General features: G+C 46.3%; 52 protein-coding genes. 12 read left to right on the forward strand and 40 right to left on the reverse strand.

The features are described from left to right. Positions 1–512: 512 nt before the first annotated feature. Complete coding sequence (locus QUA78_RS22540; RefSeq protein ID WP_333307190.1) at positions 513–836, reverse strand: serpin family protein; 324 nt, start codon at positions 834–836, stop codon at positions 513–515. Between the two features lie 595 nt (positions 837–1,431). Between QUA78_RS22540 and QUA78_RS22545 the strand changes: the two genes are divergently transcribed. Then, entirely contained in the window at positions 1,432–2,349 is a 918-nt protein-coding gene (locus QUA78_RS22545) for a fructosamine kinase family protein (RefSeq protein ID WP_333307186.1), read from the forward strand. A 79-nt stretch (positions 2,350–2,428) separates the two neighbouring features. On the opposite strand, the gene QUA78_RS22550 is transcribed toward QUA78_RS22545, so the two are convergent. Next, positions 2,429–4,129, reverse strand: coding sequence for an ABC-F family ATP-binding cassette domain-containing protein (locus QUA78_RS22550; RefSeq protein ID WP_333399026.1), 1,701 nt, complete (start codon positions 4,127–4,129; stop codon positions 2,429–2,431). Between the two features lie 441 nt (positions 4,130–4,570). Continuing rightward, complete coding sequence (locus tag QUA78_RS22555; protein ID WP_333306282.1) at positions 4,571–5,176, reverse strand: Uma2 family endonuclease; 606 nt, start codon at positions 5,174–5,176, stop codon at positions 4,571–4,573. 131 nt (positions 5,177–5,307) lie between these two features. Between QUA78_RS22555 and QUA78_RS22560 the strand changes: the two genes are divergently transcribed. Continuing rightward, on the forward strand, positions 5,308–5,529 hold the full coding sequence (locus QUA78_RS22560) for a type II toxin-antitoxin system HicB family antitoxin (RefSeq protein WP_333306284.1): 222 nt from the start codon (positions 5,308–5,310) through the stop codon (positions 5,527–5,529). 66 nt (positions 5,530–5,595) lie between these two features. On the opposite strand, the gene QUA78_RS22565 is transcribed toward QUA78_RS22560, so the two are convergent. Together QUA78_RS22565 and QUA78_RS22570 are read right to left on the reverse strand one after the other, a co-directional pair. Then, a complete protein-coding gene (locus tag QUA78_RS22565; protein WP_333306285.1) occupies positions 5,596–7,794 on the reverse strand; it encodes an ABC transporter substrate-binding protein in 2,199 nt (732 codons plus the stop codon). Positions 7,795–7,841: 47 nt separating this feature from the next. Beyond that, on the reverse strand, positions 7,842–8,666 hold the full coding sequence (locus tag QUA78_RS22570; RefSeq protein ID WP_333306287.1) for a transporter substrate-binding domain-containing protein: 825 nt from the start codon (positions 8,664–8,666) through the stop codon (positions 7,842–7,844). Between the two features lie 230 nt (positions 8,667–8,896). Between QUA78_RS22570 and QUA78_RS22575 the strand changes: the two genes are divergently transcribed. From QUA78_RS22575 to QUA78_RS22585, 3 genes are all read left to right on the forward strand, one after another. After that, entirely contained in the window at positions 8,897–9,706 is an 810-nt protein-coding gene (locus QUA78_RS22575) for a pentapeptide repeat-containing protein (protein ID WP_333306289.1), read from the forward strand. 139 nt (positions 9,707–9,845) lie between these two features. Then, a complete protein-coding gene (locus QUA78_RS22580) occupies positions 9,846–10,184 on the forward strand; it encodes a XisH family protein (RefSeq protein ID WP_333306291.1) in 339 nt (112 codons plus the stop codon). 189 nt (positions 10,185–10,373) lie between these two features. Then, positions 10,374–10,718 (forward strand): XisI protein, encoded by a 345-nt coding sequence (locus QUA78_RS22585; protein WP_333101792.1) that lies wholly within the window; start codon positions 10,374–10,376, stop codon positions 10,716–10,718. On the opposite strand, the gene QUA78_RS22590 is transcribed toward QUA78_RS22585, so the two are convergent. Together QUA78_RS22590 and QUA78_RS22595 are read right to left on the reverse strand one after the other, a co-directional pair. Then, positions 10,696–11,010 (reverse strand): hypothetical protein, encoded by a 315-nt coding sequence (locus QUA78_RS22590; protein WP_333306293.1) that lies wholly within the window; start codon positions 11,008–11,010, stop codon positions 10,696–10,698. The genes QUA78_RS22585 and QUA78_RS22590 overlap by 23 nt on opposite strands. A gap of 161 nt (positions 11,011–11,171) precedes the next feature. Then, positions 11,172–11,537: a helix-turn-helix transcriptional regulator gene (locus tag QUA78_RS22595; protein WP_333306295.1), complete on the reverse strand. Its 366-nt coding sequence runs from the start codon at positions 11,535–11,537 to the stop codon at positions 11,172–11,174. 227 nt (positions 11,538–11,764) lie between these two features. On the opposite strand from QUA78_RS22595, the gene QUA78_RS22600 reads away from it, so the two are divergent. Then, positions 11,765–12,202, forward strand: coding sequence for a hypothetical protein (locus QUA78_RS22600; protein WP_333306297.1), 438 nt, complete (start codon positions 11,765–11,767; stop codon positions 12,200–12,202). 15 nt (positions 12,203–12,217) lie between these two features. Here the strand turns inward: QUA78_RS22600 and prfA are convergent, their stop codons facing one another. From prfA to rplC, 31 genes are all read right to left on the reverse strand, one after another. Next, positions 12,218–13,312, reverse strand: coding sequence for a peptide chain release factor 1 (gene prfA, locus QUA78_RS22605; RefSeq protein WP_172190411.1), 1,095 nt, complete (start codon positions 13,310–13,312; stop codon positions 12,218–12,220). 359 nt (positions 13,313–13,671) lie between these two features. After that, positions 13,672–13,980: a 50S ribosomal protein L31 gene (gene rpmE / locus QUA78_RS22610; protein ID WP_333306991.1), complete on the reverse strand. Its 309-nt coding sequence runs from the start codon at positions 13,978–13,980 to the stop codon at positions 13,672–13,674. A gap of 245 nt (positions 13,981–14,225) precedes the next feature. Further along, positions 14,226–14,636: a 30S ribosomal protein S9 gene (gene rpsI, locus QUA78_RS22615; RefSeq protein ID WP_106147490.1), complete on the reverse strand. Its 411-nt coding sequence runs from the start codon at positions 14,634–14,636 to the stop codon at positions 14,226–14,228. Continuing rightward, entirely contained in the window at positions 14,636–15,091 is a 456-nt protein-coding gene (rplM, locus tag QUA78_RS22620; RefSeq protein ID WP_333306989.1) for a 50S ribosomal protein L13, read from the reverse strand. The genes rpsI and rplM overlap by 1 nt, the downstream gene beginning before the upstream one ends. 100 nt (positions 15,092–15,191) lie before the next feature. Then, on the reverse strand, positions 15,192–16,052 hold the full coding sequence (truA, locus tag QUA78_RS22625; protein ID WP_333306987.1) for a tRNA pseudouridine(38-40) synthase TruA: 861 nt from the start codon (positions 16,050–16,052) through the stop codon (positions 15,192–15,194). A 29-nt stretch (positions 16,053–16,081) separates the two neighbouring features. Further along, a complete protein-coding gene (gene rplQ / locus QUA78_RS22630) occupies positions 16,082–16,432 on the reverse strand; it encodes a 50S ribosomal protein L17 (RefSeq protein WP_006634978.1) in 351 nt (116 codons plus the stop codon). Positions 16,433–16,557: 125 nt separating this feature from the next. Next, positions 16,558–17,502, reverse strand: a complete 945-nt coding sequence (locus QUA78_RS22635; protein ID WP_332978179.1) for a DNA-directed RNA polymerase subunit alpha — start codon at positions 17,500–17,502, stop codon at positions 16,558–16,560. Between the two features lie 174 nt (positions 17,503–17,676). Beyond that, positions 17,677–18,075 carry a 30S ribosomal protein S11 gene (gene rpsK / locus QUA78_RS22640; RefSeq protein WP_006634980.1) on the reverse strand — a complete coding sequence of 133 codons (399 nt, stop codon included), beginning with the start codon at positions 18,073–18,075 and terminating at the stop codon, positions 17,677–17,679. Between the two features lie 84 nt (positions 18,076–18,159). Further along, entirely contained in the window at positions 18,160–18,543 is a 384-nt protein-coding gene (gene rpsM, locus QUA78_RS22645; protein ID WP_006634981.1) for a 30S ribosomal protein S13, read from the reverse strand. Positions 18,544–18,626: 83 nt separating this feature from the next. Then, the gene (gene rpmJ / locus QUA78_RS22650) at positions 18,627–18,740 is read right to left on the reverse strand and encodes a 50S ribosomal protein L36 (RefSeq protein ID WP_015178722.1); all 114 of its coding nucleotides are present in this window, start codon (positions 18,738–18,740) and stop codon (positions 18,627–18,629) included. A gap of 368 nt (positions 18,741–19,108) precedes the next feature. Continuing rightward, positions 19,109–19,333 (reverse strand): translation initiation factor IF-1, encoded by a 225-nt coding sequence (infA, locus tag QUA78_RS22655; RefSeq protein WP_006276978.1) that lies wholly within the window; start codon positions 19,331–19,333, stop codon positions 19,109–19,111. A gap of 292 nt (positions 19,334–19,625) precedes the next feature. Beyond that, positions 19,626–20,207, reverse strand: a complete 582-nt coding sequence (locus tag QUA78_RS22660) for an adenylate kinase (RefSeq protein ID WP_333306800.1) — start codon at positions 20,205–20,207, stop codon at positions 19,626–19,628. 5 nt (positions 20,208–20,212) lie between these two features. Continuing rightward, positions 20,213–21,517, reverse strand: a complete 1,305-nt coding sequence (secY, locus tag QUA78_RS22665) for a preprotein translocase subunit SecY (protein WP_172190407.1) — start codon at positions 21,515–21,517, stop codon at positions 20,213–20,215. Positions 21,518–21,619: 102 nt separating this feature from the next. Continuing rightward, positions 21,620–22,066 (reverse strand): 50S ribosomal protein L15, encoded by a 447-nt coding sequence (gene rplO, locus QUA78_RS22670; protein WP_006634984.1) that lies wholly within the window; start codon positions 22,064–22,066, stop codon positions 21,620–21,622. A gap of 145 nt (positions 22,067–22,211) precedes the next feature. Beyond that, entirely contained in the window at positions 22,212–22,757 is a 546-nt protein-coding gene (rpsE, locus tag QUA78_RS22675) for a 30S ribosomal protein S5 (RefSeq protein ID WP_333306802.1), read from the reverse strand. 162 nt (positions 22,758–22,919) lie between these two features. Next, positions 22,920–23,282, reverse strand: a complete 363-nt coding sequence (gene rplR / locus QUA78_RS22680) for a 50S ribosomal protein L18 (protein ID WP_333306803.1) — start codon at positions 23,280–23,282, stop codon at positions 22,920–22,922. 2 nt (positions 23,283–23,284) lie between these two features. After that, positions 23,285–23,833: a 50S ribosomal protein L6 gene (rplF, locus tag QUA78_RS22685; RefSeq protein WP_172190403.1), complete on the reverse strand. Its 549-nt coding sequence runs from the start codon at positions 23,831–23,833 to the stop codon at positions 23,285–23,287. A gap of 122 nt (positions 23,834–23,955) precedes the next feature. Continuing rightward, the gene (gene rpsH, locus QUA78_RS22690; RefSeq protein ID WP_332978141.1) at positions 23,956–24,360 is read right to left on the reverse strand and encodes a 30S ribosomal protein S8; all 405 of its coding nucleotides are present in this window, start codon (positions 24,358–24,360) and stop codon (positions 23,956–23,958) included. Positions 24,361–24,382: 22 nt separating this feature from the next. Then, positions 24,383–24,928: a 50S ribosomal protein L5 gene (rplE, locus tag QUA78_RS22695; protein ID WP_006634989.1), complete on the reverse strand. Its 546-nt coding sequence runs from the start codon at positions 24,926–24,928 to the stop codon at positions 24,383–24,385. A gap of 142 nt (positions 24,929–25,070) precedes the next feature. After that, entirely contained in the window at positions 25,071–25,433 is a 363-nt protein-coding gene (rplX, locus tag QUA78_RS22700) for a 50S ribosomal protein L24 (protein ID WP_333234752.1), read from the reverse strand. Position 25,434: 1 nt separating this feature from the next. Then, on the reverse strand, positions 25,435–25,803 hold the full coding sequence (rplN, locus tag QUA78_RS22705) for a 50S ribosomal protein L14 (RefSeq protein WP_172190401.1): 369 nt from the start codon (positions 25,801–25,803) through the stop codon (positions 25,435–25,437). Between the two features lie 127 nt (positions 25,804–25,930). Beyond that, entirely contained in the window at positions 25,931–26,179 is a 249-nt protein-coding gene (gene rpsQ, locus QUA78_RS22710; RefSeq protein ID WP_015178711.1) for a 30S ribosomal protein S17, read from the reverse strand. A gap of 67 nt (positions 26,180–26,246) precedes the next feature. After that, entirely contained in the window at positions 26,247–26,528 is a 282-nt protein-coding gene (rpmC, locus tag QUA78_RS22715) for a 50S ribosomal protein L29 (protein ID WP_333399027.1), read from the reverse strand. A 158-nt stretch (positions 26,529–26,686) separates the two neighbouring features. Then, positions 26,687–27,106 carry a 50S ribosomal protein L16 gene (rplP, locus tag QUA78_RS22720; protein WP_333399028.1) on the reverse strand — a complete coding sequence of 140 codons (420 nt, stop codon included), beginning with the start codon at positions 27,104–27,106 and terminating at the stop codon, positions 26,687–26,689. 114 nt (positions 27,107–27,220) lie between these two features. Then, positions 27,221–27,949 carry a 30S ribosomal protein S3 gene (gene rpsC / locus QUA78_RS22725; RefSeq protein WP_172190398.1) on the reverse strand — a complete coding sequence of 243 codons (729 nt, stop codon included), beginning with the start codon at positions 27,947–27,949 and terminating at the stop codon, positions 27,221–27,223. Between the two features lie 111 nt (positions 27,950–28,060). Further along, a complete protein-coding gene (rplV, locus tag QUA78_RS22730; RefSeq protein ID WP_172190397.1) occupies positions 28,061–28,420 on the reverse strand; it encodes a 50S ribosomal protein L22 in 360 nt (119 codons plus the stop codon). A 96-nt stretch (positions 28,421–28,516) separates the two neighbouring features. After that, positions 28,517–28,798, reverse strand: coding sequence for a 30S ribosomal protein S19 (gene rpsS, locus QUA78_RS22735; RefSeq protein WP_332978146.1), 282 nt, complete (start codon positions 28,796–28,798; stop codon positions 28,517–28,519). Between the two features lie 93 nt (positions 28,799–28,891). Continuing rightward, positions 28,892–29,755, reverse strand: coding sequence for a 50S ribosomal protein L2 (gene rplB, locus QUA78_RS22740; RefSeq protein ID WP_006634998.1), 864 nt, complete (start codon positions 29,753–29,755; stop codon positions 28,892–28,894). A gap of 175 nt (positions 29,756–29,930) precedes the next feature. Continuing rightward, positions 29,931–30,239 carry a 50S ribosomal protein L23 gene (locus QUA78_RS22745; protein ID WP_006634999.1) on the reverse strand — a complete coding sequence of 103 codons (309 nt, stop codon included), beginning with the start codon at positions 30,237–30,239 and terminating at the stop codon, positions 29,931–29,933. Further along, positions 30,232–30,864, reverse strand: a complete 633-nt coding sequence (rplD, locus tag QUA78_RS22750) for a 50S ribosomal protein L4 (RefSeq protein ID WP_333399029.1) — start codon at positions 30,862–30,864, stop codon at positions 30,232–30,234. Before rplD ends, QUA78_RS22745 begins: the two co-directional genes overlap by 8 nt. A gap of 190 nt (positions 30,865–31,054) precedes the next feature. Then, positions 31,055–31,690 (reverse strand): 50S ribosomal protein L3, encoded by a 636-nt coding sequence (rplC, locus tag QUA78_RS22755; RefSeq protein ID WP_333399030.1) that lies wholly within the window; start codon positions 31,688–31,690, stop codon positions 31,055–31,057. Between the two features lie 432 nt (positions 31,691–32,122). On the opposite strand from rplC, the gene QUA78_RS22760 reads away from it, so the two are divergent. The 3 genes from QUA78_RS22760 (at position 32,123) to QUA78_RS22770 (ending at position 33,882) form a co-directional block, all read left to right on the forward strand. After that, complete coding sequence (locus tag QUA78_RS22760) at positions 32,123–32,599, forward strand: NAD(P)H-quinone oxidoreductase subunit N (RefSeq protein ID WP_333306152.1); 477 nt, start codon at positions 32,123–32,125, stop codon at positions 32,597–32,599. A 118-nt stretch (positions 32,600–32,717) separates the two neighbouring features. Next, the gene (locus QUA78_RS22765; protein WP_333306150.1) at positions 32,718–33,323 is read left to right on the forward strand and encodes a VWA domain-containing protein; all 606 of its coding nucleotides are present in this window, start codon (positions 32,718–32,720) and stop codon (positions 33,321–33,323) included. A gap of 73 nt (positions 33,324–33,396) precedes the next feature. Further along, positions 33,397–33,882, forward strand: a complete 486-nt coding sequence (locus QUA78_RS22770; RefSeq protein WP_333306148.1) for a salt stress protein, Slr1339 family — start codon at positions 33,397–33,399, stop codon at positions 33,880–33,882. Between the two features lie 357 nt (positions 33,883–34,239). On the opposite strand, the gene QUA78_RS22775 is transcribed toward QUA78_RS22770, so the two are convergent. After that, positions 34,240–34,419, reverse strand: a complete 180-nt coding sequence (locus tag QUA78_RS22775) for a hypothetical protein (protein WP_333306146.1) — start codon at positions 34,417–34,419, stop codon at positions 34,240–34,242. A 527-nt stretch (positions 34,420–34,946) separates the two neighbouring features. Between QUA78_RS22775 and QUA78_RS22780 the strand changes: the two genes are divergently transcribed. The 3 genes from QUA78_RS22780 (at position 34,947) to QUA78_RS22790 (ending at position 38,582) form a co-directional block, all read left to right on the forward strand. After that, positions 34,947–35,867: a PA14 domain-containing protein gene (locus QUA78_RS22780; RefSeq protein ID WP_333306144.1), complete on the forward strand. Its 921-nt coding sequence runs from the start codon at positions 34,947–34,949 to the stop codon at positions 35,865–35,867. 127 nt (positions 35,868–35,994) lie between these two features. After that, the gene (locus tag QUA78_RS22785; protein ID WP_333306142.1) at positions 35,995–37,245 is read left to right on the forward strand and encodes a PA14 domain-containing protein; all 1,251 of its coding nucleotides are present in this window, start codon (positions 35,995–35,997) and stop codon (positions 37,243–37,245) included. Positions 37,246–37,298: 53 nt separating this feature from the next. Then, on the forward strand, positions 37,299–38,582 hold the full coding sequence (locus QUA78_RS22790) for a PA14 domain-containing protein (protein ID WP_333306140.1): 1,284 nt from the start codon (positions 37,299–37,301) through the stop codon (positions 38,580–38,582). Between the two features lie 597 nt (positions 38,583–39,179). Here QUA78_RS22790 and QUA78_RS22795 read toward each other — a convergent pair. Beyond that, a complete protein-coding gene (locus QUA78_RS22795; RefSeq protein WP_333306138.1) occupies positions 39,180–40,514 on the reverse strand; it encodes an AAA-like domain-containing protein in 1,335 nt (444 codons plus the stop codon). Positions 40,515–40,639: the final 125 nt, after the last annotated feature.

Here is a 40,639-nt window from a genome sequence, read left to right on the forward strand (position 1 = left end):
TTTTCATGAGCTTTAAATGCAAAGTAATATTCCATTGTTATTAATTGTACCATATTACAGCGGGAACCGCTGTATATGGCAAGTCTAGCTGTTGTCCATCTCCCGAATTCATAGCCATATTTCTCAGGTTCTACTTCAACTGTTTCTCAAAGGAAATTAATGTATTCTTCTGTGGCTTTTCGGTAATTACCCTTCATCCTATTATCTTTAAAAGTGTCTAAATTATCAGGATCACCATGAATGCTCCCATAAGCAATCTTTCTCAGAGAACATCCTATTAGTTCAGCAGTTTGAGCTTGTGTATTTCCGCTATTTAGCAATAAAAAAATTAAGGCTATGAAGCCGAATGTCTGGATGCTCATGCTCCTTTAATACTTGTTGAAGATTTTCCCTTGTCTCGGAACTGAGGAAGTTTTTAGTAGGCATTGACTTTTTATAAATATCATCATATTATACTATGCAATATGCGTTTTAGATGCTGAACAGCTTACCCGAAATTTAAACAAGGCTATTCAAAACATTATCAAACAACAGGAAATGGTAAGAACCCACATTTCGCACTTCAGCTTGTAGTGCAAAAGTAGTGTGTAAATCAGGGAAGTTTTGACAAAGGGTGACAGCAAGGGAAAATCCTTTTGCGCCCACAGTCGATTGGCGATTGCTAACTGATAGCCTTGAGCGTCAGTTAACTGATAAGTCAATTGGGCAAACGCCGGAGGTCGGGAAGCCGGCGGGAGATTAAAGCTGAAAACCCGATCGATTTGAGTGGCTGTTTTCCCTTTAGCACCGGCCGCTGTCATGGCGATTGCTGTTGAAAGCTGTAGGGTGAGAAAAATAGATTGTCAGGTTGAGTGCGTAGTTGGCTGTAAAGGTTCAGTGCCAATTTGGTGTTGCCTTCGACTAGGGTAGCCATATCCTTACTGGCTACCTTTTGATTTCTATGGTCGCCAACAAAGAACAGGGCTATTAATAATAAGCCAAAGGCAATGAATGCAGGAACACGCCAGAAGGATTATTTCTGTTGAGGCGACAGTTGATTTTTCCTATCATAGGGGCGGAATTTTTGTTCTGTCATGAGAGATCCCCTGAGCAGTATTTTTGCTGCAACTTCCTTTGAGCCTTAAGGGGGGTTAAAGAGCGGAAATATAAACTTTTTTTAATCTTTCATTATGAATCTCAGATAGGGGCTTTGTTGTTTGGGAAAATTACACAGACTCGGCTTAGTCCAGAATTCAAAGTTGAATTTAATCAGGACTTACGCGCTCAAGGGCGGTGTTGTAAGGGTTTGAGATTCTTCGCAACCAAGAGCGAATGACAGAATTACGTTGCAATGCGTCCAGGACTGTTAATGTCAATTTGAGTTCTGATATAAGTTGCCATACCTGTTAAACTAATTCCGATCGCCCTCAACCCTCAAAACCATTTGATTCAATGTGGAATAAAATTGCCGCACGCATTAGCGAAGTAACGGGAAGCAAATTTTCGATCGACAATCGGCGTTCTGTCAGCGGGGGCTGCATCAATCAAGGCTATTACATTAGCAGCAGTTCCCGCACTTACTTCGCGAAAATCAATCAAGCTTCCCAAGTCGCGATGTTTGAAGCTGAAGCGCTGGGTTTGCAGCAAATGCGCGCAACCCAGACGATTCGAGTACCTGAGCCGATTTGCTGGGGAACTGAGGGGAATTCAGCTTATATTGTGCTGGAATGGCTGGACTTGGGAAGTCGCGGGGGTGAGAGAGCTTGGGAAGAAATGGGGCGCAAACTGGCGGCAATGCACAAATATACCCCCCCCAACCTCCCCTTGCTAAGGGGGGGAGAAGAGCCTAATTCTACCTTGCTAAGGGGGGTTTTTGGTTGGGATATTAATAATACGATCGGCTCAACGGTGCAAATTAATAATTGGACGGCAAATTGGGCAGAATTTTGGGCCGAACATCGGATTGGTTATCAGTTACAATTGGCGAGGCGTCGGGGCGGTCATTTTCCGCAAGGGGAACGTTTATTAGAGATGATTCCTGAATTGTTAGCTGGTTATGAACCTCAACCCTCGCTAGTTCACGGGGATTTGTGGGGGGGAAATGCGGGGGTGACATCTGCGGGGGAACCGGTGATTTTTGACCCGGCAACTTATTTTGGAGATAGAGAAGTTGATATTGCGATGACGGAGTTATTTGGCGGGTTTCCGGGGCTGTTTTATCGAGGATATAATCAGGTTTGGTCGTTGGATGGAGGCTACGATCGGCGGAAAAGTTTATATAATCTATATCACATTTTGAATCATTTTAATTTGTTTGGTGGGAGTTATGAGTCGCAGGCGAATCAGATGATTAATAGAGTCTTGGGTTAGAAAGAGGGATTTTTTATTTCTAACCGCAGATGAACGCAGATAAACGCAGATGTAAGGTTTATCTGCGACCGTTGCCGCTTTATTTTTGCTTAGCTGTTGCTTTTTTTTTCGCTTCTTTTTCTGCTTTTTTAGCCGCTTTTTCAGCTTCAAGTTTGGCGATTTTTGCTAGCTCTTTTTCTTCGGCTATTTTATCCAGATAGTAGTGGTAATCTCCCAAATAAGGGCGAAATTCTCCATCCCGAATCTCGACAATTTTGTTAGCTACTTGGGAGATGAAATAGCGATCGTGTGAAACGATAATTACCGTACCGTCATAATTCTGAATCGCTTCTTCCATCATCTCTTTCGCCGGAATGTCGAGGTGATTTGTCGGCTCGTCCAAAATCAGCAAATTCACGGGAGTCAACAGCATCTTTGCCAAAGCCAGACGGGCTTTTTCTCCGCCGCTCAAAGCGCCAACCTGTTTGTACACTGTTTCGCCGGTGAACAGAAAACGCCCCAATATAGCCCTAACTTCTTCATTTTTCCAGTCGGGTACTTCGTCGTGAATGGTTTCCATCACGCTTTTATTCAAATCTAAGGCTTCTGCCTGATTCTGTTCAAAGTAACCGGGGATGACGTTGTGACCTCCCAATTTGACCGTACCTTCAGAAGGCTTTTCTAAACCCATAATCAGGCGCAGCAGGGTTGATTTGCCCGCGCCGTTGGGGCCGAGAAAGGCAATGCGATCGCCCCTTTCAATTAATAAGTCGGCTCCCAAAAATAGGATTTTTTCGCCGTAGGTGTGCACCAAATCTTCAATTATTGCTACTTCGCGACCGCTGCGGGGTGCGGGGGGAAAGCGGAAATGCAAAGTTTTTAATCCACCGGTGGGGGCTTCGATGCGTTCGATTTTGTCTAACTGTTTCTCGCGGCTTTTGGCTTGGGTGCTGCGAGTGGCGCTGGCGCGGAATTTTTCTACGAATGCTTGCTGTTTTTCGAGTTCTTTTTGCTGGCTTTCGTAGGCGCTGAGTTGGGCTTCTCTGGCTTCTGCTTTTTGCTGCAGGTAGGAGGAGTAGTTGCCGAGGTAGGTGGTGGAAACGCCGCGTTCGGTTTCGACGATTTGGGTGCAGAGCCGATCGAGAAATTCCCGGTCATGGGATACGATTACCATTGGGGTTGTCAGCCCTTTGAGGTATACTTCCAGCCATTCGATGGTTTCTAAGTCAAGGTGGTTGGTAGGTTCGTCTAGCAGCAGGATGTCGGGTTTTTGGAGGAGAATTTTGCCCAAACTCATCCGCATTTGCCAGCCGCCGCTGAAGGCGCTGACTAATCGATCGCCGTCTTCGGGTTCAAATCCGATTTCGGGCAGAATTTTCTCGATTTGGGCTTCTAAACCGTAGCCGTTTAAGCCTTCAAATTGCCGTTGCAGCCGGTCCATTTTGTGGATCAGTTCGTCGAGATTTTCTGGGGTGGAGGTTTCCAAGTCTCGATGCACTTGCATCAGGGATTCGTGGACTTCGTTGGCTTCGCTGAAGGCGCGCCAAAATTCTTCTCTGACGGTGCGAGTCGGATCTACTTCAAATTCTTGGGAGAGGTAGGCGATGTGGAGGCTGGCGGGGCGAATGACTTCGCCTGCGGTGGGTTCGATTTCGCCGGCGATGATTTTGAGTTGGGTGGATTTGCCGGCACCGTTAACGCCTACTAAGCCGATGCGATCGCCTGGCTTGACTTCCCAGGTGACATCTTTGAGTACGACGCCTGTGGGGTAAATTTTACTGATGTGTTCGAGTCGCAGCATTGTTGTGGGGACTGGGGAAGGGCTGGTTTAGCGGCGGATGGGATGCCGGCGCTGAGGTCGAGTTAATCTTAACAAATTTTAATTATATTTAGGGTATTGCCAGATTTTGATTTGGTAGGAGTTACGCGAAGAAACCGGGTTTCTCTGAAAAATCGCAGATTCTGGGCTAGAGATATACGAAGAAACCCGGTTTCTGGCCTCAATGTGGGTTCAGGACTATTTGGGTGGGGCGATCGGGCGATCGTGTTGTTTCAGATTGAATTTCTCGCATAATGATGGAGACTTCTGCACATTATAATAGTCAGTGTCAACCTCGATAGCAAAAGAGAGCGATCGTGCCAGCAAGAGACATTTCTCATCAAGTTGTCAAACAGGCTCTCATTAAGGCTGGCTAGACAATTACCCATGATTTGAATATAATTAGATTGACACCCTCAAGACTTACGCACCATTAAAAATTTGCTCCGCTGTCAAATTTAACTCAGGAAATACCACCGATTCAACCCTTGAATCTCCCCGAAATAGCCTAACCTGATACTCACAATCTACTAATTGACAAACAGATAAAGTAGGCTGTTTAGGAGAACCAATATAACGCCTACCTCCCAAACCCAAATAATCGACAATCCAGTATTCAGGAATACCTAATGCTTCATAGTCTATCATTTTATGTGCATAATCATCGCGCCAATTTGTGCTGACCACTTCAATCGCGAGAGTAATGGACGATCCTTGAGTAATTGTGGAGGATTTTGCCCATAAAGGTTCTAGGGCTAAAGCATCACGGTTGACTACTAAAATATCAGGTAAATAACCCGTTTCTTGATGTGGAGATTTAACCAGGGCATTCTTGGGGAAGCGATAGGGAAGTTGCAGTCTCCGAGTTTGTAATATTAGTTCTGTCTGCAAGAAATCAACAACTTCTTCATGTTGTCCTGTGGTTTGCATTTCAAAAATGACTCCGTTGTGTAGTTCATAGCGTTCGTTTTCTGGTTTCCATTCCAGAAATTCATCGAAAGTTATTAACTTAGATATCAATTGAATCATGGAAAAACCTCCAATGTTATAATATCATTTTCCGGACTAGGGAATCCCACACCCGGTTGCCCTTAGCCCTGGATATAGTGCGTAAGCCTAATTTTAACATAATAATTATTTCTCAGGAAGGGCGAGGATTTATGAGTCAATACAGTATGATTGTTCAATGGTCGGAGGTCGATCGACTTTTCCTGGTCACGATTCTAGAGTTTGCCGATCGCGTGGTGATGCCTTGCACTCACGGTCAAACTCGCTCTGAAGCAATTCATAACGGCGAAGAAGTGATTGAAATGTATTTGGAAGCTTGGGAAGCTGAAGGTGAATCTATTCCTGAACCCAGGACGCTTCAAATGGCTTGTTGAATGCTATTGTAAAACTCTTATGACCGTTTTCTTGCTTCAATTTTGACAAGATGTTCCTAAAGCATCTCACTGCAATGGCACAAAATCATAACCCGTACCAGAACGAGAATTTTCATCGCGAATAATTTTCACCAGTTGAATAGGAGCATTACGATCGCCTGTTTGCAAGAAATTCACTACACCCGAAGCACCTTGAACAGAGAAGTTGGTTGCTGAAAGCGCTTTTTGAACACCAGTGCGAGTAGGATTTTGTTGCAAAGCAGCAATCAATGCTTTAGTTGCATCATAAGTCATGGCGGTGCGCCAGTTGACATCTGCACCCCAAAGGCGATCGGCATTTTTAGTAAACTCAGCTTGGGGCTCTGCCTCTCTGTGCCAAGGAACTGCTAATACCATCCCTTCGACATCCTGTTTGCCTATTTCCAAGGTTTTAATCTGGTATGGACTGTCTCCACCGAGTAGCGGTAATTGATTCTGATTAACTCTCGCTACCTGTAAAGCTTCATTGAGAGATGCTGTATCCGGCAGCAGAACAATTACTTCGGCTCCCTGACTAATCGCTTGTTTAACGCTCTCATTGGGTTTGAAAGTAGCACTGGCAAAGTCAAACTGTGATGTTACCTTCCCGCCATTTTGATTGAGAGCAGCCGTCAATTCATTTGTCAGTGATGTGCTGTAGTTGCTTGCCGAATTAAAAAATACTGCTATTCTTTGCAACCTTAACTGGGTAGTTGTATAATTTGCCAGAGCTTCACCTGCTAATTTATCACTTGGTACTGTACGAAAAATATAGTTACCCAACTCAGAAATTTTGACTGAACTGCTAGTAGGTGAAATCGCCACAAGTTGATTTTTCTGGTACACTTGTCCTGCTGCTATTGTTGCATCACTCTTAAAATGACCGACTACGCCCAATACAGATACTTTTTTGGCTAAGGCATCTGCAACTTCTGCCGCTAGTTTGGAATCGTTGCGGTCATTAGCAATCATTACTTTTAAAGGAATGTTTTGAATGCCGCCAGCTTTATTGACTTCATCCTGTGCCTGTGCAACACCCCGCATAATTTCATTAGCTGTATCTAGGCTTTGTCCGCCTTGCCCAATGGGTGCAGCTACAGCGATGGTATGAGATTTACTGTTCCCAATACGAGCGTTATTGAGGTAAATTAGTGCTTCGGGAGCGTTCCGATTAGCTTTTATGTAGAACTCTAGCTGGGTTACAGCAGTAGCAAAATCACCCTTTGCAAAGGCTGCTATACCAGCTTGTTTTTGGGTATTGGCATTCCCTGGAATTAAAGATCGCTCTCCCAAACTCAGGCTTTGACTTTGATTTTTTTGGTTTATTGCTGGCTGAACGCTTCCCACATAAGAAGGTGAAACAGCTAATTTTACTTGAGAACCTGCTGTTATCCACCAAAAGCCTATGAATGCTAAAATTGCACTCATGAGAAAAGCTAAAGGAAAAACTACAGGATTAGTAGTCTGCGATATACCTCGCCTATTAATTTCCTCTCTCAAACCATTAAAAGTAAATATAAATGATAATACGAAGTATGTGATACTAGCTATTATATTTACGGGAAATGCAATCAACCACTGCCAAAATCCATCGAATCTAAAACCTAATACAGAAGCTCTAAGACTGTACCACCAATAGTCTAAGAAGTTATTGATTGTCACTCCATCTTGTCTCATCCAGTCTGTAAAATCATTAACATAAGTAACATTTTTTATGAATTTAATACTTGTATCTGTGAAAACATCTATATAAATACTTTGACTAATTCCAGAAGATAAAATTGAAATCAAGTTTCCATAATCTAAAATTGTATTCAAAAAGCACAAAACAATTACAAAGGGACAGATTAATAAATCTACAGCCTGAATTCCAATTACATAACATAAAGGAGCAGCTCCCGCTCCCAAACACCAAAATGATGCCAATACAATATACCAAAATATTTGTAACGGAAAACCACTTATTCCAGCTTCTCTATCAATTTCTTGAAAACCAGCTCCAATTATGCATATGACAATGAAAGCAACTATAGCAATAATAATATCCAGCCACCATATGCTTGTTATTTTAGTTAGATTTAATATGTTTTGCCAAGAAAAGTTAGTGGTTAATTCCTTAATAAATGCAAAAACTGGTCGAACTATGAACAATAAAAATAAACGTGCTAACAGCATTATTATAACAGAACCAATAACGCCTAATATAGGGAGAATTACAGATTCCCAACTTTTTGATTGTGCTGACATTTTTAACCACCAAACAACTTAATTGTGAATCTTGTCTGCTTTTGCCGTTATCTACTGCAATAATCAATAGTTGCTTTTAGATAAGGCACTAATTCTCCAAACCAAGTACCCCAAGCCTGTTTTCCTTCACTGCTATTAATGAAAGAATTAACAGAATTTTGCCACTGAGAATCGTTGGCGGGAAGTATCATTCCATATACGTCACAGGAAAGAGGTTGACTGGGCAATAAAGCAAAATTATCTACAGACAATCCTTGTCTGACTGCTTCTCCTATCAAAAGAACCGTATCGCCCGCAAATGCAGTAACTTTACCGTTCGATACTGCTGTTATGCCTAAATATCTTTCGGTAAACTGTACTATTTCAGCACGAGGATATACTCTGGCAACTGCTGCTAAATTAGCAGAACCTTGAAGGACGCCAATACTTGTATTTGACAAGTTGACGTTTCTATTTTGATTTTTGACAAGCAACTGTGTGCCTGTAATAAAAAATGCTTGAGAATACTTAATATTTTCGACTTGTTCTTTAGCGCTGCTGATTGTGTTAGGCCCACACTCTATATGCACAGTTCCGTTTCTCACGATCGCCTCGCGATTTTGAATAGTAGAACGGACTGCCACTACATTAACATTTCTGTTTAGTTGTCGGCTGAGGCTGTTTGCTAGTGCACCTGCAAAAGTAGTACAATAGCCTTTCCAGCCCTGTCCGTCTTCATAGCCAAAAAGCACAGCATCTTTTCTAATACCAACTTTTAAAACTCCGGTTTGCTGAATTTCTTGCAACACAGTCCGCGCCCAGCTTGCCGAAGGAAACAGCACTGTATATATAATGCTAGATGTTAGAAGTATCAGCTTTAATTGCTTATTCATTATTTTGTATTGCTACCAGAGAACACTACGGAGCAGCTATTTGTGTAATACTTTACCAACACGAACTCAGCTTTGCCAGCGACAAAAAGTGATAAATAGTGATAAAAAGTAGCGACCTCGGCTCTGATGTGCTAAAATCTATCCACAGAAAGGTGCAAGGACACGCAAAATCCTACGCATCCTCCGATCGCAACCTCAACTCGGACACTACCTTTAAGAGGATTTAACCCATGACTGTGGATGAAGCTCTCGCCATTGTCGAAACAGTATTAGATGATGACGAACAGTTAAACGATGTGCAAGAGCTAATCTTCAAACAGTCCTGGGAAGGCAGACAGTCTTATGAGGAAATTGCCAAACTCTCTAAATATGATGATGAATATATTAAAGCGGCTGGCTATAAACTCTGGAAGTTACTCTCAGACGCTTTTAAAGAAAAAGTCAAAAAAAATAATATTAAAGCAGTTATAAAACGATACTTGCGGCGACATCAAGTGACTTTACATCGAACTCAAGTTATAGGAGTTAATCTCAGCGGTGCTGACTTAAGCGGAGCAAAACTATCATTCGCAAACTTAAGTGAATCAGATTCATCAGCAGATTTACACGGTGCAATTCTATCTGATTATCATACAGTATCAGATGAAATTATCAAGGCTGAAGACGCAGATAACGAGGGAATTTTATCGAGCATAAAAGAACGGATTTATCACTGGAATGATTTGCGCTTTCACAGCCAAGAACAAGTAAAAATTGCCGAAGCGCTCGATCGCACAAACACCCTATTCTTCCCCAACTCCAAAGCCCGCCTCACAACACCCGCAGGTAGACAAAACCAAGAACCAGATTTCCTCATATTTCACCAAGGCAAATGGGGAATTCTGGAAATATGGCATCCCGACACAGAAAAAGATGAAACGCGCGATCGACTGTTTGCATCTCACGGTATCAGCATCATCCACTATTGCGACGCTAACAGATGCACAGAAGAACCCGATCGCATTGTCCGAGAATTTTTAGACATATTGAGTCAGGAATAGGGTCGATCGCATTTAGTTAATTGGTTGAACGAACGCCAGCCTTAATTGCTAAAACATACCCTCCTATCATTGTATCGATCGGCGATCGGGCTGCACGATTCAATGGTAAAATACAAATAGTAAAGCGTTCTCTGTGGGTATGCCTGCCAAAGATCGATTTCATGAAGCCGTAAAAGTCGCCCTCCAAAAAGATGGCTGGACAATTACCGATGATCCACTTACAATCCCGATCGAGCGCATCAGCAACCTCTACATTGACTTGGGAGCAGAGAAGTTACTCATTGCCGAGCGCAAGGATCAAAAAATCGCTGTTGAGGTCAAAAGCTTTCTTGGAGCCTCTACACTTTCGGAATTTCATACGGCCTTGGGTCAGTGTCTTAACTATCGCTACGCACTCGAAGATACCGATCCCGATCGAAAACTTTACCTCGCCGTTCCTGTCAGCATTTATGACGACTTTTTTGTTGGGCGTTGCTGAATACAAGTATGAATTCAAGTTTTCGGAATGGCTATAAGCCAAGTAGAGTGAGTTTTGTAACATCAAGTGAAAAGTTTATTCATACCGTGAATCAGCAACGCCTTTTGTTGTTCCCTTCATTCAATCCGTCATTCAAAGGAGTCAAACCCGTCTCATCGTCTACGATCCTACCAGAGAGGAAATCAGACAATGGCTAAACTAGATCGTTATCGAAATGCCGTGCAGCAAGCCTTACTCAACTATGCTCAGATGCGTTCTGGAACTTCTAGCAATTCAGAGTTAGAACTCCAAATTCTGTTCGATCCACAGCGCGACCATTACCAATTAGTGTATGTCGGCTGGTACAAAAGTAAGCGTGTCTACGGCCCGATTTTACATCTCGATATTAAAGATGAAAAAATCTGGCTACAACTCAACACAACGGCAGACGATATCACCCTGGATTTGATGGAATTAGGTATTGCTAAAGATGATATTGTTCTGGGGTTCCATGCACCCTATATGCGCCAGTTCACAGAATTTGCCGTAGGTTAATGCCATTCTGTTGCATCGGTTTCTTTATTGTATAGATCGCTCGTACTGGTTGTGAATCGCCACCCAAAACCGATGCCCGCAAATTCTGCCAGTACGCAGCCGTCAAGGGTTCGACCTCCGAGTCTAAACCCTCTTGCAGTAAACCTTCTAGTTTGGCTTGTGCCTGTTTTCGCTGGCGATTTTGCTGCACCAAATCTAGAAAATACTCTACCGCACTGGCATAAGCCCCTGCCTGAATTTGATCCTCAATATAGGTTTGCAGCTCTTCTGGTATGGCAAGAATAACGTTCATCGTCAACACAGATTTAGGATATCTATCATTGTATCGATCGGCGATCGGGCAGCACCATAAAAATTAAAATTAGCAGCTTGAACATCGGTTTGACACTTTTGGATGTTCACGAATTAAAAGCTACTCGATCGTATATAGCAGTCTACTTGCCAACTGATACATCAACTATATTTCCCAGAAGACTCAGCAGCAGCAGCGAGCCTATCCATCACGGCTCTACCAATGACTGCTAACTCACTAATGGGTATACATTGAATTTTCTTAAGCAGATCGTTAGTATCTACGGGTTCACGCATGGGCTTGCCTTCCAGATGAGCCAGCAACTCTTCAAGTGTAAACCCCGCCCTCACAGCAATCTGAGCCAAATTTTCTGTATCTGGGATGCTCTGACCTTTTTCCCACAACTGAACGGCTGTCGCAGAGACACCCAGAAGCTTGCCGAATCCCCGCTGACTCATGGAACCGCGAGCTAGTTTGACAATCTCGATCAATTTTTTCTTAGCTTCTGCGTTCACAACTGCTGTCACTACTTAATCCCACATAATTCAGTTTACTTCCCAACTCCAGAATTTTCCACTTGCAATTCATAATTACACTTGACACTGGAAGCAATTGCAAGTAAACTAATAATTACAACTTAAGTTTTGATAGACCCAAGGAGTCGCTAAACAAATGGTTCTGAGCTAGGAACCCAACATAAGGGGACAGCCCGATCGAACTTTAAAACCCAAGACAGACATCAGGGAAAGTAAAAATGACCAAGAGACGCAATCTAAAAACTCACAAGCCCAGCCGCACCCGTCAAAGCCTCACAGCCTCCGGTTGGCTAAAACCCCAGTGCTGGCAAATCTCCAAAATAGAAGCAGCCGAAGCCCTGAGAATGCCCGTCAACCGCATAGTCAAAGTGTATCCCAAACAGCACCAGGTAATAGTTGTTTACCTGAACAAGAAAGGACAAAAATGCAGTTCCTTTTTCAGCTACAGACTATTTGCCAGATGGCAGCAAGAGGCGATCGCCACAATTTCCAGTTGTAGAAACCAGCAAACCCTAGCACCTCTAGAAATCATCGTACAATACGACCTCGAACATTTCAAGTATCCCGTCCAAAGCGCCGATGCAATTTGGGAAGCCCTGCTCAACCATATCTCCCGCGTCACAAGGGAACTGAGGCTGAGCAAACAATGCGCCTAGCTCCCCATCACTCCATCAATTAGTAGAAGCAGCCAACTCAGCCAAACGTTCCTGCTGATCCTGAGAAATGCAAGTCTGAATAATCCCCTCAATATCCCCTTCCAAAACACTATTGAGCGAGAAATTTTCCCCCAAACGGTGGTCGGTAGCCCGATTGTCCTTATAGTTGTAAGTGCGAATCTTCTCCGATCGCGAACCAGTACCAACCTGAGCCAAACGCCGCGACTTCACCTCATCCTGCTGTTCCCGCAACTTCATCTCATAGAGCTTAGCCCGCAAAATCTGCATCGCCCGCTCCTTATTCTGCAACTGACTGCGCTCCTCAGTACAGAAAATCCGAATTCCCGTCGGCTTGTGAAACAAATCCGCAGCAGTTTCCACCTTGTTCACGTTTTGACCGCCAGCGCCGCCCGATCGAGCCGTACTCATCTCAATATCCTTCGGATCGATGTGAATCTCCACATCATCCACCTCGGGCATCACAGCCACCGTCGCCGTCGAAGTATGCACTCGGCCGCCAGCCTCAGTCACAGGCACTCGCTGCACCCGGTGTACCCCAGCCTCAAACTTCAGCTTGCTGTAAACGCTGTCGCCTGTAATTTCCAGAATCACCTCTTTAAAGCCGCCCATTTCCGCCAGCGACTCGCTCACCAACTTCACCTGCCAGCCTTGAGTTTGAGCGTAGCGCGAATACAGCCGCAGCAAATCTCCAGCCCAAATACTAGCCTCATCTCCGCCAGTACCGGCCCGAATTTCCAGCATAATATTCTTGTCATCGTTCGGGTCGCGGGGGAGCAGCAAAACCTTCAAACGACTTTCCAAATTCTCCAGCTTCGACTCAAGTTCCTGAACTTCCAGCGCAGCCATTTCTTGCATATCTCGATCGCCCGCGGCTTCCTTGAGAACCTGTCGCGCGCCCACCAAATCTTCCTGAGTGGTTTTCCACAGGGCAAAAGTATCGACCACTTCCTCCAAGGACGATCGAGCTTTCGCTACCCGTTGAAACTCTTGATTGTCCCTAGCCACATCCGGGTCAGCCATGCGGCGAGTCAACTCATTAAAAGTTTGCTCTACAGACTTCAATTTATCCAGCAAATAAGATTCAGCCATTGTCAGTTGTCCTTTGTCAATCGATTTTAGATTTTAGATTTTAGATTTTAGATTTTAGATTTGAAGAACAGTTGGGATAGAATCTCGATCGAACTTAACTCTATCGAACTCAACTGCCTGCATTGCAAGTCTTCAATCTAAACTCTCCAATCCGAGGGCGGATCGATTTTAGATTTTAGATTTTAGATTTTAGATTTTAGAACTCAAGAGCAGTTAGGATAGAATGTCGATCTAACTTAACTCGATCGAACTCAACTGCCTGCATTGCAAGTCTTCAATCTAAAATCTAAAATCCGAGGGCGGTAAGTTGTCGGTAGAAAGAACTACTCTCAACAAACTGCGGACAAATGACAATCCGGCTACTTCTTCTTTTTGCCTTTACCAGCAGCCTTAGAAGCATCTGCTTTCGGCTCTTCCATTTTCAGCGGCCCAGAGGAAGCATCTGCCTTCGGCATTTCTACTTCCGTCATGCCGTATTTCCGCATAAAGCGCTCCACACGACCTTCAGTATCAATAATTTTCTGAGTGCCAGTATAAAAAGGATGATTTCCCGACCAGACATCAACTTGAAGCTTTGGTCTAGTTGAACCAACAGTCATCACCAGTTCCCCGTTGCAATAAACCTGAGATTCGGGATACCACTCAGGGTGAATGCCAGCTTTCGCCATTGTTTTTTACTCTCTAATTTTTGACTTTACTACCATTTTAGCTGCCGCAGGACTTGTACACCAACAACAGCACGAATTTTGCCTTATATCTGTTGGAACCAGCGATCGTCCATAGCAAATAGACTTGAAAAAAAAGGAAGATAGAATCTGGATAATTTTGCCTTCTTCCCTCTTCCCTCTTCCTTCTATCCGTTACATCCGTTCTATCCGTTACATCCGTTACACAATCCGCTGCCGAACCTCGATTACCGCTTCGAGTATTGAGGAGCTTTGCGAGCTTTCCGCAAACCGTACTTTTTCCGTTCTTTGGCCCGCGGGTCGCGAGTCAAATAGCCCTCAGTCTTCAAAGGCTTGCGGTTGTCCGGGTCTAATTGACAAAGTGCTCTAGCGACACCCAAGCGAATCGAGTCAGCCTGACCTGTCAAGCCACCGCCTTCGACTTTTACCAAAATGTCGTACTCATTTTCCAGACCCAAAGTTTCCAGAGGGGCCTTAGCGAGAGCCAAATAAGTAGGGTTGAATTGCAGGTACAAATCCCCCTCTTTGCCATTGACAGTCAGTATGCCAGTGCCGGGAACCAAGCGCACCCGCGCTACTGAACATTTGCGGCGACCGGTACCCCAGTACACAGCGCGGCCGGTATCTGTTGCTTGCATTAGTCATTTCCTCCCGGAATCGTGTGAACAATTAACTCTTCTGGTTTTTGAGCTTGGTGCGGGTGGTTTGGGCCAGCGTACACCTTCAGCTTAGTAAACAATTGTCTGCCTAGAGAAGTGTGAGGCAGCATTCCCCGAATAGCTTCTTCGACAATTCTTTCGGGCAAACGTGCTTGCAATTTGGCAAAAGTTTCTGTTTTCATGCCGCCCGGTCTTCCAGAATGGCGGCGGTAGATTTTCTGGCTGCGTTTTTTGCCAGTCACAGCGATTTTTTCGGCATTGATGACAATTACGAAATCGCCGGTATCCATAGAAGGAGTGTAAGTCGGTTTGTGTTTCCCCCGGAGGTACATGGCAACTTCAGTTGCCAGACGGCCCAGCCGCTGGTCGGCGGCATCGACCACGTACCACTTGTGCTCTAGGGAGTCTTGAGTAGGGACGTAAGTTTTGTTCATTGTTTGTTGTTAGTTGTCTGTTAACTGTTAACTGTTGTTAGTTGTCTGTGGTCAGTTGTCAGTTTTTTATTGTTAGTTGTCCTTAGTTTTTTATTAGTAGTTACCTAATGACTAATGACTGCTGACTAATGACTAATTTTGGCTGAGTGTCGTACCAGACATCTGGAGAAAAGGGAAAGTCTTGATAGCCAACTCGCAGCAGGCACAAACCTTGAGCGGGGGCGGCATATTTTACCAGTTCTCGGCGTTCGTTGACCCAGATATCTGTAAAATTGTCGATCGGCCTTTCCCCGCGACCCACCTGCACCAGCAACCCCACCAGCAGCCGCATCATCCCGTACAGAAACCCGCTAGCCTGAACCTCAATATAGACAAGAGGCCCAGAACGGTGACACTCTGCCGCTTGTACGTCCACCCAGGAATGGGGGCGGGCAGACCCCGCGCGGTGGAAAGCAGCCAGGTGATGCCGCCCGATTAGCGGCGTCAAAGCTGTCTGAATCAAAGATTCATCCACAGGAGCGTGATAGCAGTGCCAAGCAAAAGGACGCACAAACAAATTAGGGGTCGGGTCTGTATAAAGGGTGTAGCGATAGCGCCGCCAACTGGCTGAGAACCGAGCGTGCCAGGTGGGTTCCACCTTTGCCGAAGCTCGAATTAAAATATCTTTTGCCAGTCGAGAGTTGAGAACGCTTGCCCAGCGGTGAGCCGGAATTGGGCCCAGGGCGTCAAAATGGGCTACTTGAGCAGCGGCGTGAACTCCCGCATCGGTTCTCCCGGCAGCGTGCAGCGTTACCGGGCGTTCCAGAACAGTCGATATTGCTGTTTCAATTTCTTCTTGTACTGTACGCTGGTTCGGCTGTCGCTGCCAACCGTGAAAGTTAGTGCCGAGGTATTGGATCACCAGAGCAACGCGCTGTATCGATTGGGGATTTTCGATTGGGGATTTTGGATTGTCAGTCATAAATCACAAATCTCCAACCCAAAATTGAATTAAACCAGTTCCACGATCGCCATTTCGGAATTGTCTCCTTGACGGGGGACAGTTCGTACTACCCGGGTGTAGCCCCCGTTGCGCGAGCCGTACCGTTCTTGTGCCGCCTCAAACAAGGCGTGTACTAACTGTTTATCGTAGATATAGCCCATAGCTTGGCGGCGAGAGGCCAAGGAGCCATCTTTGGCGAGGGTAATCATCCTGTCCGCCTCTGAGCGCAGCGCTTTGGCGCGGGCGAGAGTGGTAGTGATTTTACCGTGGCGGATTAATTCGGTGGTCAGCGAGCGCAGTAGGGCGCGGCGCTGGTCAGCCGGTTTGCTGAGTTGGGGAACGCGACAGCGGTGACGCATGGCAGTTGGTAATTGGTAATTGGTAATTGGGCGCCGGGATAGTCCGCGAGTTTTGAGCGGTGAATTCTTTAACTTAAAAACTCACCTACTTAAAATTCAGAACTTTTTTACCCGTTACCCGTTGATTAACTTTTAGCTGATTTTTCCTGTGGCAAGGTAATGCCCAAGCGTTTTTGTAAAGCTTCAATCACTTCTTCTGCGGACTTCTGCCCGAAGTTCTTGATCTCGAGCAAGTCTTCTTGGGTATAATCCAATAAGTCTGCGACTGAGTTGATCTGAGCCCGCTTGAGACAGTTGTAAGCCCGGACGGACAACTGCAATTCTTCGATGGGAATTTGGCTGGTAGGATCGGCTTCACCTGGATACTCTGGTTTGAGAGAATCTTGGGTGATGTCTTTGAGAGGTGCAAATAAATCTACCAGGATGTGGGCAGATTGACTCAAAGCTTCTTGAGGAGTCACGCTGCCATCAGTCCAGATTTCCATAATCAGCCGGTCTTTCTCGACAGTGCCGCCTACCCGAGCATCTTCAACGCTGTAGTTGACTCTGCGAATCGGCATAAAGATGGCGTCAATTTGAAGAAAATCCAAAGCCGACCCATCATCGCGACTGCGGTCTACTGCTCGGTATCCGATGCCTTTTTCAATTCTGAATTCCATTTCCAGAACAGAGCCGGGGGAGAGAGTTGCAATGTACTGAGATTTATCGATCAATTCCACCTCAGAGGGCAAATCGAATCGATCGGCCGTAACTGTGACGGGGCCCTCAATCCGCAACCTGCCGATTTGCGGCTGCTGAGAATGAGTTTTGAGGACTACCTCTTTCATGTTCAGGAGAATTTCTAGAACGTCCTCGCGTACCCCTTCGATCGTGGCAAATTCGTGATTGACGCCCGCGATTCGGACTGAAGTTACTGCCGTCCCTTCCAAATTAGACAGCAGAACTCGCCTCAGCGCATTCCCAACAGTTGTTCCCTGACCGCGATCGAGCGGTTCCAAGACAAATTTTCCGTACTGACTGCGGTCTTTGTCAGTGTTAGACTCTATACATTCAATTTGAAACTGCGCCACGGAGTGACCTCCCTTTTCCACTTTGGATTTTTGATTTTGGATTTTAGATTGCAGAGCATACCCCTGAACGGATTTCGGATTTTGGATGGACGGGGCAACAGTTAGAACCATTAGTTTTTGACTTTAAGCAGTTAGCCATTATCCAAAATCTAAAATCTAAAATCTCAAATCGTTTTAGACTCTACGCCGCTTGGGAGGGCGACAGCCGTTGTGAGGAATTGGGGTAACATCTCTAATCAGGGTGATTTCCAGTCCCGCCCCTTGCAGCGCCCGAATTGCAGTTTCTCGACCTGCTCCGGGCCCGCTCACCATTACTTCTATTTGGCGCATTCCTTGGTCGTTGGCTCTGCGGGCAGCACTTTCTGCTGCTGTTTGAGCTGCAAAGGGAGTCCCCTTCTTAGCTCCTTTAAAACCGCTGGAACCTGCTGATGCCCAAGATATTACTTCGCCGTTGAGGTCGGTAATAGTTACAATCGTGTTGTTAAAGGTAGACTGGATGTAGCCTACCCCATTGGGTACATTCCGTTTCTGCTTTTTTGCACCAGATTTCTTGCCTGTTTGTTGTCGCGCCATATTAGTCTCTTTAACGTTTCTCTCAACTAATGTTCCGAAGCGCTAGGAGCCAGCAGCCCCCAGCGTATTTTTCCCAAAAAGATGTTACTTCTTGGAAGGTGCCTTTTTCTTGCCCGCAACTGTTCGGCGGACGCCGCGACGGGTTCTGGCGTTGGTACGGGTTCGTTGTCCCCGCACCGGCAGACCCAAACGGTGACGCCGACCGCGATAAGTTCCGATGTCCATCAGGCGCTTGATGTTCATTGACTCCCAGCGCCGGAGGTCTCCTTCGATTTGGTATGTGGTTTCTACATGAGCCCGCAGAGCTGTCACGTCGGCCTCTGTTAAATCCTTGACGCGAGTGTCAGGATTTACGCCTGTTGCAGCGATAATTTTTTGGGCCCGCGACAAGCCTATTCCGTAAATGTATGTCAGACCTATTTCGACGCGCTTATCGCGTGGAAGGTCTACCCCGGCAATCCGTGCCACACTTTTTGTCTCCCTAGTTTTCCTGTTTGGCTACAATGTTCAATTAGGATGCACCTGCGTGCATTGCCCAATCTTCCTTTTTTCTAACCTTGGCGCTGTTTGTGTTTCGGGTTAGTGCATATCACCATCACTCGACCGCGACGGCGGATGACGCGACATTTTTCACAAATTTTTTTGACAGATGCTCGAACTTTCATCTTTCTTCCTGCCTGGAGAACCCCGCTCTACCGGAGAGCAGGCACGCTGGGACTGCCCGTAGAGCGGTGGGAGGAGAGGCTGGGCAAGGTGTAGGCCTCTCCTCGATTAAATTGTATAAAGTGCGGGTTGTTTCATGAAGGAGCCCGCTTGCACCCACTCCCATTGCTGGGGTAAAGTTCGCCTGCGCCAGAGTGTTGGCGAGCGATACTTTTACGGCGTAGCAATGACTTAACCCGGTACACCGGTGGGTTGTTGACGCCCTTCTCGGCAACACTACAAACGTAGCATTATAGCATAAATTTGACGCTTTTTACCAAATTCTCTCTAATTAAACTTAGAATTAGTTTTTAGAAAGTTTTATCTAAGCCTATTTTTTCCGAAGGCGATAAGTAATCCTACCTTTGGTCAAGTCGTAGGGAGTCAATTCGACTTTGACGCGATCGCCAGGCAGAATTTTGATGTAGTTGCGGCGGATCTTGCCGGAAATGTGAGCTAGCACGTTAAACCCATTATCTAGGTCAACGCGAAACATCGCATTGGGCAGGGATTCCGTCACTGTCCCTTCCATTTCAATTAAATCTTGCTTAGACAATTTGGTATTTACCTCAACTCTACATTTGATTAACTAGGAGTGTCCCGCTGTTTGCCTCAAAGACTATTTACTGGTAGGAGTCAAACGGGAACGGGGGCAAGAATTCGGGCGACTCGATCGATTTCTTGACTCAACCAACCGCTCGCTTTAGCTTTACTTGAGTAAAGTTGTGGCAATTAGTATCGAGTTCAATCCGGGAACTAGCAACCCTCACAAAACCTGATAGCACAAAAAGCTCCTAGTTAACATATCTTAGCAAAAGCTTGTGAGTAACAAGCTGTATTGAGAGGGTTCAAGAGTCGCCCGAGAGAGCTTGTTGCAGTTCTGCGGTGACTAATTCCATGGATCGATCGCCATCAACCGCAACTAACTGTTCGCGGTTTCTGTAAAACTCAATCAAAGGTTCAGTTTGCTCGCGATAAACTTGCAACCGGCGGCGGATCGTTTCCTCGTTGTCATCTTGGCGACCCCGCGACAACAGGCGAGCCACCAAAATATTGTCAGGAACGTCCAAATTGACAGCTCTGAGATCGCAGTCCTTTCCAGACGCACTTCCCCCACCGCCAACATCGCAGAGCAGTTTGTCAAAAAAAGCTGCCTGTGAGACTGTGCGGGGAAAGCCGTCGAGAATCCAGCCAGCACTAGCATCTGGCTGATTCATACGTTCTTGCACGATATCCATCAATAACTCGTCAGGAACTAACTCTCCCCGATCCATGTAGGATTGTGCCTTTTGACCCAAGTCCGTTTTGGCAACTACGCAGGCGCGTAGGATGTCACCGGTAGAAATGTGGGGTATTTTCCAGAGAGCTGCTAAAAGCTGAGCCTGAGTTCCCTTTCCTGCCCCTGGAGGCCCCATAAAAATCAAGTGCATTGCGATTACTTCACCATTCCTTCATATCGTTGGGAGATGACGTAAGTTTGAATTTGCTTAGCAGTTTCGATCGCGACACCTACTAGAATCAGTAGGGAAGTTGCGCCAAAACCTCTAAAAGTTTGAACTCCGATCGCGCTTTCCACAGCAGTTGGTACAATGGCCACCAGACCGAGAAATATCGCTCCCAAGAAAGTCAAACGGTTCAAAACCTTCTCCACATAATCGCTGGTTTTCTGACCCGGACGAATTCCAGGAATGCTGGCACCCATTTTCTTCAAGTTCTGAGACATATCTACGGGGTTGACAATCAACGAAGCGTAGAAATAGCTGAAAAACAGAATCAAAGTCAGATAAAACAGCGCGTAAGCCCAAGGCGCCGGCCCGTTCGGACTCAAAACATTAGCAACTTGAACCAAAAACGGGTTATTGAGAGACTGAGCTAGGAAAGAAGGCACAATCAAAACCGAAGATGCAAAAATAATCGGCATCACTCCGCCTTGATTCAAGCGCAGGGGCAGATAGCTCCGGCTCTCCCGATAAACTTTGCGGCCGACTTGGCGGCGGGCCGAAATAATCGGAATGCGACGAGTACCTTCCTGAACAAAAACAATCCCGACAATCGTCACCAAAAAGACCAGCAGCAGAACTACTACACGGCCGACAACTTGCGTGTCCCCACTTTGAGCCAATTCAAAAGTTTGTCCCAAAGAGCGCGGCAATACCGACACAATATTGATAAAAATCAGCAGCGACGCTCCGTTCCCGATACCTCGCTCCGTCACCACTTCCGATATCCACATCACAAACATTGAGCCGGCCGTCAGGGCCAAAGCAGTTTGTGCTATGAATAAAGGCGCTGGAGCTTGAGCAAAAGGGCTGACCCAAATCGCAATGCCAACGCTTTGCAAAATTGCCCAGCCCAAAGAAACGTAGCGAGTAATTTGAGAAATCTTGCGTCGCCCTGCTTCTCCTTCATTTTTCTGCAAGTCTTCTAAACTTGGCAGAGCCGCAGTTAGAAGCTGCACAATAATTGAAGCATTAATGTAGGGTAAAATCCCCAGCGCGAAAATCCCCAAAGCTGACAAGCCACCTCCTGAGAACAAATCCAAAAAGCCAATTAAAGGGCTATTTTGGACGTTTTGGGCAAAGGCGACTCGATCGATGCCGGGGACTGGCAAGTGAACACCCAGGCGTACTAAAATCAGTAAGCCAATGGTTACGAGGATGCGGCCTCGCAAACCAGCAGCTTGAGCCATCTGCATGAACGTCTCTTGTGCAGTTGGCGCTTTCTCTCTACTAACGTCCATAGTTACGATTTTGGATTTTAGATTTGGGATTTTCGACTAAATCATTTTCTGATAGCAAGCTTGAGGATTTGAGATTTGGACAGACTCTCAAACCTCAAATCTTTACGCAACTAATTCGCAACTTCCGCCGGCGGCTTCAATTTTGGTGCGAGCACCTGCAGTAAAAGCCGAGGCCCGCACTTGCAAAGGCACATTCAGTTCGCCATCTCCTAAGATTTTCAGCGGCCCGTCGTCTGTGGTGACAATTTTTGCTTGGATCAAAGAGGTGAGAGTAACTTCTGTGTTTGCTGGCAGCGATGCTAATTTACTTACATTAATGGTAGTGTACTCTTTGCGGTTCACTAAAGGGAAGCTTTTCAGCTTAGGCAGGCGGCGGTAAAGGGGATTTTGACCACCTTCAAAACCGGGTCTAGTGCCGCTACCGGCTCTAGATTTTTGACCGCGCATCCCTTTGCCGGAGCTCGCGCCTTGACCGGCAGAAATACCTCTGCCCAAGCGTCGGGGGCGCTTTTGGGAGCCTGCTTTGGGTCGGGCGTCTTGCAATCTCATAGTTTTAGTAATTGGTAATTGGTAATTGGTATTTAGAGAGCGGGTACGCAGTAGTTTTGAGTGCGTGAGTTTTGAGTTGCGGATTTTTTTATTTTCCACGCAAGCACTTAACACTCAAAACTTACAGTTTCCCATTCTCTATGCCCTAACCGTAGAGGTTTTCTACTGGAATTCCGCGTTCTTGAGCAACTTCGGACAAGGTGCGGAGGGTGGAGAGGGCATTGACTGCTGCTCGGGCGTTGTTTAAGGGATTTCCGGAACCTAGCTGTTTGGCTAAGATGTTGCGGACTCCTGCTAGTTCGAGAACAGTTCGCACTGCTCCCCCTGCAATTACCCCTGTTCCGGGTGCTGCCGGACGCATCATGACTTTGGCTCCGCCGCCTGCACCGTTGATGGGGTGAGGGATGGAGTTAGCTTTGGTGAGGGGAACTTCAATTAGGTGCTTTTTGCCGTCAGCGACGCCTTTTTTAACGGCACCGATTACGTCGCTAGCTTTGCCGACTCCCACTCCAACTTGACCGCGTTCGTTACCGATAATGACTATGGCGCGGAAGCTAAGTTTTTTACCACCTTTGACTACTTTAGTAACGCGCCGGATCTGAACGACCCGCTCTTGCCATTCGGATTCTTTTTCGCGTGTTTTGTTACTGCTGCTTTTTTTCTTGTTGCGCTGTTCTTTTTGTTCTGCCATAGTTTTGTCCTGTGGGAATTAGTAATTGGTGAAAGGCGATCGGCAAGTGGTAATTGTTTGAGTAAAAAGTAAAAATAGAAGAAATCTGGATTTGGCCTTTTCACTTTCAACTTTTGACTTTTTACTTTTTAATTACTCATTACCCGCTACCCATTACCCCCTCTAGAAGTCTAACCCCGCTTCGCGAGCTGCTTCTGCGAGGGCTTTGACGCGACCGTGATAGAGGTTGCCCCCGCGATCGAATACGACTTTGACTATGCCAGCGCTGGAACAGCGTTTGGCAATCAACTGACCGACTTGGGCGCTCGCGGAGCAGTTGCCACCAGAACTGAGAGTTGACTTCAATTCGGGATCGAGAGTTGACGCAGCAGCCAAAGTGTGCTGTGCGGTGTCGTCGATTACTTGAGCGTAGATGTGCTGCTCTGAGCGAAATACCGCTAGTCTGGGACGTTCGGAGGTGCCGAACACCTTGCGCCGCACCCGGCGGTGTCTGCGGTGGACTGATTCTTTGCGAGTAAGCTTCATTGTTACTTCTTACCTGTTTTGCCTGTTTTACCAGCTTTGCGCCGGACGACTTCGCCGCTGTAGCGAATGCCTTTGCCTTTATAGACTTCGGGCGGACGCACCGCGCGGATGCGGGCTGCTGTATTGCCTACGAGTTCTTTGTCAATGCCGGAGACAATGACGTTGGTGTTACCTTCAACTGCCATTGTGATGCCTTCTGGAGGAGGCATTTCAACCGGCTTGCTGTAACCGACGTTTAAAATCAGGTTCCGTCCTTGAACCTGTGCCCGATAACCTGTGCCGATAATTTCGAGGCGCCGCTGAAAACCTTGGGATACACCTTCGACCATGTTGGCGACTAGGGTGCGGCACAAGCCGTGCAGTTGTCTGGCGACGCGAGATTCGTCTCGGCGGGTAACGAGTAAAGTCTCGCCTTCGAGTCCCATGAGGATTTCGGCTGGGATAACTCGGGAAAGTTCACCTTTAGGGCCTTTGACGGCTACTTTTTGACCGTCTAGGGTGATGGTGACTTTATTGGGAATGCTAATCGGACGCTTGCCAATTCGCGACATAGTTTTTTGTCCTTTGTTTTTAGTTATTAGTCCTTGATTATTAGTCTTTAGTTATTAGTCCTTAGTGATTGATTTTGGAGTCTGTTGCCAACGACCAGCGACTAATGACTAATGACTAATGACTACCAAACATAACAAAGCACTTCACCGCCCAAACCTTGGCGTCGAGCTTCTCTATCCGTCATAATGCCGCTGGAGGTAGAAATAATGGCTATGCCAATTCCGCCTAACACTCTGGGCAATTCTTTACGGTTCGAGTAAACGCGCAGTCCTGGTTTGCTGACTCGCTTAAGTGCCGTGATAATGGGCTTGCGAGTTTTACCTTTGTACTTTAGAGAAAGCACTAAATGTCGCTTTATCCCTTCTGGTTCTGCTTCTTCAAATTCGCTGATAAAGCCTTCACTTTTGAGGACTTGCGCGATGCTGCGGGTCATTTTTGTAGCTGGAATTTGCGTTGTTTGGTGGCGCGCCATGCAAGAATTGCGAATGCGCGTCAACATATCTGCTATGGTATCGTTAGCTGCCATCTTTTGCTTCTTACTCTAGTGCTTAGTTGTCCCGGAACGGCATTCCCATTTCTTTAAGCAAGGCGCGTCCTTCTTCGTCGGTGTTTGCTGTGGTGATAATTGAAATGTCCATGCCTCGAATTTGATCGATGCGGTCATATTCTATTTCTGGAAAAATTAGCTGTTCTCTCAGACCCAAGCTGTAGTTGCCGCGCCCGTCAAAGCTTTTGGGGCTGATGCCGCGGAAGTCGCGGATTCGGGGGAGTGCGAGGTTTATCAGCCGATCGAGAAAATCGTACATCCGATCGCCGCGCAGCGTCACCATAACGCCGACGGGTACTCCTTTGCGGATTTTGAAGCCTGCAATCGCTTTTTTCGCCCGCGTCACCACCGGTTTTTGCCCGGTGATGATGCCAATTTCGTTGATCGACGAATCCAGTGCCTTAGCATTTTGAGATGCTTCTCCCAAACCGCGGTTCACGGTGACTTTGACGAGTTTGGGAACCTGATGGATATTAGTATATTTAAACTGATCCATCAGTGTGGGAACGATTTTTCCTTGATAAAGAACCTTGAGTTTGTCCGGCATAGTTTTTGTGTTTGCTTAACTGTCCCTGGGCTTGGTCAGGGAATTGGTCGCTTGTCAGTGGCACCGATGTTAGCTGTTAGTTATGAGTTGAAAAGTCAGTTGTCAGAAGGCGGACTAATGACTGATGACTGATAACCAATCACTATTGATCGATGATTTCTCCGGTTTTTTTGAGCTGTCGCAGTTTCCGACCATCTTCGCTAAATGTATAGCAAACGCGGCTGGCTATTTTCTCTTTTTCGGAATAGTGCATGACATTTGAGCTGTGAATGGGAGCCTCAAACGTGACTATTTTCCCGGACTCTCCCTCTTGCTGGGGCTTGACGTGCTTGGTTCTGATGTTTACACCTTTAACAATTACTTTGCTGACTTTAGGATATGTCTTTAAGATTTCTCCGACTTTTCCTTTCTCTTTGCCAGTAATTATTTGCACGGTGTCGCCTGCTTTGACGTGCATTCTGTAGCGCTGCGGTTCGCTAGTTGGTTTACCCTTTTTTCCGTACATTTTAAAGTACCTCCGGGGCTAAGGAAACGATTTTAGTAAAGTTTTTGTCGCGCAGTTCGCGGGCTACGGGGCCGAAAACCCGAGTGCCTCTGGGGTTGCCGTCTACGTTGATAATAACGGCGGCGTTATCGTCAAAACGAATGCTCATGCCGCTGTCGCGGCGCAGGCCTTTGCGGGTTCTGACAATGACAGCCCGCACGACATCTGATTTTTTGACGGCCATATTGGGGATGGCGTCTTTGACGACGGCAATGATGACATCGCCGACTCCGCCGTAGCGGCGGTTGCCGCCTCCCAATACGCGGATGCACATCAGTTTGCGGGCTCCGCTATTGTCGGCGACATTGAGGTATGTCTGGGGTTGAATCATGGTGATTGGGGAAAAGGTAATTTGATGCTTGCTAACTGCTAACTGCTAATTGCTAATTGATGGTTAATCACAGGGTCGATCGATTGATTTGACGATCGCACACTTCAAAGCAATTAAGAATTAACTGTTAGCCATTTTTTGCACCGAAAATCTCAGCAACCGTCCAGCGTTTGGTTTTGCTCAAAGGGCGAGTTTCAGTGATGCGGACACGATCGCCCGACTTGCACTGATTTTCTTCGTCGTGAGCTTTGTATCGCTTGGTGCGGACTACGATTTTGCCGTATTTGGTGTGGGAGGAGCGGTTTTCGATTGCTACCACGACGGTTTTATCCATCTTGTCGCTGACTACTACGCCAACTCGTTCTTTAATTGCCATACCTACCTATTGTTGTTCTGCAATTGAGTTTTTTTAGCTACTGTGCGAGCCGAGGCTAGGCTGCTGCTTACTCTTGGCTGACTTCTGCGCTTGGAGCCGAATCTGCGGCATCTTTAGCTGCGACTAATTTTTCTGCCGCTTCTGCATCAGCAGCGATTTGGCGCTCGCGTTCAACTGTCATCAATTGAGCGACGCGGTGCTTGGCGTGCTTGAACAGGTGAGGCTTTTCCATGCGGCCGGTAGCTTGCTGGAGCCGCAATTCCATTAGTTGGCGCTTGACGGCTAAAATTTGCTCTGCTAGTGCTGCATCGCTTAATTCTCTAGCTTCTTTAATCTTGGGCAAAGACATAATTGTGTGCTTTCTCGTTAGCGATCGGTCTTTTGAAGACAGAATTGTCTAGATGCTGAATGTCGAAGGAAAGAAAAGTTATGAATGGCAGATTTTAAATTAGCTGTAGCCGTTTAAAATTTTGACCAATGCCGACCTACTTCTACCTTCGATTATCGCTATGACTGGTCTTCTTCGCGGCTGATGAATTTGGTTTTAATTGGTAATTTGAAAGAAGCCAAACGCATTGCTTCGCGCGCAGTTTCTTCAGTTACGCCGCCAATTTCAAACATTACCCGGCCGGGTTTGACGACGGCAACCCAAAACTCAGGTGCGCCTTTACCAGAACCCATCCGGGTTTCTGCTGCGCGCTGGGTGACTGGTTTGTCGGGAAAAATGCGAATCCAGATTTTGCCGCCCCGGCGGATGTAGCGGGTCATGGCGCGGCGTCCGGCTTCTATTTGGCGGGAAGTAATCCAGGCGGGCTCGACGGCTTGGAGCGCGAAGTCGCCAAAGCTAACTGTATTGCCGCGGGTGGCAATACCGCTCATTCGCCCGCGCTGTTGTTTGCGGAATTTCGTTCTTTTAGGGCTTAACATGGCTTTGGGAGTTGGGTAATTGGTAATTGGTAATTGGTAATTGGTGATTGCTAATTGCTAATTGGTTTGGAACAACTCACACTTAACAAGTGACAACTAACAGTTAACAATTAGTTAGCCTTCGTTCGATCGATCTTCAAAGTTCTGGCGGCGGCGCTTTTGTTTAGTCCGGGGCACTGCTGCATTTGGTGCAGCCTCCTGTTCCTGTCCGGGAATAATTTCGCCTTTGAAAACCCAAACTTTAATGCCGAGAATACCGTAGATGGTTTGAGCAGTGCAGTAGGAGTAGTCGATGTCTGCCCGCAGCGTGTGCAAGGGGACTCTTCCTTCGCGCGTCCATTCGGTACGTGCGATTTCTGCGCCGTTGAGGCGTCCGCTGACTTGAATTTTGATGCCTTGGATGCCTACTTTTTGGGCGCGGGTGATTGCTTGGCGGACTACTCGGCGGAAGGATACGCGCCGTTCTAGTTGCTGAGCGATGTATTCTGCGATCAGTGTGGCATCGGCATCTACTCGCTGGACTTCCACGACGTTGATGCGGATTTGGCGGTTGCTGCCGAGTTGCTGCTGCAAACCGACGCGCAAAGTTTCGATGCCTGCGCCGCCGCGGCCCACAACAACGCCCGGTCTGGCGGTGAACACTTCGAGGTCGATTTGATCGGCTTTGCGCTCAATTCTGACTGAGGAAATCCCAGCATTGCTGAGGGTTTTGCGGACGTACTTGCGAATTTTGTAGTCTTCTTGCAAGAGTTCTGGATAGTTTCTGGCGTCAGCAAACCAGCGAGACCGGTGCTCTTGGGTAATGCCGAGGCGGAAACCAATTGGATGTATTTTTTGGCCCATAAAAGTTGATGAGTTAATTGGTAATTGGTAATTGGTAACTGGTAATTGGTAATTGGTGATTACCTGTTTTTTCAACTTTAAGTTGTTTATTACCTATTACGTTTTCCCTGATTAGTTTTCTACGAGCGGAGCCACTACTACGGTAATGTGACAAGTTGGCTTGCGGATTTGGTAGGCGCGACCTTGAGCGCGGGGTCTGAATCGTTTGAGGACTGGGCCTTGGTCTGCGTAAGCTTGAGAAACTACGAGCTTGGCTTTATCCAATCCTGCATTGTGTTCGGCGTTTGCTACTGCCGATCGCAAAACTTTGACGATTGGTTCGCAGGCGCGATAGGGCATGAATTCGAGTAAAATCAGCGCTTCTTGATAGCTTTTGCCGCGAATTTGGTCTAGGACACGGCGCACTTTGAAGGGGGATGTTCTGATGTAACGGGCGATCGCCTTAATTTCGGATGTGGTATCTATAGCCATTTCGATTTTGGTAATTGGTAATTGGTAATTGGGGAAAAGGTAATTGGTAATTGGTAATTTTTTTTCCTACTACCTATTACCTGTCACCTAATTAGGCTATCTTTTTGCCTTTTTATCACCACTTTTAGCGTGACCTCTAAAGGTACGAGTGGGGGAAAATTCTCCTAGTTTGTGACCTACCATTTGGTCTGTGAGGTAGACTGGTACGTGCTGTCTGCCGTTGTGAACGGCGATGGTGTGGCCTACCATTTGGGGCAGGATTGTGGAAGCTCGCGACCAAGTTTTAATTACTTGTTTTTGGCCTGCGGCGTTGAGTTTTTCGATTTTTGTCATCAGATGATCTGCGACAAACGGGCCTTTTTTTAGCGATCGAGACATGGTTTTTCCAATGAGTTCAGTTGTCAGTTGTTAGTTGTCAGTTAGCAGTTGTCATCAGTCAAAAGATACAAACTAATGACTAATGACTAATGACTAACTTTGTCTGCCGCCCTTGCCGCGCTTGGAAGATTTGCGGCGGCGCCGGACGATTAAAGCGTCGCTGCGCTTGTTTTTGCGTCGAGTTTTTGCACCCAATGCTGGTTTTCCCCAAGGAGTGACAGGCCCCGGACGTCCGATGGGAGCCCTGCCTTCGCCACCGCCGTGCGGGTGGTCTACGGGGTTCATGACGCTACCGCGAACGGTGGGTCTGCGACCTTTCCATCGGGTGCGGCCGGCTTTACCGAGGCTGAGGTTTCTGGCGTCTGTGTTGCCGACTTGACCAATGGTGGCGTAGCAGTCGGCGCGGACTTTGCGCTGTTCGCCGGAGGGGAGTTTGAGGGTAACATAGCTACCTTCTTTTGCCATTAGCTGAGCGCTGGAGCCTGCGGAACGGACGATTTGCCCGCCTTTACCTGGTACTAGCTCGACGTTGTGAATGCTGGTACCGAGGGGAATGTTCTTCAGGGGCAGGGCGTTGCCGATTTCGATCGGCGCGTCCGGGCCTGAGACAATTACTGTACCGACGTTTAAGTTGAGCGGGTGCAGGATGTACCGTTTTTCGCCGTCTTTGTAGAACAGGAGGGCGATGCGGGCGTTGCGATTGGGGTCGTATTCGATCGCCTTGACGGTAGCGGGAATGCTGTGTTTGTCGCGGCGGAAGTCGATGTCTCTATACAGCCGTTTGTGACCGCCTCCCCGGTGGCGACAGGTAATGACGCCTCGGTTGTTGCGGCCTTGTTTGGTGTGCTTGTTGCTGGTTAGAGACTTTTCAGGCTCTGATCTGGTAATTTCAGCGAAGTCCGAGACGGTCTGTTCCCGGGTGCTGGAGGTATAAGGTCGGTAAGAACGGATGCCCATAATCGATCTATTTTAGATTTTGGATTTTGGATTTTGGATTTGACGTTTATCGATTTTAGATTTTAGGTTGAAGATTGGCGATCTTTGGTTAACTTACGAGTTTTCTGGTTCGAGAATTTCCACCAGTTAACCGCAATTTAAAATCTAAAATCTAAAATCTAAAATCCAAAATCGTCTAGACTTCTGGGAATAAGAGTTTGCGGATCGAGTCTCCGTCCGTCAGAGTTACGGTTGCTCGCTTGTAACAAGGTTTAAAGCCGACGAATTTGCCAACTCGACGCTTTTTGCGCGGCGGGTTTTGGGTGTTGACGCCGATGACTTTAACCTTAAAGAGTTCTTCGATTGCAGCTTTGATTTGAGGCTTGGTCGCTTTGGGAGCTACGTCGAATGTGAATTGATTTAATTCCATCATTCGGGTAGCTTTCTCGGTGAGAATCGGACGCTGGATCAAATCTGCGTAGTCGCGGGGGTCGATTTTACTCACCGTAAATCTCCTGAATTTTAGCTATGGCTGTAGATGTGACGATAATTTTGTCAGCCGCCAGAACGTCGTAAACATTCAGGGAAGTTGCCAAGATGACGTTTACTAATTCGATGTTGCGTCCTGATAAGTAGACGTTTAGTTGCGGTTCTGGCAGGATTAACAGAACTTTTGTATCGGGTTCGATGCCCCAGCGAGCGATCGCACTCAGCAATTCTTTGCTTTTCGGTCTCGGAAATTGCTCTGCAAATTCTTCAACCACAATTATGTCTTCGGTGCGACTTTGGAATGCTGTCCGCAAAGCGAGACGGCGTTCCTTTTTATTCATTTTGACTTCAAAGTCTCTCGGTTTTGGCCCGAATATGACACCGCCGCCCCGCCACAGCGGAGAACGGATCGAACCTGCTCTGGCTCGGCCGGTGCCTTTTTGACGCCAGGGTTTGCGGCCGCCGCCTCTGACTTCCGATCGAGTTTTGGTGCAAGCATTTCCTTGACGGGCGTTATTCATTTGCCGCGTCAATGCTCTGTGAACGATGTGAGACGCATTTTCTTCTTTGGCTACGCGCAGTTCTAAAGTTGTTTCCCCAACTTCTTCGCCTTGCCAATTTCGCACTACACAGTTAACCATATCTTTTGTCCTTTGTCTGTTGTTAGTTGTCTGTTGTTAGTTTTCTGCTGTCTGTTGTTTGTTGTCTGTTGTCTGTTCTCAGGTCTTAGTTTTCAGCTCTTAGTTTTCAGCTTTTAGTTCTTAGTTATTGCTTGCTACTAACGGCCAACCACTATCTACTGACTGCTGACTACTGACTACTTACTACTGACTAACGTCCTACTTTTTTCTCAGGCACAACATTGACTAAGGCGCCAGCTTTGCCGGGAACTGCTCCTTTAATTAGCAGCAAATTCTGCTCTGTATCCACCCGGATAATTGTTAGTTTGCGGACGGTGACTTGAACGTTGCCCATACGTCCCGCCATTCTTTTCCCGGGATAAACGCGACCGGGAGTAGTTCCAGGCCCGATCGATCCAGGCTCGCGGTGATTTTTGGAACCGTGAGACATGGGGCCTCGTTTAAAGTTGTGGCGCTTTTGGAAGCCTGCAAAACCTTTACCGATGCTCGTACCGATGACATCTACTATTTGTCCGGCTGCAAAAGTATCGGCTTTCAGTTGTTGGCCTAATTCAAAGGAACTGGTATCTTCCAATCGGTATTCCTGCAAGTGGCGCAATGGTGTCGCTGCCGACTTCGCGAGGTGTCCCAATTCTGGCTTGTTGAGAGCCTTCGGCTTAACATCGCCGTATCCGACTTGAACGGCACCGTAGCCGTCAGTTTGTTTTGTTTTGATTTGAGTTACTGTACAAGGCCCTGCTTGTATGACGGTGACGGGGATGGCTCTCCCTTCGGCGTCAAACACTTGAGTCATGCCTAGTTTAGTGCCAAGAATGCCTACAGACACGGATTTTTTTCCTTTTATTTACGCAAGAGGTTTCGGATTGCGAAATTTACGTCAATCCGCTTGCTCTTGTGCAGAAACATTTATTTCATTGTTCCTGCAATTAACTGTTATCAACCAACAGCTTTCCTCGGTGTTTAAAATTTGAGTTTTAAATTTGGGAGCGAGCTTGTGGAAGTCTTGCAAGGGTTGAGATTCGCGGCTTTTTACCTGTTCGATCTCCGAGTTCGATCTCGGTCTTGCTTGTTTGTGCCAGGACTTGAGCAGCAAGCTACTCAGTATCCTTTTACGGCGACAATTCACTATAGTACATGAAGTGTTTGCCGTTTGTCAAGGCCGCGAAGATAACTTTTCGCCTCAGAAGCGAGGATTTATAATATCTCAAGCTCGCAAGCAGCGATCGACCAAATTTAAGATAGCAGGCAAGACAAATTTATGGGACTGATTACGACGGGCAAGGATGTGATTCGGGATTTGGAAAAGTCGGGGTCGCTGGCCCTGTACGTTCCTTTAGAGGGAGGATTTGAGGGGCGCTACCTGCGGCGGCTGAGAGCTGCGGGCTACGGTGCGCACACGATTACGGCGCGGGGTTTGGGAGATTTGGCGATGTATTTGACCGGGGTTCACGGGGTGCGGCCGCCGCATTTGGGCAAGAAAACTACTGGCAACGAAGCGGCTGTGGGTTATACATACTACGTGCCGCCGATTTTGCAAACTCAATTAGACAATTTGCGGCCGAAAGCAAAAGGACTGGTGCTGTGGATTATTGAAGGGCAAATTTTGTCGAGTCAGGAGATTGAGTATTTGACTGTTTTGCCGACGTTAGAACCGCGAGTTAAAATAGCAGTGGAGATGGGGGGCGATCGAGCTTTTAGCTGGAAGCCACTTAAAGATGCTTTAGTGCCAGCTTAAATTCCGGTATTTGCGATCGCAAATCAACTAAAAAACGCAGCGAGCAACTAAAGCTCAACAGCTTCTGCTCGCTGGTTTTGATTTTTTTGGGAAAAACTTAATTAACAGGAAAAATCTTATGCTTCAGAACCGCGATTATACAATCATCATTGACAAAAGCGGCAGTATGTACACGAAAGACCAGATGGGCGGGAAAAGTCGGTGGGCGCTCATGCAAGAATCGACCATCGCATTGGCGAATAGATGCGAAGAACTCGACCCGGATGGCATAACAGTTTATTTGTTTTCCGGTCGCTTCAAGCGCTACGACAACGTAACATCCGCTAAAGTCGTGCAAATTTTCCAAGAAAACGAACCTTCTGGAACTACGAATTTAGCGCTCGTTCTGCAAGACGCTCTGAACAGTTTTTTTCAGCGCAAAGCATCCGGTAAGACCAAGCAAAATGGGGAAACAATATTAGTGGTGACGGACGGGGAACCGGACGATCGCAAAGAAGTGATGAAAACGATTATAGAGGCTTCGCGGAAGCTCGATCGAGATGAAGAGTTGGCGATTTCTTTCATTCAAGTAGGGAATGCGCCGGAAGCTACTAAGTTTCTCAAGATATTGGATGACGAACTGCAAAGCGCTGGGGCTAAATTCGATATCGTTGATACTGTCACGATGGATGATATTGAAGGAATGACCCTGACGGAGGTATTGCTGAATGCAATAACTGATTGAGGAGGCGGGCGAAGTTTCCGTGATTGTATTGGGGTCAGTTGGCCCAGCAGCATTTTTTAGGGGGGTTTAAGTTATGGAATCGATCGATCGCCTGTTAGGTGAACTTAAGGCAGAGTATCAAGCATCTCAAAAAATTGCTGAGTTGAAAAGTCAGGCGTCGGTGCAAGCACAAGCGCCGTCAAATCCAACATTTAAAACATCAGATATAAATTTGTATGCTAGTCCTTTGGATAAGGATTTAGCTCAAATTAAGGCTGAGTACGAAGCGCAAAATAAAGCTCAGGAAGCAGCTTCACTTGAACCGCTTAAGGCTGAGTACGAAGCCCAAAATAAAGCTCAGGAAGTGGCTTCACTTGAACCGCGGCCAGCAGAAAAAGTCGCGGGGCCGCAGTTGGAGGTACAAACGCACAGACAGAAAGTTAGGCAAGCTCAGGTTTGGCTGAAAAAATTGGATAAGAATTCCGATGAGGGATATTGGTTCGATCAGTTTGCTTTTAAGTATTCTTCGAGGATAGATGCAGCGATCGACTATTTGCAAGCTGTGAATGAGTTTGATTGACCGATCGAACTTTCCAATCCAAGACCCCAAATACAGCAGATTCCAGGTTTATGAAACACAGTAGCTGACAAATCCAAACTGTTTACTGCCATCGCCAATACTGAACGTATACTCCAAGCGACAAGGTGGTTCAAAAGTGATTGTTTTTTGTAAACGTCCTTCTGTCATTGCAGAGCGAGCGATCGCGCCGCGACTCCGCAGGAGTTTCGCCCTTCTCCACTGCTGTATTAGTTTTCAAATAATCCCGCACCAGACCGCAACCATAAGAGGATGTAGTTCTCTTCCCCCTCCGACTCGAACTAGGCTTTTTTGTCTTTGGCTCCCCTCAATTTTCGATGGCTGAATGTTGGGCTTGAATCATGAGGACGGTGGAATGCTGGAATTTTTGCTAGTTTTTTTGGGAGATGGCTCTGGCTTTGGTTTTGGTTCGTAGGTGGCTAATGTGGCGCTGAGTTTTTGGATTTTCTCCCATAGCTCTACTATCAAGGCTTCTTTTGCCTCGTTCGATAGTTGTTTTAAGTCGGGAAGTTTTTCCATTCCTTTATCTAATGTCTATCTCGTCTTCTTGTCAAGGGGGTTGAGCAATTACAATGTATGCTTAACTGTCTTAAGTGTCTTTATGAGTTCTTTAACTGTCTTAAGTGTCCTTGCATTCTCATAAAAATTCTGAAATATTAAAAGCATGAAAGGAATTTACTCATAAGGCAAGCAACCCAGCACTTGTGCAGGAGAGATGAAGTCCACTATATTTTCGGAGTTTCAATCATGGTAACCACACCTCTACCAAATCAGACCTCAACTAATGGGGTGACCGCCGGGTATCTCGGTGGCTACCCTGAATCAACCATTGAACCTTAATCCTGTCCCAATGGCAGTTAATCCTGGCGCTCATTGAGTACTTTAGTTGCAAATAATCCTGGCTCAAAACGAGCCTGTTTGCAGGTCGAAGTGTTTTTTATTGCTGGCTCCTACAGCTAGCGAACAATTACGCGCAGATAAGCTTGCCAATTGTTTGTCACAACTTATCGACAAAAATAACGATGTGTCATTAAGGAGAAACCACCATGTCTGGTTTAGAAGCTTCGTTTTACAATAACATCGACTTGAGCGGTACTCCAGTACTGACTCGTGTTGACCCAGTGGTTGACTATAATTGGAAAACCGGATCTCCTGGTAGCGGCGTGAACTCAGATGGATTTTCTGGACGCTGGACTGGTTCAATTAACTTTCCAAAAGCTGGCGAGTATAAGTTTATTACTGATACCAATAAAAGTGATGATGGTGTCCGCTTGTGGATTGACGATAAACTGATCATCGATAACTGGGATGGCCGCCTTGACACAGTAACCAGTCTTCCTACCAAATTTGAAGCTAATAAGGATTATGCCTTCAAGCTGGAATTCTTCGACAAGAGCGGAGGGGCTAGAGTCTCATTATCCTGGTATACCGATGGTGTGGATGAAGATATTGTTCCATCCAGTGCGTTTAAACCAACCCCACCTCCACCACCACCTGTTCCACCCACTGCTAATACTGGCCCCGGCACACCAGTAAATCTAGCAGGTCGAAGCGTGTATTTGTATGCGGATAACAGGTGGAATGTGTATTGTAAAGCCCTATGGACGGCACCTGTTATTACAAACTTCTGGCCGTTTTCGATTCTACCCCTCTACCGCAGAATCCATATACAGTCTGCGGGTGGTAACAAGGTATTTCTAAATATCTGTCATTTGTTCCCTGGAGTTTTCATGCACGTACTGGGTAACAACTATGTTTGGGGTTCAAGAGGATATCTTGTTTTAACAACTAGACAGTGGTCATACGGTACTACTGGTGAGTTTGAACTGTTTACGTTGAGCAACGGCAAGCTGATTATTAAGGCGCATAACGGTCTCTATTTAGCTCGCGTCGGAATAAATCTTGTGGCGAAAGTACCAGAAAGTCAGGTTGCGTCAGACCCTACAGCTCAATTTACTTGGCGATGATAGTTGCCACTCATTGCTGTTCGCGATTGAATGACATCAACATTGCAGGGATGTCAGAGGCTATGGATACTGCACAGGTATCAAGCATTATCAAAACACGACTTTAGTTGAGGCAAAGGAAACTCTTATGTCTGGTTTAAAAGGCTACTATTTCAACAACACCACGTTACAGAAACCTTCAGCCCATCTCCGCACTGACCCGAAAATCGGATTTAGTTGGCTAAAAGAACCCGCTCCTACTGTTAACCCTGATGGGTTTTCTGTACGCTGGAAAGGTATGCTAAATCCTCCGGTAGATGGAGATTACACCTTTTGCACCAGTTCAGATGATGGTGTGCGATTGTGGGTTGATGATCAATTAATTATCGATAATTGGAATTCCCACTCTCTTACAACAGACGTAAGCAAACCCGTCAAATTGTCTGAAGGAGCCAAGTATCCGATTACCCTTGAGTTCTATGACCAAACTGGACGTGCTGTCATCGATTTGTTCTGGTCATATCCTGGTCAGGATGAAGACCTTATTCCCTCAGAAGCATTTACCGCTACCAAAAATTACAAAGTATCTGTAGTTACAGCAAATCAGCCAAATCCAGGTGCAGAAACCAACGCTAACGTCTACCTCACTCTTAATGGCACTCTAGGGGTTAGTGCAGAAAACTATCTTGAAGGAAGTTTTCCCACTGGCTCAACACGCGATTTTGACATTGACTCTACAGACTTGGGCAATCTCGAAAGTGTCCACGTCCGTCACGACAATTCAAATGAAGCGCCTGCTTGGCTCCTGGATAAAGTGACTGTTAAGGATGAAGAGACGGGTCAGGAGTGGGTCTTCTCTTGTGGCAAATGGATTGCGAATAATGAGCAAGTAGATCCAGAGAAAAAACTGGGTCGTACCCTGCGTCCAGGGGACAGCAGTGAGCCGAAAGGTCTACGCAACGGTCAGATTATTGGCTTAAAGGCCGATAATGGTGTGTACCTCGCTCGTACAAATTCTCTCAAACAAGCTGTAGTTGCTAGAGTACCAGCAGCCAACCTTATAAACGACCCATCTACTCATTTTGAAGTAGTCAAGTTAGACGGTAATAAAGTCGCCCTCAAAGCTGATAATGGTCTGTTCGTAGCTTATCAGGAAGATCAAGCAGGTACTCCTCCCTACCGTTCTGCTGTAGCCAAACTTTCGACAGTAACACAAGCAGCTCAGTTTGAGGTGATCGTTTTAGATGGTAACAAGATTGCCTTAAAGGCCGTTAACGAACTTTACCTAGCGCGTACTCAACGTCTTGATGAATTTAATGATGTCCTAGTGGCCAGAGTCCGGGAGTCTAGCTACGCCAGTGAACCAAAAGCCCAGTTTGAAGTGACCGTCATTAAGTAGTTGACCGCTCGCTATCAAAACATGACTGTACTTGACTTGAAGCAAAGGAGACCATGATGTCTGGTTTAAAAGGTTACTATTTCAACAACAACACGTTACTAGACCCCTCGGTTCTTGTCCGCACTGACCCGAAAATCGAATTTACTTGGGCAGGAACAGATAAACCCGCACCGGGTGTAAATAACGCATTTTCTGCACGTTGGAAAGGTGTGCTAATTCCTCCCGTGAGTGGAGACTACACTTTTTACACTTCCTCTGATGACGGTGTTCGCTTGTTTGTTAATAACCAATTGCTCATTGAAAATTGGACGGCACACGGCGCTACAAAAGACAAAAGCGATCATCCCATCACGTTGAGAAAGGGGCGCAAGTATCCTATTATCCTGGAGTACTACAACCAGGGCGGGCCTGGTGAGATCAAATTATCTTGGTCTTATCCTGGTAAGGAAGAAGAAATCATCCCCACTCAGGCATTGCTCCCTACTAAAAATTACAAGGTAACTGTCGTTACAGGGGATAAGGAAAATGCAGCAACCGACGCTAACGTCTATCTTACTATTGATGGCACACTAGGTGTCAGCGCAGAAAATCATCTGACCGGAAGTTTTCCGCTTGGCTCAACCCGCTACTTTGACATCGAATATACAGACTTGGGCAATCTCGAAAGTGTCCACGTCCGTCACGACAATCAAAATGATGCGCCTGCCTGGTTCTTGGAAAAAGTGATTGTCAAGGATGAAGAGACGGGTCAGGAGTGGGTCTTTCTTTGTGGTAAATGGATTGCGAATAATGAGGCAGTAGATCCAGAGAAAAAACTGGGTCGCACCCTTTATCCAGAGCCAAGCACTCAGCCGCAAGAGCAAGGTTTACAAACTGGTCGAATTATTGGCTTAAAAGCTGATAATGGTTTGTACTTGGCTCGTATAGATGCTGTTAAACAAGCTGTGATTGCCAAAGTAGCAGCTACCAACTTCAACAGCGACCCCACAACTCATTTTGAAGTCGTTAAGTTAGACGGTAATAAGATTGCTCTCAAGGCTAATAACGGTCTGTTCGTAGCTTATAAACAAGAGCAAACGGCTGAACCTCCCTACCGTTCTGCGGTAGCTAGTCTGTCAACAGCATCAGAAGCCGCTCAGTTTGAGGTGGTCATCTTAGATGGTGGGAAGATTGCCATAACTGGTAGTAAGATTGCTTTAAAATCCATTATTAATTCGCAATACCTAGCCCGTACTCAGCGTACTGATAACTACAATGATGTTGTAGTGGCAAGAATTCGTGAGGATCAGTACGCCAGTGAGCCAAAAGCCCAGTTTGAACTGACTTTTATCAAGTAGTTACTCCCTTCCCGCCAGAAGATTATCTATTCTCTGAAGGACTAAAGAGCGATCTGCGCTTCTATGCGAGACGCTACGCGAACGCAGCAGCGCTAGGCTAACGCCTCGCTGCGCTAACGCTAACGCTATCGCTAATACCTCAGTTGCGGAGAAACCTGAGTAATAATACTTAAGGCGTTCCGCGAAGTGCGATCGCTTCACTGCTTGATCGATCTTGTTAATCCTTGACTCAGATCTTGCACCGATAAAGTTGAATGTATATTCCGTAACTAAGTGCAAGAGGACGCATTCATTTAAGCTCGAGTAAAAAAAGGAACACCAGCAATTGCGGCAAGATAGCTTAGAGTGCGAGTTGGGGACTAGACTACGTAATCTCACGGTTAGTAAAGTTATCTTAGCTCCTCTTGCCTACTGAGAGCAATTTTTGTTTTAGTGTTCTTTTCTTACACCAATTATTTGCTCCTTAAGTGTTTCTCCTGATAGGTGCAAGATCTGAGTTGACCGATAATGGCTCTTCCGTTCATAAACGAAAAATGCGTAATCTTTTAGATGCTCAATTGAGTGAGCTTTATCAAAGTATCAAAATTTTCCGTAATCTTAAATAGTATCACTTGCCAATAGTTGTTTTGCAAAATAGGCGCGGTAGAGTTCGCAACGGGGTAAAATGCGATCGCCCTTAAAGCCAATTAATCCCAAACTTTCAAGTTTATAAGCCTCAATAGGATTAAGACACATCGCTTTCTTTGCCTTGACTACTTCAGCATAAGTCTTAGCCAAATCAGGATTTTCTTGCAGTTTTATCCAGTGTCGCCATAAATGATAACGGTAAATGCCACCGTTGGCTAGAGCCTCCTGTATCAGTTCTTCTAAAGTCATCTCCTGACAGCAAATATGATACAGAGCAATCCGAATCAGTGATGGATGGCCTCCCACAAGTGATATCAGTTGGGCAGACTCCTTACCAGTACTCCAGTCTAGCCCGTGTCGCTTGGCTAAGTCTTCTACCTGTTGCTGAGTAAATTCTGGAAGACGGATAGGTAGCCCAATATTGAACGGGGAGCGGTTGATATTTAGGGTGGCATACTCTTCTGTAGAGTAAACCACTACTATCCGAAGCTTTTGCCAATTAGGATTTTGTCGTGCTGACTCGCACCACGAACGCAACAAGGCAAAGAAGTCACTAGCAATCTGAGGATATTCAAAAAAGCGATCGACTTCGTTTAACACCAGAACCACTGGACTTTGAATCTGCTTGAGCAAATAGTCCTGCAAGTAAAAGCTACAATTCAAATTACAACCAACTTCCTCATCCCATATATCATTCAGGTTGGGGTCAATGCCTAATTCTGTTGCAATTTGCCAGCAAAAATTACGCAAAAGCTTATTTAAGTCAGTTAGACAATCAGAATCTATCTGGTAGCAATTTAGATTTACTGTGCGATACCCTTGCTTTTGTGCAAAGGCACAGAGTCGCAGCACAAGAGAACTCTTACCCATCTGTTTGGGGGAGCGAATCCGAATCATACAGCCAGGTTGATGTACCTCTTGATAAACCAGTTCCTCAATTGGGGGACGTTCGATATAGAAGGGAGAATCCAAAGGTACGGGTCCATCCGGGTATGACCAGAGATTTTCAACTTGGTCAGGCTGTTCGTTAACAAATGAGTTTACGGATAAAGACTCAGACAAATTTACTTCTTCTGTATCTAAATTCAACGAGAGCGCATGAGAAGTTTCAGTATTGTCCGCTTCACTTAGTATTGCATAGTCTTCATTGCGTAATTCCAAGTTAAAAGTGCTGAAGCACAATTTCAGAGTTTTTTGGTCTACACCTGTATCCAACGACCACAATCGGCTCAGTGTTTTGCTAGAAATATTCATGCGCCAGCCTAGTTCGTCGAGAGTAAAGCGATCGCCATTGTTTTCTGCCATCTCCACAGAAATAATTGCTGACTGTAACCGTTTAAGTCCTATAGGAGTTAAGCTGCTACGCAGCTAAACCGGATAAAATAGCATTGCCTTTATTTTTGATTTTTCGATCCCATTTAATAACCATT

Source organism: Microcoleus sp. K4-B3, from assembly GCF_036704615.1.
Taxonomy (GTDB): Bacteria; Cyanobacteriota; Cyanobacteriia; order Cyanobacteriales; family Microcoleaceae; genus Microcoleus.

Bases quoted from the DNA above. Each gene is read 5' to 3' on its own strand.
- QUA78_RS22580 (WP_333306291.1), top strand. From the start codon at position 9,846: ATGCCTGCCAAAGATCGATTTCATGAAGCCGTAAAAGTCGCCCTCCAA.
- rpsK (WP_006634980.1), bottom strand. From the start codon at position 18,075: ATGGCGCGACAACAAACAGGCAAGAAATCTGGTGCAAAAAAGCAGAAA.
- rplM (WP_333306989.1), bottom strand. From the start codon at position 15,091: ATGAACAAAACTTACGTCCCTACTCAAGACTCCCTAGAGCACAAGTGG.
- QUA78_RS22765 (WP_333306150.1), top strand. From the start codon at position 32,718: ATGCTTCAGAACCGCGATTATACAATCATCATTGACAAAAGCGGCAGT.
- QUA78_RS22550 (WP_333399026.1), bottom strand. From the start codon at position 4,129: ATGCTGCGACTCGAACACATCAGTAAAATTTACCCCACAGGCGTCGTA.
- secY (WP_172190407.1), bottom strand. From the start codon at position 21,517: ATGGACGTTAGTAGAGAGAAAGCGCCAACTGCACAAGAGACGTTCATG.
- rpmE (WP_333306991.1), bottom strand. From the start codon at position 13,980: ATGGCGAAAGCTGGCATTCACCCTGAGTGGTATCCCGAATCTCAGGTT.
- rplN (WP_172190401.1), bottom strand. From the start codon at position 25,803: ATGATTCAACCCCAGACATACCTCAATGTCGCCGACAATAGCGGAGCC.
- rplV (WP_172190397.1), bottom strand. From the start codon at position 28,420: ATGGCTATAGATACCACATCCGAAATTAAGGCGATCGCCCGTTACATC.
- rplX (WP_333234752.1), bottom strand. From the start codon at position 25,433: ATGTACGGAAAAAAGGGTAAACCAACTAGCGAACCGCAGCGCTACAGA.
- rpsH (WP_332978141.1), bottom strand. From the start codon at position 24,360: ATGGCAGCTAACGATACCATAGCAGATATGTTGACGCGCATTCGCAAT.
- truA (WP_333306987.1), bottom strand. From the start codon at position 16,052: ATGACTGACAATCCAAAATCCCCAATCGAAAATCCCCAATCGATACAG.
- rplO (WP_006634984.1), bottom strand. From the start codon at position 22,066: ATGAGATTGCAAGACGCCCGACCCAAAGCAGGCTCCCAAAAGCGCCCC.
- QUA78_RS22570 (WP_333306287.1), bottom strand. From the start codon at position 8,666: ATGAATAAGCAATTAAAGCTGATACTTCTAACATCTAGCATTATATAT.
- QUA78_RS22585 (WP_333101792.1), top strand. From the start codon at position 10,374: ATGGCTAAACTAGATCGTTATCGAAATGCCGTGCAGCAAGCCTTACTC.
- rpsC (WP_172190398.1), bottom strand. From the start codon at position 27,949: ATGGGCCAAAAAATACATCCAATTGGTTTCCGCCTCGGCATTACCCAA.
- rplB (WP_006634998.1), bottom strand. From the start codon at position 29,755: ATGGGCATCCGTTCTTACCGACCTTATACCTCCAGCACCCGGGAACAG.
- QUA78_RS22565 (WP_333306285.1), bottom strand. From the start codon at position 7,794: ATGTCAGCACAATCAAAAAGTTGGGAATCTGTAATTCTCCCTATATTA.
- QUA78_RS22545 (WP_333307186.1), top strand. From the start codon at position 1,432: ATGTGGAATAAAATTGCCGCACGCATTAGCGAAGTAACGGGAAGCAAA.
- QUA78_RS22790 (WP_333306140.1), top strand. From the start codon at position 37,299: ATGATGTCTGGTTTAAAAGGTTACTATTTCAACAACAACACGTTACTA.
- rpmJ (WP_015178722.1), bottom strand. From the start codon at position 18,740: ATGAAAGTTCGAGCATCTGTCAAAAAAATTTGTGAAAAATGTCGCGTC.
- rpsI (WP_106147490.1), bottom strand. From the start codon at position 14,636: ATGCAAGCAACAGATACCGGCCGCGCTGTGTACTGGGGTACCGGTCGC.
- QUA78_RS22780 (WP_333306144.1), top strand. From the start codon at position 34,947: ATGTCTGGTTTAGAAGCTTCGTTTTACAATAACATCGACTTGAGCGGT.
- QUA78_RS22600 (WP_333306297.1), top strand. From the start codon at position 11,765: ATGACCAAGAGACGCAATCTAAAAACTCACAAGCCCAGCCGCACCCGT.
- QUA78_RS22575 (WP_333306289.1), top strand. From the start codon at position 8,897: ATGACTGTGGATGAAGCTCTCGCCATTGTCGAAACAGTATTAGATGAT.
- rplR (WP_333306803.1), bottom strand. From the start codon at position 23,282: ATGAAGCTTACTCGCAAAGAATCAGTCCACCGCAGACACCGCCGGGTG.
- QUA78_RS22590 (WP_333306293.1), bottom strand. From the start codon at position 11,010: ATGAACGTTATTCTTGCCATACCAGAAGAGCTGCAAACCTATATTGAG.
- QUA78_RS22560 (WP_333306284.1), top strand. From the start codon at position 5,308: ATGAGTCAATACAGTATGATTGTTCAATGGTCGGAGGTCGATCGACTT.
- QUA78_RS22775 (WP_333306146.1), bottom strand. From the start codon at position 34,419: ATGGAAAAACTTCCCGACTTAAAACAACTATCGAACGAGGCAAAAGAA.
- rplP (WP_333399028.1), bottom strand. From the start codon at position 27,106: ATGTTAAGCCCTAAAAGAACGAAATTCCGCAAACAACAGCGCGGGCGA.
- QUA78_RS22555 (WP_333306282.1), bottom strand. From the start codon at position 5,176: ATGATTCAATTGATATCTAAGTTAATAACTTTCGATGAATTTCTGGAA.
- rpsS (WP_332978146.1), bottom strand. From the start codon at position 28,798: ATGTCTCGATCGCTAAAAAAAGGCCCGTTTGTCGCAGATCATCTGATG.
- QUA78_RS22770 (WP_333306148.1), top strand. From the start codon at position 33,397: ATGGAATCGATCGATCGCCTGTTAGGTGAACTTAAGGCAGAGTATCAA.
- QUA78_RS22660 (WP_333306800.1), bottom strand. From the start codon at position 20,207: ATGCACTTGATTTTTATGGGGCCTCCAGGGGCAGGAAAGGGAACTCAG.
- rplF (WP_172190403.1), bottom strand. From the start codon at position 23,833: ATGTCGCGAATTGGCAAGCGTCCGATTAGCATTCCCAATAAAGTCACC.
- rplD (WP_333399029.1), bottom strand. From the start codon at position 30,864: ATGGTTAACTGTGTAGTGCGAAATTGGCAAGGCGAAGAAGTTGGGGAA.
- QUA78_RS22795 (WP_333306138.1), bottom strand. From the start codon at position 40,514: ATGGCAGAAAACAATGGCGATCGCTTTACTCTCGACGAACTAGGCTGG.
- QUA78_RS22785 (WP_333306142.1), top strand. From the start codon at position 35,995: ATGTCTGGTTTAAAAGGCTACTATTTCAACAACACCACGTTACAGAAA.
- rpsE (WP_333306802.1), bottom strand. From the start codon at position 22,757: ATGGCAGAACAAAAAGAACAGCGCAACAAGAAAAAAAGCAGCAGTAAC.
- rplE (WP_006634989.1), bottom strand. From the start codon at position 24,928: ATGCCGGACAAACTCAAGGTTCTTTATCAAGGAAAAATCGTTCCCACA.
- rplQ (WP_006634978.1), bottom strand. From the start codon at position 16,432: ATGCGTCACCGCTGTCGCGTTCCCCAACTCAGCAAACCGGCTGACCAG.
- QUA78_RS22760 (WP_333306152.1), top strand. From the start codon at position 32,123: ATGGGACTGATTACGACGGGCAAGGATGTGATTCGGGATTTGGAAAAG.
- prfA (WP_172190411.1), bottom strand. From the start codon at position 13,312: ATGGCTGAATCTTATTTGCTGGATAAATTGAAGTCTGTAGAGCAAACT.
- rpsQ (WP_015178711.1), bottom strand. From the start codon at position 26,179: ATGGCAATTAAAGAACGAGTTGGCGTAGTAGTCAGCGACAAGATGGAT.
- rpmC (WP_333399027.1), bottom strand. From the start codon at position 26,528: ATGTCTTTGCCCAAGATTAAAGAAGCTAGAGAATTAAGCGATGCAGCA.